This is a genomic window from Bradyrhizobium sp. Ken01 (assembly GCF_055807355.1).
Genome location: NZ_JBVVPC010000017.1, coordinates 55244 through 112140, shown reverse-complemented (window position 1 = coordinate 112140; position 56897 = coordinate 55244). Strand labels below are relative to the sequence as shown.

At 60.8% G+C, this 56897-nt stretch carries 52 protein-coding genes and 1 pseudogene (1 of these 53 cut by a window edge); 34 read left to right on the top strand and 19 right to left on the bottom strand.

The genetic code is table 11. The features are described from left to right. Positions 1 to 119: 119 nt before the first annotated feature. The gene (locus tag AC0L3S_RS18385) at positions 120 to 626 is read right to left on the bottom strand and encodes a PRC-barrel domain-containing protein (RefSeq protein ID WP_473280295.1); all 507 of its coding nucleotides are present in this window, start codon (positions 624 to 626) and stop codon (positions 120 to 122) included. Positions 627 to 1016: 390 nt separating this feature from the next. Next, positions 1017 to 1814 (bottom strand): Crp/Fnr family transcriptional regulator, encoded by a 798-nt coding sequence (locus tag AC0L3S_RS18380; protein ID WP_473280293.1) that lies wholly within the window; start codon positions 1812 to 1814, stop codon positions 1017 to 1019. 192 nt (positions 1815 to 2006) lie between these two features. Here AC0L3S_RS18380 and AC0L3S_RS18375 point away from each other — a divergent pair, with 192 nt between their 5' ends. Beyond that, complete coding sequence (locus tag AC0L3S_RS18375; protein ID WP_473280291.1) at positions 2007 to 4046, top strand: sensor histidine kinase; 2040 nt, start codon at positions 2007 to 2009, stop codon at positions 4044 to 4046. Then, positions 4018 to 4692 carry a response regulator transcription factor gene (locus tag AC0L3S_RS18370; RefSeq protein ID WP_354098735.1) on the top strand — a complete coding sequence of 225 codons (675 nt, stop codon included), beginning with the start codon at positions 4018 to 4020 and terminating at the stop codon, positions 4690 to 4692. Before AC0L3S_RS18375 ends, AC0L3S_RS18370 begins: the two co-directional genes overlap by 29 nt. A 674-nt stretch (positions 4693 to 5366) precedes the next feature. Here AC0L3S_RS18370 and AC0L3S_RS18365 read toward each other — a convergent pair. Continuing rightward, the gene (locus AC0L3S_RS18365) at positions 5367 to 5597 is read right to left on the bottom strand and encodes a hypothetical protein (protein ID WP_354056816.1); all 231 of its coding nucleotides are present in this window, start codon (positions 5595 to 5597) and stop codon (positions 5367 to 5369) included. A gap of 323 nt (positions 5598 to 5920) precedes the next feature. Between AC0L3S_RS18365 and AC0L3S_RS18360 the strand changes: the two genes are divergently transcribed. Beyond that, positions 5921 to 7171 (top strand): cation:proton antiporter, encoded by a 1251-nt coding sequence (locus tag AC0L3S_RS18360; RefSeq protein ID WP_473280289.1) that lies wholly within the window; start codon positions 5921 to 5923, stop codon positions 7169 to 7171. 56 nt (positions 7172 to 7227) lie between these two features. Here the strand turns inward: AC0L3S_RS18360 and AC0L3S_RS18355 are convergent, their stop codons facing one another. Together AC0L3S_RS18355 and AC0L3S_RS18350 are read right to left on the bottom strand one after the other, a co-directional pair. Further along, positions 7228 to 9045, bottom strand: a complete 1818-nt coding sequence (locus AC0L3S_RS18355; protein WP_473280287.1) for a chloride channel protein — start codon at positions 9043 to 9045, stop codon at positions 7228 to 7230. Between the two features lie 87 nt (positions 9046 to 9132). Then, the gene (locus AC0L3S_RS18350; RefSeq protein ID WP_473280285.1) at positions 9133 to 10359 is read right to left on the bottom strand and encodes an FAD-binding domain; all 1227 of its coding nucleotides are present in this window, start codon (positions 10357 to 10359) and stop codon (positions 9133 to 9135) included. Positions 10360 to 10590: 231 nt separating this feature from the next. Here AC0L3S_RS18350 and AC0L3S_RS18345 point away from each other — a divergent pair, with 231 nt between their 5' ends. Next, positions 10591 to 11631, top strand: a complete 1041-nt coding sequence (locus AC0L3S_RS18345) for an AI-2E family transporter (protein ID WP_473280283.1) — start codon at positions 10591 to 10593, stop codon at positions 11629 to 11631. Positions 11632 to 12495: 864 nt separating this feature from the next. Here AC0L3S_RS18345 and AC0L3S_RS18340 read toward each other — a convergent pair. The 4 genes from AC0L3S_RS18340 to fdhD form a co-directional block, all read right to left on the bottom strand. Next, positions 12496 to 12648 (bottom strand): zinc ribbon-containing protein, encoded by a 153-nt coding sequence (locus AC0L3S_RS18340; RefSeq protein WP_083843319.1) that lies wholly within the window; start codon positions 12646 to 12648, stop codon positions 12496 to 12498. Positions 12649 to 12752: 104 nt separating this feature from the next. Continuing rightward, positions 12753 to 13475: a DUF4396 domain-containing protein gene (locus AC0L3S_RS18335; protein WP_473280280.1), complete on the bottom strand. Its 723-nt coding sequence runs from the start codon at positions 13473 to 13475 to the stop codon at positions 12753 to 12755. A 123-nt stretch (positions 13476 to 13598) separates the two neighbouring features. After that, positions 13599 to 14375 (bottom strand): Crp/Fnr family transcriptional regulator, encoded by a 777-nt coding sequence (locus AC0L3S_RS18330; protein WP_473280278.1) that lies wholly within the window; start codon positions 14373 to 14375, stop codon positions 13599 to 13601. A 270-nt stretch (positions 14376 to 14645) separates the two neighbouring features. After that, positions 14646 to 15503 (bottom strand): formate dehydrogenase accessory sulfurtransferase FdhD, encoded by an 858-nt coding sequence (gene fdhD, locus AC0L3S_RS18325; protein ID WP_473280276.1) that lies wholly within the window; start codon positions 15501 to 15503, stop codon positions 14646 to 14648. Between the two features lie 316 nt (positions 15504 to 15819). Between fdhD and AC0L3S_RS18320 the strand changes: the two genes are divergently transcribed. From AC0L3S_RS18320 to AC0L3S_RS18260, 13 genes are read left to right on the top strand one after another with little or no spacing between them, the layout of a single operon-like run. Beyond that, complete coding sequence (locus AC0L3S_RS18320; protein ID WP_473280274.1) at positions 15820 to 18114, top strand: FdhF/YdeP family oxidoreductase; 2295 nt, start codon at positions 15820 to 15822, stop codon at positions 18112 to 18114. A 26-nt stretch (positions 18115 to 18140) separates the two neighbouring features. After that, positions 18141 to 18794, top strand: coding sequence for a cytochrome c3 family protein (locus tag AC0L3S_RS18315; RefSeq protein ID WP_473280272.1), 654 nt, complete (start codon positions 18141 to 18143; stop codon positions 18792 to 18794). Further along, positions 18782 to 21637, top strand: a complete 2856-nt coding sequence (locus AC0L3S_RS18310; RefSeq protein ID WP_473280270.1) for a 4Fe-4S dicluster domain-containing protein — start codon at positions 18782 to 18784, stop codon at positions 21635 to 21637. Before AC0L3S_RS18315 ends, AC0L3S_RS18310 begins: the two co-directional genes overlap by 13 nt. After that, on the top strand, positions 21634 to 23001 hold the full coding sequence (nrfD, locus tag AC0L3S_RS18305) for an NrfD/PsrC family molybdoenzyme membrane anchor subunit (protein ID WP_473280268.1): 1368 nt from the start codon (positions 21634 to 21636) through the stop codon (positions 22999 to 23001). Before AC0L3S_RS18310 ends, nrfD begins: the two co-directional genes overlap by 4 nt. Beyond that, positions 22998 to 23516: a DUF3341 domain-containing protein gene (locus tag AC0L3S_RS18300; protein ID WP_473280266.1), complete on the top strand. Its 519-nt coding sequence runs from the start codon at positions 22998 to 23000 to the stop codon at positions 23514 to 23516. Before nrfD ends, AC0L3S_RS18300 begins: the two co-directional genes overlap by 4 nt. Further along, positions 23513 to 24043 (top strand): c-type cytochrome, encoded by a 531-nt coding sequence (locus AC0L3S_RS18295; RefSeq protein ID WP_473258575.1) that lies wholly within the window; start codon positions 23513 to 23515, stop codon positions 24041 to 24043. The genes AC0L3S_RS18300 and AC0L3S_RS18295 overlap by 4 nt, the downstream gene beginning before the upstream one ends. Next, positions 24040 to 25110 carry a hypothetical protein gene (locus AC0L3S_RS18290; RefSeq protein ID WP_473280264.1) on the top strand — a complete coding sequence of 357 codons (1071 nt, stop codon included), beginning with the start codon at positions 24040 to 24042 and terminating at the stop codon, positions 25108 to 25110. Before AC0L3S_RS18295 ends, AC0L3S_RS18290 begins: the two co-directional genes overlap by 4 nt. A gap of 4 nt (positions 25111 to 25114) precedes the next feature. After that, on the top strand, positions 25115 to 25498 hold the full coding sequence (locus AC0L3S_RS18285) for a hypothetical protein (RefSeq protein ID WP_473258586.1): 384 nt from the start codon (positions 25115 to 25117) through the stop codon (positions 25496 to 25498). Beyond that, positions 25495 to 26268, top strand: coding sequence for an SCO family protein (locus AC0L3S_RS18280; RefSeq protein ID WP_473280262.1), 774 nt, complete (start codon positions 25495 to 25497; stop codon positions 26266 to 26268). The genes AC0L3S_RS18285 and AC0L3S_RS18280 overlap by 4 nt, the downstream gene beginning before the upstream one ends. Then, positions 26265 to 27206, top strand: a complete 942-nt coding sequence (gene coxB, locus AC0L3S_RS18275) for a cytochrome c oxidase subunit II (protein WP_473280260.1) — start codon at positions 26265 to 26267, stop codon at positions 27204 to 27206. The genes AC0L3S_RS18280 and coxB overlap by 4 nt, the downstream gene beginning before the upstream one ends. Beyond that, positions 27199 to 28872 carry a cytochrome c oxidase subunit I gene (locus AC0L3S_RS18270; protein WP_473280258.1) on the top strand — a complete coding sequence of 558 codons (1674 nt, stop codon included), beginning with the start codon at positions 27199 to 27201 and terminating at the stop codon, positions 28870 to 28872. The genes coxB and AC0L3S_RS18270 overlap by 8 nt, the downstream gene beginning before the upstream one ends. Next, positions 28869 to 29513 (top strand): cytochrome c oxidase subunit 3 family protein, encoded by a 645-nt coding sequence (locus AC0L3S_RS18265; protein ID WP_473258598.1) that lies wholly within the window; start codon positions 28869 to 28871, stop codon positions 29511 to 29513. Before AC0L3S_RS18270 ends, AC0L3S_RS18265 begins: the two co-directional genes overlap by 4 nt. A 53-nt stretch (positions 29514 to 29566) precedes the next feature. Then, entirely contained in the window at positions 29567 to 29809 is a 243-nt protein-coding gene (locus tag AC0L3S_RS18260; protein ID WP_473280256.1) for a cytochrome C oxidase subunit IV family protein, read from the top strand. A gap of 162 nt (positions 29810 to 29971) precedes the next feature. Here the strand turns inward: AC0L3S_RS18260 and AC0L3S_RS18255 are convergent, their stop codons facing one another. Then, complete coding sequence (locus tag AC0L3S_RS18255; protein WP_473280254.1) at positions 29972 to 30685, bottom strand: PRC-barrel domain-containing protein; 714 nt, start codon at positions 30683 to 30685, stop codon at positions 29972 to 29974. Between the two features lie 370 nt (positions 30686 to 31055). Between AC0L3S_RS18255 and AC0L3S_RS18250 the strand changes: the two genes are divergently transcribed. Together AC0L3S_RS18250 and cax are read left to right on the top strand one after the other, a co-directional pair. After that, positions 31056 to 31868 carry a Crp/Fnr family transcriptional regulator gene (locus tag AC0L3S_RS18250; RefSeq protein WP_473280252.1) on the top strand — a complete coding sequence of 271 codons (813 nt, stop codon included), beginning with the start codon at positions 31056 to 31058 and terminating at the stop codon, positions 31866 to 31868. A 246-nt stretch (positions 31869 to 32114) separates the two neighbouring features. Next, the gene (gene cax, locus AC0L3S_RS18245) at positions 32115 to 33230 is read left to right on the top strand and encodes a calcium/proton exchanger (RefSeq protein WP_473280250.1); all 1116 of its coding nucleotides are present in this window, start codon (positions 32115 to 32117) and stop codon (positions 33228 to 33230) included. A 177-nt stretch (positions 33231 to 33407) separates the two neighbouring features. Here cax and AC0L3S_RS18240 read toward each other — a convergent pair whose 3' ends face one another. After that, positions 33408 to 33581 carry a DUF1328 domain-containing protein gene (locus tag AC0L3S_RS18240; protein WP_007607434.1) on the bottom strand — a complete coding sequence of 58 codons (174 nt, stop codon included), beginning with the start codon at positions 33579 to 33581 and terminating at the stop codon, positions 33408 to 33410. A gap of 170 nt (positions 33582 to 33751) precedes the next feature. Then, a complete protein-coding gene (locus AC0L3S_RS18235; RefSeq protein WP_473280316.1) occupies positions 33752 to 34174 on the bottom strand; it encodes a response regulator in 423 nt (140 codons plus the stop codon). Here AC0L3S_RS18235 and AC0L3S_RS18230 point away from each other — a divergent pair. The 9 genes from AC0L3S_RS18230 to AC0L3S_RS18190 all read left to right on the top strand — a co-directional run bounded on the left by AC0L3S_RS18230 (position 34140) and on the right by AC0L3S_RS18190 (position 44963). Continuing rightward, positions 34140 to 34820: a BA14K family protein gene (locus AC0L3S_RS18230; RefSeq protein WP_473280248.1), complete on the top strand. Its 681-nt coding sequence runs from the start codon at positions 34140 to 34142 to the stop codon at positions 34818 to 34820. The genes AC0L3S_RS18235 and AC0L3S_RS18230 overlap by 35 nt on opposite strands. A 76-nt stretch (positions 34821 to 34896) precedes the next feature. Further along, complete coding sequence (locus tag AC0L3S_RS18225) at positions 34897 to 35649, top strand: PRC-barrel domain-containing protein (RefSeq protein ID WP_473280246.1); 753 nt, start codon at positions 34897 to 34899, stop codon at positions 35647 to 35649. 84 nt (positions 35650 to 35733) lie between these two features. Continuing rightward, the gene (locus tag AC0L3S_RS18220) at positions 35734 to 37116 is read left to right on the top strand and encodes a DUF2254 domain-containing protein (protein WP_473280244.1); all 1383 of its coding nucleotides are present in this window, start codon (positions 35734 to 35736) and stop codon (positions 37114 to 37116) included. A 315-nt stretch (positions 37117 to 37431) separates the two neighbouring features. After that, a complete protein-coding gene (locus AC0L3S_RS18215) occupies positions 37432 to 39834 on the top strand; it encodes a membrane-bound PQQ-dependent dehydrogenase, glucose/quinate/shikimate family (RefSeq protein ID WP_473280242.1) in 2403 nt (800 codons plus the stop codon). A gap of 596 nt (positions 39835 to 40430) precedes the next feature. Continuing rightward, entirely contained in the window at positions 40431 to 41126 is a 696-nt protein-coding gene (locus AC0L3S_RS18210) for a VIT1/CCC1 transporter family protein (protein WP_473280240.1), read from the top strand. Between the two features lie 159 nt (positions 41127 to 41285). Further along, positions 41286 to 42509 carry an APC family permease gene (locus AC0L3S_RS18205; protein ID WP_473258620.1) on the top strand — a complete coding sequence of 408 codons (1224 nt, stop codon included), beginning with the start codon at positions 41286 to 41288 and terminating at the stop codon, positions 42507 to 42509. A gap of 62 nt (positions 42510 to 42571) precedes the next feature. Further along, entirely contained in the window at positions 42572 to 43105 is a 534-nt protein-coding gene (locus tag AC0L3S_RS18200) for a cytochrome b (protein ID WP_473258622.1), read from the top strand. A gap of 168 nt (positions 43106 to 43273) precedes the next feature. Further along, the gene (locus AC0L3S_RS18195) at positions 43274 to 43507 is read left to right on the top strand and encodes a hypothetical protein (RefSeq protein ID WP_473258624.1); all 234 of its coding nucleotides are present in this window, start codon (positions 43274 to 43276) and stop codon (positions 43505 to 43507) included. 61 nt (positions 43508 to 43568) lie between these two features. After that, positions 43569 to 44963 (top strand): cytochrome P450, encoded by a 1395-nt coding sequence (locus AC0L3S_RS18190; RefSeq protein WP_473280238.1) that lies wholly within the window; start codon positions 43569 to 43571, stop codon positions 44961 to 44963. 142 nt (positions 44964 to 45105) lie between these two features. On the opposite strand, the gene AC0L3S_RS18185 is transcribed toward AC0L3S_RS18190, so the two are convergent. Next, positions 45106 to 45309: a hypothetical protein gene (locus AC0L3S_RS18185; protein WP_473258628.1), complete on the bottom strand. Its 204-nt coding sequence runs from the start codon at positions 45307 to 45309 to the stop codon at positions 45106 to 45108. A gap of 80 nt (positions 45310 to 45389) precedes the next feature. On the opposite strand from AC0L3S_RS18185, the gene AC0L3S_RS18180 reads away from it, so the two are divergent. The 4 genes and pseudogenes from AC0L3S_RS18180 to AC0L3S_RS18165 all read left to right on the top strand — a co-directional run bounded on the left by AC0L3S_RS18180 (position 45390) and on the right by AC0L3S_RS18165 (position 46828). Next, positions 45390 to 45779: an FAD:protein FMN transferase gene (locus AC0L3S_RS18180; RefSeq protein ID WP_473280236.1), complete on the top strand. Its 390-nt coding sequence runs from the start codon at positions 45390 to 45392 to the stop codon at positions 45777 to 45779. Between the two features lie 36 nt (positions 45780 to 45815). Further along, positions 45816 to 46204: pseudogene (locus tag AC0L3S_RS18175) on the top strand (c-type cytochrome). 29 nt (positions 46205 to 46233) lie between these two features. Then, positions 46234 to 46461: a hexameric tyrosine-coordinated heme protein gene (locus AC0L3S_RS18170; RefSeq protein WP_473258633.1), complete on the top strand. Its 228-nt coding sequence runs from the start codon at positions 46234 to 46236 to the stop codon at positions 46459 to 46461. A gap of 103 nt (positions 46462 to 46564) precedes the next feature. Further along, a complete protein-coding gene (locus AC0L3S_RS18165) occupies positions 46565 to 46828 on the top strand; it encodes a hypothetical protein (RefSeq protein ID WP_473258637.1) in 264 nt (87 codons plus the stop codon). A gap of 744 nt (positions 46829 to 47572) precedes the next feature. Here the strand turns inward: AC0L3S_RS18165 and AC0L3S_RS18160 are convergent. From AC0L3S_RS18160 to AC0L3S_RS18135, 6 genes are all read right to left on the bottom strand, one after another. Next, on the bottom strand, positions 47573 to 49168 hold the full coding sequence (locus AC0L3S_RS18160) for a class I adenylate-forming enzyme family protein (RefSeq protein ID WP_473280234.1): 1596 nt from the start codon (positions 49166 to 49168) through the stop codon (positions 47573 to 47575). A gap of 339 nt (positions 49169 to 49507) precedes the next feature. Beyond that, positions 49508 to 50287, bottom strand: a complete 780-nt coding sequence (locus AC0L3S_RS18155) for an SDR family oxidoreductase (RefSeq protein WP_473280232.1) — start codon at positions 50285 to 50287, stop codon at positions 49508 to 49510. A 93-nt stretch (positions 50288 to 50380) separates the two neighbouring features. Continuing rightward, entirely contained in the window at positions 50381 to 51202 is an 822-nt protein-coding gene (locus tag AC0L3S_RS18150; RefSeq protein ID WP_473280230.1) for an enoyl-CoA hydratase-related protein, read from the bottom strand. An 83-nt stretch (positions 51203 to 51285) separates the two neighbouring features. Next, complete coding sequence (locus AC0L3S_RS18145; RefSeq protein ID WP_473280228.1) at positions 51286 to 51990, bottom strand: SDR family NAD(P)-dependent oxidoreductase; 705 nt, start codon at positions 51988 to 51990, stop codon at positions 51286 to 51288. Between the two features lie 16 nt (positions 51991 to 52006). Further along, positions 52007 to 54328, bottom strand: coding sequence for a molybdopterin-dependent oxidoreductase (locus AC0L3S_RS18140; protein WP_473280226.1), 2322 nt, complete (start codon positions 54326 to 54328; stop codon positions 52007 to 52009). A 19-nt stretch (positions 54329 to 54347) separates the two neighbouring features. Then, positions 54348 to 54968, bottom strand: a complete 621-nt coding sequence (locus AC0L3S_RS18135; RefSeq protein ID WP_473280224.1) for a TetR/AcrR family transcriptional regulator — start codon at positions 54966 to 54968, stop codon at positions 54348 to 54350. 171 nt (positions 54969 to 55139) lie between these two features. Between AC0L3S_RS18135 and AC0L3S_RS18130 the strand changes: the two genes are divergently transcribed. Continuing rightward, on the top strand, positions 55140 to 56339 hold the full coding sequence (locus AC0L3S_RS18130) for an acetyl-CoA C-acyltransferase (RefSeq protein WP_473280222.1): 1200 nt from the start codon (positions 55140 to 55142) through the stop codon (positions 56337 to 56339). Positions 56340 to 56426: 87 nt separating this feature from the next. Further along, positions 56427 to 56897, top strand: the start of a protein-coding gene (locus tag AC0L3S_RS18125; RefSeq protein WP_473280220.1) for a multidrug effflux MFS transporter. The gene runs 741 nt beyond the window's last position; the window shows 471 of its 1212 coding nt (coding positions 1-471); the start codon lies at positions 56427 to 56429; its stop codon lies beyond the right edge, outside the window.

Here is a 56897-nt window from a genome sequence, read left to right as displayed (position 1 = left end):
AGACTGCTTTTCCTGCCACCACAAATCTAAGCCGACCGGATCAAAGACAACTGGAAAAGGCGGCGTCATCTCAGATGACACCGCCGATAAGCATGCTGGAAATAGGGACCGAGATCGGCTCAGTACTTGAATTCGGGCATCTTCTTCAGCTGATCCTTGTTGGCGTTCAGCACCACGTGGTCCGGATACCAATTGTCGCTTCGGTGGGCCGACGTTGATGCGCTTCCCGTCGTGCTCGTCGAACCGGCATTGCCGGTCTTTCCAGCGCCATCGCTGGACGCAGTCTTCACCGGTTCTTTGGCGAATTTGAGCTGATCGAACGTTACGGCGACGTTGTGTTCGCCCATTCCAAGGAATCCTCCCACTCCGATCACCACGTTGGCAACCCGCCCGCTGGAATCCAGGATCAGATCATTGATGTCGCCGATCTTCTCGTTGCTGTTGTTATAGACGTTCACGCCAACGAGTTTCGATGCACGCCATTCACCTTCCTTGTGCATGGAGGCGGTCGAGGCAGCCGGCTGCATGTTGGGCGCCGCGGTCGTCGCGTTGTTCTGGGACGACTGCGCCATGACCGGCGTAGCCAGCAGCATCGCGGAGGCAAGAATGCAAAGTGATATCTTCATGACGATTGCTCCTACTTCTGTTGGATCATCGTCAACTCATCGCACGCTCGCAAGTTTCGTTTTCCTGAATGCGAATGTACGCTCCCGCACGAGACCTATCCGACCAGCTTGAGGCGGCTGCGCATCTTTTGATGAAGCATTGCACGTGTCACGGAAGGGTTGCATATGATGAACTCGACCATAGCGATAATGTCGTCCCTGGTGCGATTGCAGCAAGGGTTCTCGTAAGCGGCAAGAAGCCTTTGGGCCTCCTCCAAGGCTCCCACCAGAACTTCGGTATCGGTTCGGATCCGGCTTTCTTGCGATGACATCTCCGCCTCTATCGCTTCAAGAATATCTGGATTCTATTGGCTGCCGTACAGGCGACTTAACGGCAGTACGGAATCGCGTTCACGAATATGCAATGCGGAGGGGCGGCACCGCACAAGGACGGTTGTGCGCCGACAGGATGATCCCCTGACAATCGCAAGACATCGCTTTCAGCCTGGCCTCGTCCATGACGACGATCCCTGCTCTGCGACAGCCAATCACTCCGTCGCGCATCATACTCCCGAGAGCGACCGTAACGCCGGCGCGCCGGACCGCGAGAGCATTGGCTATGTAACTATGCGTGAAAGGTATCTCGCGAGACCCGAGCCTGTCGCTGGCAACCAGGAGCCACCGCGCGAGGCGCTGGTGCAGCGTGTGCCTGGAATTGCAGGCTGATAGCTGCGAACTGTGAATCAGGATCGCCTGAACATAGCCTAAAAGCATCTTTTCAAGCTCGACGTCCCTCTTGATCAAAGAAATCAGCTGATCGGACTGGATCCGAAGCGCTTGGCCCGGCACTCTCACGCTGCAGCGGTGCGGCGAAACGTGCATGCCCAGGACCAACGGCACGCCGACAAAATCCTTCATCCCGAGCGTATGGATCTCGACCGGCAGGCAGTCGCCCGCACGGGTCGTGACAGAACACCCGCCGGACTCGATGAAGTAGGCATGGCGAAGAGGAGTGCCGCGATCGTAGAGAATTTGTCCTTTGTTCAGAGACACCGTCTCGCAGCTTTCGAGCAAACGGCACTGCGATGAAGCCGACAGTCGGGAGACGAGTTCGTTGCGGCTAGTCCCGCAGAGGGGCTCGTCCAAACCAAGCCGCTTCGAGTTGAATTCGTTTTCTATCAACCGCAGCGGCGATGAAGAATGTTCCATGTCAAGCCCAATTCTAGACCGCTACAATGATTGCCTGTACGATGGGATCGATCGAGCGATCCTGGGAGTCAGGGTGACCGATAGTAGTGTCGGGAAAAACCTGACAAGAACCAGAAAACATCGAGGAAGTGCCAGCACGTGGGCGTTTTGCTGTCTCATTTGATACGCACCCGCAGGGAGGCGCCCACCTCAATGTCCCGTCGCGCAGCCCGCCGCCCCTTGATTCTCGTCTTCATCGCGGCAGCGATGCCTCTTGCGCTTTTTGCGGGTTGGGTCGTTTTCCTGAACGCGCAGCAGCAGCGCAGGGGTTCTCAGGCTGCCGCCGTGGAGACGCTCGATAGCGTCGTCAACCGGCTTGCCTCCGAGATCAGCCTCCAGCTCGAGATCGCCGAGACCGTCGCGGCTTCCGCAACACTCGACAAGCCGGACCTTGACGCGTTCTATCGGGAAGCGACGCGTGTCAACGAAGCACGTCCTCTTTGGCAGACGATTCAGCTCGTCGACCCCGACGGGAATCAGGTGCTTGATGTCAGCCGTCCACTCGGAGATGGGATGCGCGCCACCGCCGACCGAGAGAATTTCGAACAGATCCTGAAAACGAGAAAGCCGGCGATCGGCGGAATTGGGCCACGTGGTCCCATCACCGGCAAACGCGTGGTGGCCGTCAGGGCCCCCGTTGAGCGCGATGGGCAATTGAAGTTTGTCCTCACGGTGGCCTTGGTGCCCGATGCAATAAGCCAGATTTTGAAGAGCGCAGGAGCCCCGGCCGGCTGGGTGGGTTTCGTGGTCGATGCCAAGGGGAACATCGTCGCCCGCACCTTCGGTGAACAATCCGAACTCGGACAATCTGCCAGCGCTACGGTCCGCCAGGCGATAGCCTCAGCGCCAGAAGGAAGCTACGTCAAAACCACGCCTGCCGGCGAACAAGTCGACTCGATCTACAAAGTCATCCCCGGAACCAGCGGATGGTCGGTCCATTTCGGAATACCGACGCAGGAACTGAATGGTCCCGTCCAGCGCTCAGCCATTTTTCTTGCCGGGGGTGGGGTATTGAGCTTTGTCTTGGCTCTGACTTTGGCCTGGTACACCATACGCGACATTTCGCTTCGCCGGCGCGAGCAAGAGGCGCAGGCAGCATTGGCACTCAGCGCAAGTGAAGAGCGACGGAGGCTGACGATCGATGCCGCAGATCTCGGCGTGTTCAGCTGCGATTTTGCGAGCAGAGAAGCGATCGTGTCGCCCCGCGCCCGGGAGATGCTCCGGATAGACGGTTCGCGCTCCGAAGGAGATACGATCGTTCCGATAGGTCGGATACTGAGCTGTATTGATCCCGCCGACCAGCGGAACTTTGAGGCTTCCTTGCTGAGTTGCCGTTCGGGAAACGTGGCGATTGCTGATTTCCGGACCGCTCCCCCTCACAGCCGGTGGCTGCGGGCCAGCGGACGGCTGTCTCGACTCGACGAAAACAACCTAGACGTCGTGTATGGCGTCATTCTGGATATCGACGAGACCAAGCGAGCTGAGCTGGAGCGACAGCAACTGCTTCGACGTCTTTCCGAAGCGGAAGAAAATGAACGCCGTAGAATCGCAAGAGAGCTTCACGATCAGATCGGCCAGACGGTCACAGGTCTCCTTCTCGGTCTAAAGAACCTGGAGCCGCTTCTTGGCACGAGCCCGAAACGCAAGCTCGGATTGGAGAGGCTCAATTGGTTGCAAGGACTCGCGAGAGGGATTGGGCGCGATATCCATCAAATCGCCTCGGACCTGCGCCCGACCGCCCTTGACGACCTGGGCCTTTACAAGGCGCTGGAGGCATTCTGCGCGGAGATCCAGCGCCGGTTCGGGATCAGCGTGGATTTTCAGCCTCTGGGCAGAAGAGATCGTCTCGGCCAGGACGTCGAAATCGCGGTTTACCGCGCCGTCCAGGAGGCCGTGAACAACGTCGTCAAACACGCGCAAGCTCGAAACGTCAGCGTGGTCATCGACCGACGCACAACTGAGCTTAGGATCGTCGTCGAAGACGACGGGAACGGCTTCGACTTTCAGGAATTCTCGCAGGGCGAGAGCCGCCACGCAAAATTGGGCCTGTCCGTCATCGAGGAGCGCCTCACGCTGCTCGGTGGATCTTTGGCGATCGAATCTGAACCCGGCCACGGCACCTCTCTTTTCATGAGAATACCGGTGCCAATAGGGGAGATGGGCTATGTGCCCGATCCGGATCACGTTGACTGACGATCATCCGCTTGTTCTGGCCGGAATGAAGGCGTTGCTTCAGGACGTGCATGACATTGAGATCGTCGGGGAAGCAACGGATGGACAGGCCGCCCTAGACATCATTCGCCAGGCCACACCGGACATTGCCATCCTGGACATTTCACTTCCCGGTATCAGTGGCCTCGAAGTTGCTCGAACCTTAGCGACGCAGCTTCCTCAAGTTCGTCTTCTGGCGCTGACCGTGCACGAGGATCACGCCTACGTTCAGCCGATGCTGCAAGCGGGAGCTCGCGGCTATTTGCTGAAGCGCTCTGCGGCCGACGAGCTCGAGCGCGCAGTTCGCGCGATCGCTGGAGGTGGTTTGTATCTGGATCCAGCAATAGCGGAGAAAGCACTTCCATCCGCGCAGGGCGCCCACTCGTCTTCCGGCGCTTCCACAGCCGGCGAGCTGACACCGCGCGAGAGTGAGGTTCTCAGATTTATCGCGCAAGGCTTCAGCAACAAGGAAATTGCCAATCAGCTAAGCATCAGCATCAAGACCGTCGAAACTTACAAGGCCAGGGCGGTCGAAAAGCTCGGACTGTTCACGCGTGCCGACATCGTGCGCTACGGCGTGGCCCTTGGCTGGTTGAGTCATTCGGGAAAGAGTGCGGATCAAGTTTGAGCGGGAAGTAGGTGGGCCAAACGGCCCTGCATGGCATGAGGACGTCAGGATTATCCCGACAGGCCCCGCTCATCTCCTGACTGCCCGATGGGACGCCGTCCACTATCTTCCATGAAGCGGACGAGAGAACCAACGCGAATCGCCGGCCGAACGGCTTTTGCACTCCGCACCTTTTTGGACGGATCAAGTTGCTTGGAGGCATATATGAGAAATGTACTTTTCCGAGGACGTGCCCGTCGTCGGCTCTTTGCACAGTATGAGAAACTGCCCGAGCTCGCGACCCGGACGAACTCGCGGCTAGATGCCCGCACGGCTAGAACTGCAGGCATTTTCCTCGCTTGCGTCTACATCACCTGTCTCCTGTTCTCGGCGTACGCGATTGCTTGATGGCAACAGGCGTGTGACAACCGACAGAATCACGAAGTTGGATTCATTGTCCCGATCCCTTGCAGAAACTCGTTCGATTATGGATACAGTCGTGGTTCTCCTGGTCCTCGGTATGTTGTTCACGGCTCTTTGTTTTGCGGCGCTGGAGATCGCGGCACGTCGATTTTCCCGGACTTTTGGACGTCAGCTTCCGATGTAATGTGCGGCGCACCCATCTCACTGCGCGATGAAGATTGCTGTTATGCAAGGTGAGGGCCGCCTCGATCGACGGCCCTCCAAGTTTGCGTTTATCGGCAGACACGCACGTGCTTGACGATACGTCGACCATGATAGCCGCGCGTGACGATGGTTCGCACGGTGCAGACCCTCCGATGATGATGATAGTGATAGCCGGCCTGCATCGTCTCGGATGTTGCCGCTGCGCCGACCGGTGGCGCCATCATCGCATTGGCAGGAACCAAGAACTGAGTGCCTGCAAGCAGAGCAGCGGCCGCAAATCCATAGGCGATTTTCTTCATGGTTTTTCCTTGTCGTAAGCCCCCTCCGCACTTCTATGTCGTTGCAATGAATGCGGAGTGAACGACGATAATGCAATCGTCGTCGCGATCTTTCGCCGCAGATGCAGAAATGGATAGCTGACTCCGTCGCGGAGACGGCTTGGGGATTGAGGCGCATCCTAATCCGCTTACCGTCCCGCAGGAACTGCCGAAGTCGCTTTTGATTATTCACGTCTCAAAAGTCGCCATCTCGAACGCACTACCCTCATTGGGAGTAGAGCGAACAGCGGCCTTAACGGGAGGGAGTGAACAGGCACTCTCGCCAGGACACAAGGGAGCCTGCAGTGCTTTCGCTGATGGATGTTGCTGCCGTTCTGCTGACATTGTCTGCCGTCTTCGGCTGGCTCAATCACAAGTTCCTGCCGCTCTCCCGCAGCGTAGGTCTTCTCGTGATGAGCGTCCTGACGTCACTGCTCCTGATCGGCTTGGATGCGGCGTTTCCCACAATTCAACTACTAGACCAGCTTGCCAACGGGCTCCGGCAAATCGACTTTGCCGAAGTCGTGGTGAATGGGATGCTTGCATTTCTGCTGTTCGCCGGCGCGTTGCACGTAGATCTGGACACGCTCAGAAGCCGCGCCATTCCGGTATTTATTCTGGCCGTTCTCGGCACCTCAATTTCAACCGGCCTCGTAGGCCTGATGTTCTGGTTCATCTGCGGCCTTTTACACCTACCCGTATCGTTGGCTTGGGCGTTCGTGTTCGGCGCGCTGATCAGCCCGACTGACCCCGTTGCTGTCCTGAGTACGCTTCGCAACACCAAGGTGCCGAAAGAGCTGCAGATCGAGGCGGAAGGCGAGGCATTGTTCAACGACGGCGTCGGGATCGTTCTGTTCACGATCATGCTTCGCTTTGCGAGCACCGGAGACGGCGCTCAGGTTTCGGCCGCCGATGTCGCTGAGTTACTCGTTCGCGAAGCTGGTGGCGGATTAGTGCTGGGCTTGTTGACTGGCTATGTTGCGTATCGCGCGATGCGGCTCATCGACGACTACGCCATCGAGGTGCTGATCTCCCTTGCCCTCGTCACTGCAACCTACGCACTTGCGCTGCATCTGCACGTCAGTGGCCCGCTCTCCATGGTCGCCGCGGGCCTCCTCATCGGCGACCGAGGACCTCGATACGCAATGAGTGAGCGGACACAAGGATATCTGTTCGCGCTCTGGACCCTCATCGACGAAATTCTCAACTCGGTCCTTTTTCTGCTCATCGGGCTGGAGACCTTGATACTGCGCTTCGATCCTTGCAGCCTCGGTCTGGCAGCAGCGACGGTGCCAATCGTTCTCTTCGCCCGCTTTGCGTCCGTTTCGGTTCAACCATTCCTGTTCGGATGGACTCGGCTGCTCTCCTTGCGCAACGCGCCCTTTCTCACCTGGGCCGGCGTCCGAGGCGGAATTTCAGTTGCACTCGCCCTGTCCGTGCCGGATGGCCCGGCCAAGGCCGCAATGCTCGCCTCAACCTATGGGGTCGTCCTGTTCAGCAACATCATTCAAGGCTCGACTCTAGGCTGGGTGGCAAAGCGGACCGTCGGACAATAAGTCTCGTCTCGAACTGTCGCTGAAGCGCGGGGCGACAAGCGCTCACTCTAACCGGTTCAATCCTCATAGCTGTCGATGACTGCATCTGCGATTACGCGTTTGGTCAGGACGCCGACGATATCCTTAACGCGCGGGCGCGAGGCAGAGCGGACAACGATTGCCGCGCCGGCCCGATGGCGCTTCAACCTGGCAAACACCAAGCTCAAAAGATCCTGATCGCGGCAAATGACCATCCGCCGCTCGACGAATTGCTCGACCATGAGAGATGGATTCGATTGCGACTCCGCCCATAAGCCGGAACGTGGTGGGATCAGCCCGACAATCCGCCCTTCGCGCTCAATCACGATAGGAAGTGCATCGTCGATATCTTCCGCAGCCATGGCCTGTTTTAGTGTCGTTCCTACTCCGGCGACGATAAAGCGCGTTTCCATGATGTCCTGAGCCTGCTTCACCAAGTAGAGGTTGATATGCCGCTCCTTTGGAATGCGGTGACCGCGGTGGCGCAGCTTGACCGTGTAGATCGTCTCGTTGACGAGTGCACGCCTGACGCCTGCCGCCAACGCCACCGCAACGATCACCGGAACGATGATTGCGTAGTCGCGCGTCATTTCGAAGACCATCACGATCGCGGTCATGACGCCGCCCGTACCTGCACCGACCATTGCCGCCATTCCAATGATCGCGGCCGAAGATGGCGTCAGCCCTGAATGAGGCAGGATTGAATTGGTTGCGGCGGCAAAGGCGGCCCCCAGGGTGGCGCCAAGGTAAAGCGATGGCGAGAATATCCCGCCCGACGCCCCACAGCCGAGACTGACCGTCGTTGCCAACAGCTTCAACACAAACAGCAGCACCAGTAAACCCGCCCCCGTCATGTTGTGGTCCAATATCTCCTGAATGACGGAATAGCCAACGCCGTCGACGTAGGAGTGACCAAAGGCATGCGTGAGCACCACCATCATCAGGCCGATTGACGACATGCCGATGATATTCTGAACATACTCGTTGCCAGACAGCTTCGGAAACCCGTCTTCCATGAAGACGAGCAGACGGATGAACGCCCAGGCTGCCGCTCCAGACAACAGGCCGAGCAGGACGAATGCGAGAGCTTCCTGCGCATTGAAGGATGCGACCATGCTGAATTGCATATCCGGAACCGAAAAGGCCGGGTCCGGACCGATCAGGATGCGCCCGATCGTGGTCGCAGCCCCCGTGGCCACGACGACTGGAAGGAATGTCCGGTTTGAAACTTCCGGCAGAAGAATTTCCAGAGCAAACAGCACGCCGCCCAGCGGAGTATTGAAGGTTGCGGCAATGCCCGCGCCCGCGCCCGCGGACAGCAGCGTGATCCTCTGCCGGGTCGAGAGCCCGATGAATTGAGCAAAGGCTGAACCAAGGGCTGAGCCTATCTGAATGATAGGGCCTTCGCGCCCGACGGCGGCGCCGCTTCCGATCGATATTGCGGACGCCAGCGCCTTTATCAAAGCTACCGAACCCCGAATTTTGCCGCGCTTGTAGAATATGGCGTCCATCACTTCGGGTACGCCATGTCCCTTTGCTTCTGGAGCGAACCACCTGACGAGAAAGACGACGATGAGGCCGCCGATCACAGGCGCAAGAAGAACAAAGTCGCCGAAAGGACTGGGGCCCTCACTGACGTTTGCGTCGTAAACGACGCTCAGCCTGCCATTGTAAGACAAGTTGTGCACGAGGCCGATCAGCGCGCGAAAGCCGACGGCGCCAAGTCCGGTCATGACGCCAATCACCAAGGCGAGCGCGCAAAGCACGAGAAGGCTGACCTTCCGCTCTTCAGCAAACGGCTTGATGCTGCTGCGAATCAGGGCTTTTCGCGTGCCGTAAGTCAGGACCGAGGGCATTTGACCACTATTGCGCACAGACACCGATATGAACTCTGGTTCCGAAAGACGGTTCCTGCCAAGAGGCATGGCGACAATCTGCGCCCATCACCGCCATTGGACACCCTTAGTCGCTGCCCGTCCATTCATGGTGCCCTCCCAGCGGTAGTCAGGAAGCTCCAGTTCGTCGGCGATGTCCCGCCCAATTGCGAGCCTCGCCAGCCCCGGTATCGAGAAACTTCTGACCACGACGTTGCGGAAGAGCATTCCCACACGCGTTCTCGGCGCCAGCGCCCCGGCAAAGCGCTCGGCACCCTGCTGTTTCCGGCCTATATAGCTCTTCAGCCGCGCCTCGTATCCGGCAAATGCCTCCAGATATCTTCCGCCGGCCATGGCGAGTTCACCGGCCAAGACATAAGCTGAAATCATCGCCAGCGCCGATCCCTGCCCTGCCAGGAGCGAGACGCAGAAAGCGGCATCACCAACGAGCGCCACCCGACCTCGTGACCAGTTCGGCATCCTGATCTGACTGACGGTGTCGAAATAGAGTTCACCGGCGCGCTCCAGTTCGGCGAGCATCTGATCGCACTCCCAGCCATCTCCGCCATAGATTTCACGAAGGAGCGCCTTTTGCGAGGCCGGCGCTTCCGGCAACACTGAGCGATGCTCGGCAAATACCAAGAGAAACAAGGTGCGATCATCACGCAGCGTGAAGCGGCCTACCATACGGCCCGGCTGACCGTAGATCAGATACACATCCTCGTCGCGCGGACGATAGCCGTGAGCTTCGAAAGCGGCCACGATATACCCCAGACGCCGCTCGAACTGAGCCAGCGGACCAAAGACCAGATTGCGCACCGCTGAATGCAGGCCGTCTGCCCCGACGAGAAGGTCGAACCTGCGCCTGCCGCCGTGCTTCAGCTCGACTTCGACGCAATCTGGTTTCTCTTCGACGAGAATGATCTCGTCTCCGAAAATGGCTTCAACGCCGCTGGTCCGTTCGAACAGCATGCGCGAGAGGTCACTGCGCTGAAGAGTAACGTATCGTCCATTCGTCAACTCGGAGAAGACTTCGGTACCGAAGCCGGCCAGCCGACGGCCAGCTTCATCTACGATCCGAAACTCTCGGGCGTAGTAGCCGTGGCGATTGATCTCCGGCATCAATCCCATCCGTTCAGCGATGGTGTAGCCGAGCCCCCAAAAGTCGATGACATAGCCTCCGCTCCGTAGAGCGGAGGCGCGCTCGAGGAGCGTCGGCCGGAAGCCGGCTGCTTTCAACCAATAGGCAAGCGTGGGTCCGGCAATTCCAACCCCGGAGATTAGAACGCTGTTCATGCCATCTCCTTAGAAACGAACGACGATCAGCAACACGATGCCCGAGCTCGCTCTAGTGCTTCGGTGGTCTTCGGATGAGAATTATTCGCTTGCGTACAAGAACATTTGAGGCCGCAACAGAGTATTACATACATCGCGACGCGATCGCCGCGATGATGTTCCGAGTAGTCTCGCCTGCGCAACTTCAATGTCGAGCTTCGGAAGCTGGACTGTTCCGACAAAGGAGGCGAATTGGAAGACAAGTTGACTGTCCATGTGAGGCATATCGAGCGCACCCTTCGTGTAAGCGCAATCGCTCTATTTCTCGCGCTCTCGGTCTGGCTGCTTCGCGACATACTGTTGCTCTTGTTCAGCGCCGTGGTCATCGCTTGCGTTTTGCGCGGCGCCAGCAACGCGGTCCGTCGGGTAACGCGCCTCGGGCCATACACGTCGTTGATTTCCGTCATTCTCGTGACAGGGCTCGCACTCGGTGCGCTGCTGTGGTGGCGCGGCAGCGCTATTTTCATCCAGGCCGACGAGATCAGCCAGCAACTGAGAACCCAACTGGCACGGATCTGGAGCGAACTGCAAAACAGCTCGTGGGGTTCGATTTTGGCTCAACAGTTGCAGATCGCCGGCAAGTCTCTGCGCACTGGCCTGACAGGCTACGTCACCGGCGTCGTTGGCTCCGTTCTCGGCATAGGTGGCACTCTCGTCGTGACGGCGGCGACAGCGATATTCCTCGCTGCGTCGCCCCAATTGTATCTCGAAGGCTCGCTTCGTTTGCTTCCAATGGCCTGGCGACCTCGCGGCCGAGAAGTTGCCGGAGAGCTCGGTGCTACGCTTAGGCTCTGGTTTCTTGGTCAACTCGTCGACATGCTGATTGTGGGCCTGCTCCTCGGATTGGGCCTTCTCCTCATCGGTTCGCCCCTGCCACTATCACTGGCCCTGCTGGCGGCCCTCCTGAACTTCGTGCCATACATCGGGGCACTTGCAGGCGCAGTGCCGGCGATCCTTGTGGCGCTGGCACAGTCTCCTGTCCTCGCCGCTTGGGTCGCTCTCTTGTTTTTGGCGATCCAGCTGTTGGAAGGAAATGCCATCGCACCATGGATTCAGAAACGAACTGTCTCGCTGCCACCCGCACTGACGATACTTTCCCAAACGATCCTTGGCACTCTCTTCGGTTTGATCGGGCTGATCGTTGCCACGCCCCTGATCGCCGTTCTGCTCGTTGCTGTCCGCATGATCTATGTCGAAGGCTTCCTGGAGCGCGAAAGTAAACAGGCGGCCTAGTTCAGGAATACTACTGAAAAGGTACGGAGGCGATGGAGTTGGTACGGTGTCGTACACTCGTGTGTCTGACCGGAAATTGGCGCGACATAGTGTCCCGAACGCTTGACTCTAGAAACCAAGATTGCAGGCTGATGTTGAGACCGCATTCTGAAATGACAGGAGCCACAGATGCGGAGACTCACACTTGCCCTTTCTCTCACCGGCCTGATCGCGATATCTCCTATCAGCAGTACCCAGGCTGCGCCTCTGACACCGCTCTCGGCAGCCGCGAGCCCGACGGAGCACACGTCGGCAGTGCAAGATAGTCTCACCCAGGTTCGCTGGCATGGCGGCTGGGGAATCGGCGCCGGCCTGCTGGCAGGAGCCTTGATCGGCTCCGCCACTGCAACTCCGTACTATGAGGAATATCCGCCATACTATGGTTACAGATACCCCTACGGCTATGGTGGGTACTACCCGGCTTACGCCTATACACCTTACTGGGGTGGCTACGGTTGGGGGCCGCGACCATACGCCTGGGGCCCGCGCCCCTGGCGCTATAGCTACGGCTGGTCCGCGCCGAGGCCGTGGGGATATAGGGTCCGGCGCGCGCACCCTTGGCGTCATAGCTACGGCTGGGCGCCGCGGCACTATCGGCACCACCATCACGGCGTGATCCGTGCGCACCATCGGTGGTGACGCGTTGCGCGTGTAGCAAAGTGCCCGGCGCATTCAGATGTGCCGGGCGACGATGGGTATTTCGTTGGAGAAGCCGCAACATGGCGGAATTGCTGCAGGACGTCCGTCAGCCGTTCGAAAGACTTCGAGAGGCGATCACGGTGCAAGATTGGCTGTTGACGTCCTGCTTCCGAGTGAAATTTGCACCTACGGCTCGTTCCGCCGGGTGTCGAAGCTTGTGCTTCCACAATGCGGACATTTCGGAATCTTGTGTCCTTTTGTGACGTGAGTGGCCTGATGACATCGCTCACACCTGAAGTCTCCAGTCTCTTGGGCTGTCTCACCTGCATGCGCCGCCATGATACTTCTCCCTGTTGAGCGCGGGCGCCCCATATGGTCCAAGCGTCGCGCGCGGAAAGAGTTGCTAATTGTGTTCGGGGTCGCCAAAGCAACACCCTCTTGGCCTACATGCGTTCTTTCACGCCGGTCTCTACGAGCCACCAATTCACTGGATAGCTCGTGAGAAATCCCGCGATCATCGCAATCTGCATCATGAACCAGAACTCTGGCATCGACGGCTCGAGCCTCACCCCGAACAGATTCCTGAAGATCGCGAACTGCGCGACTGCCATGAAACCGTACATCCCGATTTGCCACGCAGTCAGGGAGAGAGTGTCTGCCTTCACGGCCTGGACGATTCCTGCGCCCGGCGACAAGTCGCGCATCGGTTTGATCGTGAAGTACTGGAATGCGACGCCGAGCACGAAGGCGAACAGGAAATCCACAACCCAGATCGCGAACATCTTCTCTGAAAACAGGCTCTTCCATCCCGCCCAGATCGCAATCACCGGAAACGCGAGCGCAAGGCTCTCGGCGATGATGTCCCCAAGTGTACATCCGGCGCCACAGTGCATGGCACCTTTCGCGACCATGACCGGAAACGGCGTCTCCTTCCTGCTGTCGGAGTGCTTGTTCTGCTCAGTCGCATCCCGGGCCGCAAGCCGGCCGAACCGGTAGTACAGCCACAACGTCAGTACGGTGCCGAACAGACCGTTCACTGGCCAGACAACATTCATGATCCACATCCGCTGTGGGTGGCGGGTTAGGTCGATCGCGATGATGATTGCGCAAACAAATCCGACAGCCAGACTAGCCAGCGCCAGATCTTTCAGCCAAATCGGAGTCATTGGCTCCTCCGTTTATCGGAGAAGAAACGTTGTGAAGATCGCCTTCGTTCAAATCGGGCTTGTGGTTTCCCACGATCATCGCGGGGCCGAGCTCTGGAGAATTGATTATTTCACATTCAATTCTCAGGCACGCAGGCGACGTCCGATTTGCCGATCGTACTCGCGCTGTATCAATCCAGAGCACGAACAGGCGGAATGCTCCAGCTGGGCCCGGTCGACCAGAGTTATCGCTGCTCGGGTGTTGCGGATGATGCCGGCCTGTTCGAAAGTCTCGAGACATTCGCTGACACTGGCTCGACGGATCCCCAGCAATTGAGCCAAAACAGCATGCGTGATCGGCAGTTCTCCAGAGTCCATTGCGTTTGCCGCGACGAGAAGCCAGCGGGCAAGTCGCTGCTTGATGGAATGGAGTGAGTTGCAGGCTCCCACCTGTGATGTCTGAAACAAGACAAGGTTGATGTAAGAGAGGATCACTCCACGGAGGATCCCAAAATCGTCAAGCGCAGCGAGAAAAGCCGGCGTCGGAATTCGCAGTGCCGTTCCGCCCACCTGAACGACCCGACGGTGCGGCGGCATCGGATCCTCCGGCGCCAAAACGCAGGGGGCGCCGATCATTCCCTCGGAGCCGACCAGCCAAGCCTCGACGAAGCGCCCGGCTTCGACCTTGGCAGAGACCGATACGAGACCACTGCCGAGGAAGTAGACATACTCCATCGGCAAACGCCAATGATGAAGGACTTGACGCGGCTTGAGCTCGACGACGGTCCCGATCGACCGGAGTACCGTCAGCTCCGCTTCTGGGATGCAGCGCAGGAGCTTGTTCCGTGCAGCCAGGGGCTGAACGCGGGCTTCAGGCTCAATCGATCTCGGAACCAGGCCTGTCGCCTGACCGTCCTGCATTGCTGCTGCTCCCCGCAATCTCCGTGGATCGGTCGGAACGGTCCACGGGTCTGCGGAGAGTACGCACTCGGGGCATCGGCGGTTCCTTTTTCAGGACTACTCCTATTCTCCGTTCCATCATCCTGATTTGAGGCCTTCTCCTCGAACCGAGGGCGGCTCGGACCGACGCGCTGGAGGGCTTCGGACGTTCCGGCCCAAACAGTTGAGTGATGCGATGTCGGTACGAGACCGAACGAAGGCATACGACGTTCTCTGGGACGGAGCTGGTTCTTAAGGTCTCGCGGAAAGCAATTCAGAGCCGGCCAGCGCGGGGGAATCCAACTCTTCCTCTCCAAAGATCAGTCGGCCAGCGTGGCTAAATATTTCGTAGCCATCATCGCGCGCGACCGCGACGAGCGTTATGCCAGCGTGCTCAGCGGTCTCGATCGCCAGCGAAGTCGGCGCGGACACGGCGATGAGCAACGGCACGCCCATTCGGGCCGTCTTCTGAACCAGTTCGACGGAGACCCGACTGGTTATGAGCACAGCTCCGCGCGACGTTTCGAGGCCGGCTCTGGCCGCCGCACCAGCGAGCTTGTCCAGTGCATTGTGACGTCCGACATCTTCCCTTACCAATCGGATGTCATGGCCGTCCCAGAAGGCCGCAGCGTGCATCGCGCCCGTCGCCTGGTTTTGATGTTGGAGCGGTCGCAAGGAGCGCATCGCCTCCAGAATGTCGAAGGGGCGAAACCCGCCCTCGCTGACTACGCGCGTCGGCCGCGGGCAAGCCTGTTCCAGGCTCTCAATTCCGCACAGGCCGCAGCCGACCGGCCCAACCATCGCCCTCCGCCTGTTGGCGAGGAGGTCACCATAGGATTCGTCGAGCCAGATCCGCACTTCGCAACCGAGCTCGAGCTCGACGACTTCGATGCTGATGATGTCCCCGCCATGCTCCACGATGCCCTCGCTCAAGCTGAAGCCTACGCCGAAATCCAGGAGGTCAACGGGAGAGGCCATCATCACCGCGTAAGTCGAGCCGTTGTACGTGAGCGCTATCGGCCGTTCCTCTGCGACCTTGCGTGAGGATGGAATCGGGCTACGCCCGCGCCACACCAGCTCTGGTCTGTCGCGCGTACAACGATCCTGCATATCCCGCTCCGAGGTTGGCTTCTGGCAACCTCAGCCATCGGGCCGCGTTCCCTGGCCATCATCCATTGTCGGGCCCCGCTCCCGCTGTTCAACATCGCGCGATCAAAACCATTCCGCTGGTACGGCACCGCGCACAGATTTCCTGAGCGGAGAATGCGTGTGTCGCCCGTCCGTCGATGGTCTTGCAGGTGCTGGGTTTTTTCACGCGCTTGCCGCTCAAGCCGCCGTCCCGCCCAGAAGCGGCTGCTCAGGAACCCGCGCGGGGAACATACGTTGCCGATGCACAGGCTGGCCGGTTCCCGAAGAGAGCAAGATCATGGCGCGACCCAACGAAGCTGGTGACCACACTCCAGACACGGTTGAATACGACGGCCCAGCTGGCGGATGGGGGTCCCTGAAAGGAATAGCGCGGATCTTCGGCAAGGAGTGGGATTCGCCCGCGGCCTTGAACACCCTTCGCCGGCAGAACAAGCCGAAAGGCTTCATGTGCGTTTCCTGCTCATGGGCCAAACCTGCGGATTATCATGCCTTCGAATTCTGCGAGAACGGCGCCAAGGCAACGCTCTGGGAGCTAACGTCGCGCCGCTGTACGCCGGAGTTCTTTGCCGAGCATACCCTAACCGAGTTGTTGTCATGGAGCGATTATGACCTCGAGCAGCAGGGGCGCCTGACGCATCCGCTGCGTTACGACAGCACTACTGATAAGTACGTTCCCTGCTCCTGGGACGAGGCATTTCATGCTATCGGATCGCAATTGAGGACGCTCGATCCGAAATCGGTCGTGTTCTATTCGTCAGGGCGCGCCAGCCTCGAGACCTCCTACCTGTATGCTCTCTTTGCACGGGTGTACGGCAACAACAATCTGCCGGACAGCTCCAACATGTGTCACGAAACGACCTCAGTCGCTCTCAAGAAGCTGATCGGGGCGGGCGTTGGGACCGTGGTCTTCGACGACCTCAGCAACTGCGATGCGATGTTCTTCTTCGGGCAAAATACCGGGTCGAACAGTCCACGCTTCCTTCATCCCCTACAGGACGCTGCCGAGCGCGGCGTCCAGATCATTACGTTCAACCCCGTCCGCGAAAAGGGTCTCGAAGTCTTCATCAATCCGCAGAATCCGACGGAGATGCTGACGGGCAAGGCCACACAAATCAGCAGCCAGTACCATCAAGTGAAGGTGGGTGGCGACATCGCGGTCATTGTGGGAATCTGCAAGCACGTCTTCGCGGCGGACGACGCGGCCAAGCAGCAGGGCAAACGTGTGGTCGACGCTCCCTTCGTCGAGCAGCACACACATGGTTTCGAAGAGTTCGAAGCCAAGGTCCGGGCGACGTCCTGGGAAGAAATCGAGATCGCATCCGGTCTGAGCCGTTCGGTTATCGAGGGCGCCGCGCAGGTCTACGTCGAGGCGGACCGCGTGATCGGTATCTACGGCATGGGGCTGACCCAGCACGTACACGGCTTCCAAAACGTGGCGATGCTCGTCAACATGCTGCTTCTAAAGGGAAACATCGGGAGAGACGGCACCGGCATCTCGCCCGTGCGTGGACACTCGAATGTCCAGGGTCAGCGCACCGTGGGCATCTCGGAAAAACCCGAACTGGTTCCGCTCGACAAATACGCCAAGCAGTTCGGGTTCGAACCGCCGCGCGAGAAGGGCATGAACACCGTTGAGACATGCGAGGGCGTTCTCGCCGGCAAGGTCAAAGCGTTCGTCGGCCTCGGCGGAAATTTTGTCCGCGCCATTCCGGAGCGATCGAAGATGGAAGCGGCCTGGCGCGGGCTGGAGCTGACGGTCCAGATTGCCACCAAGCTCAACCGCAGCCACCTGGTGCACGGCAAGGTAGCCTATCTGCTGCCGTGCCTTGGTCGAACCGAAGAAGATGTGCAGGCAAGCGGCCAGCAGGCGGTTACCATGGAGGATACGTTCAGCTGCATCCAGGGTTCGATCGGGTTGCGCAAGCCCGCCAGCGAACACTTGAGATCCGAGGTGGCGATCGTCGCAGGTCTGGCCAAGGCAACCCTGCCCCCCAATCCCAAACTGAAATGGGATGAATGGGTCGGCAACTACGATCTCGTTCGTAACGAGATCGCGGAGACCTATCCGGACGAATTCCACGACTTCAATGCGCGGATGTTCACGCCGGGCGGGTTCTATCGTGGCAATTCAGCGCGCGAACGGATTTGGAAGACCGAGAGCGGCAAGGCAGAGTTTACAGCGCCCGAAACCCTCACCTCGACCGGCTTTTCCGATGCACCCGGCCGCTTCCGGCTGCTGACCATGCGCAGCAACGACCAGTTCAATACGACGATTTACGGCTACAGCGATCGGATGCGAGGCATTGAGGGGACACGGGACGTATTGCTGATGAATCCCGACGAAATCTCACGCGCCGGACTTCGGGAGGGTCAAATGGTTTCCCTCGTCAGCGACGCGGAGGACGGCATCCTGCGCGAGGTGGGTCCTCTTAAGGTGACCCCGTTCAAACTGCCGGATGGCTGCGTCGGGGCCTATTATCCGGAAATGAACCCCCTGATCCCGCTGTCGCACCACGACATCCATTCGAAGACGCCGGCCGCTAAATCGGTGCCGGTCCGAATCCGCGCGTGAGCGATGGCGCGGAAGAGGGACCGTGAATGCAGCTTTTCCGCCCCGGCGCGAACACGATTGCGACGGTGATGATCGCGGCAATTGGAGCAGCGCCGGTGCTTGCAGTTGGGTTGTCCTATGAGGTGATGCGATCTCCTTACGTCACCAGCCAGAACATCAGCCGGAACCAGCCGGTGCCGTTCAGTCACGAGCATCATGTTTCCGGTCTCGGTCTGGACTGCCGCTACTGCCACGCCTCGGTGGAGAAGGCGCGCTTTGCCGGCATCCCGCCGACTGAGACTTGCATGACCTGCCATTCGCAGATCTGGACCAACGCGCAGATGCTGGCGCCGGTGCGCGAGAGTCTTTCCAAGAACCAGCCGATTGCCTGGGAACGCGTCCACCGGCTTCCCGACTACGTCTATTTCGATCATTCCGTCCACGTCGCCAAAGGCGTCGGATGCACGACCTGTCATGGCGACGTCGGACGGATGCGGCTGATGCGCCAGGCCGCGCCGCTGACGATGCAATGGTGCCTCGATTGCCACCGCTCTCCTGAACGTTTCCTGCGTCCACGCGAAGCGGTTTTCGATCCGAACTGGCAGGCGCCCAAGAATCAGGCCGAGGTCGGGGCCAAGCTTGCCGCAGGCTATCACATCAACACGGGTCATTTGACGGACTGCACGATATGCCACCGCTGAAGGAATTGCCGACGCGGCCAGGTCCTGCCGGACGTAGCAAGCTCAATCGCCGTCAGGCGCTCAGCTTGCTGGTAACCGGCATGGCGGGTGGACTCGCGGCCTGCACCAAGCCGGATGAGCAGATCCTGCCCTATGTCAGGATGCCCGAGCGGATCGTTCCTGGCGAACCGCTGAAATTTGCGACGACGCTCGCATTGGCGGGGATCGGTCGCGGCGTAATCGTGACTTCGATCGACGGCAGGCCGATCAAGGTGGAAGGCAACCCGCGTCATCCGGGCAGCCTGGGTGCCACCGACGTTTTCGCTGAAGCAGCCGTTCTTTCGCTTTACGATCCCGACCGCTCGCGCACGATCCTGCACGATGGCGCGATTGCGCCGCGCGAAGCGTTGAACCGAGCGCTGGTGACCGAACTTTCCGACGCTCACAGCAGCCAGGGTAAAGGCCTGCGCTTGTTGACCGGGCGCACCACCTCCCCGACTCTGCTGCGCCAGATCGATGCTCTGCTTCAGGCGTTCCCGGCCGCATCGTGGCACGCGTACGATCCAACGGACGAGGACAACGCGCGCCAGGGTGCGCAGCTCGCTTATGGCCAGCCTGTGAGCAGCATTGCCGATGTCGCAAAGGCGCGCGTGATCGTTGCGCTCGATGCCGATCCGCTCGGGCATGGCCCCGATCAGATGCGCATTGGCCGCGGTTACGCAACCGGCCGCGGCGACGCGAATGCTTTTTCGCGTCTCTATTGCCTTGAAAGCGCACTCACGCTCACCGGAGCAAAGGCGGACGAACGTCTGGCGCTTCGTCCCGAGGCAATCGAGCGGTTCGCAGCGATCCTCGCGCGGGAGTTCGGCGCGGCGACCGGCGCAACCGAACTTCCGGAGCGCGAGCGCCTGCTGCTTCAGAAGATCACGGCCGACTTGAACTCGCACAAGGGAGAGGCGCTCGTCATTGCGGGCCCGGCAGTGTCCAGGGAAGTCCACGCATTGGTGCATTGGATCAATGCCAAGCTCAATGCGCCCATTCGGCTCATCGACCCCGTTGATCGTACGCCGTCCGGCAAGCAGGCGGGAACGCTCGAACAGCTCGCAGGCGATCTCGACGCCGGCCGCGTGCGTCAGCTCGTCATGATCGGCGTCAATCCCGCCTATGACGCACCAGCCGATTTGCACTTCAAGGCCCGGGCGGAAACGGCGCCTTTCCGCCTGCATATGGGCGAGTACACCGACGAAACCGCGGCTATCGCCAACTGGCATGTCCCGCAGAGACATCGTCTCGAAACGTGGTCGGATCTGCGAGCCAGCGACGGGACGGCCAGCATCGTCCAGCCTCTGATCAAGCCGCTGTACGAGAGCTTCAGCGAGCACGAGCTTCTCGCCTGGCTGAGCGGCGCAGAAGATGCGGGCGCTTACGAATTGGTGCGGCAGACCTGGCCGACCGCGGCCGCTGCGGATTTCGAGGCATGGTGGCAGCGCGTGCTGCACGACGGGATCATTGCAGGAAGCGCCGCCACTGCTGTTTCCCTCCCTGCTCCGCTCCTGCCGCCACTCGCGGATCCCGAACCTCACGACAAGCGCGACGACGAGATCAGCCTGGTTCTGCGCCCTGATCCTTGCCTCTGGGATGGCTCATACGCCAACAACGCTTGGCTCCAGGAGTGTCCGAAACCGCTAAGCAAGCAGGTCTGGGGCAATGCGCTCGCGCTGCATCCAGATCAGGCAACCCGCCTCGGTCTCGCATCCGGGGACGTCGTCACGGTCGCCGCGAACGGCCGATCGATCGAGGTGCCCGTGCTGACTGAACCCGGGACGGCCATGGGCGTCGGCGCGCTCACGCTCGGTGGGGGGCGGCAAAAGGCCGGCGCGATCGGCAACGGCGTCGGCGCCAGTGCCTACACGATCCGGACCTCCGACAACAGTTGGCGCCTACCGCAAGTTGCGATCAGGCGGATAGGACGCCGGGAGCCGATTCTCACAACGCAAAACGTCGTTCGCACGCCAGAGGACGTCCGCGAGCTCTATCCACAACACCGGCTCGGGCAATCCCTGACGTCGGCGGCCATCCCCGATCCTCCAAGCCTAATGCCACCGGCGGTGAAGTCTGGCGACGGGCATGCATGGGCGATGGTGATCGATACATCGGTTTGCATCGGTTGCAATGCCTGCGTGCTCTCTTGCCAGGCCGAGAACAACATTCCCGTGGTGGGGCCGGAGCAGGTGGCCATGGGACGCGACATGCACTGGATGCGCGTCGATGCCTATGATCATGGCGCGCCGGCCAGCCCGCAACTCGGCTTTCAGCCCGTGCCGTGCATGCATTGCGAGCACGCCCCTTGCGAACCTGTCTGCCCTGTCGCTGCATCCGTCCATGACAGCGAAGGCCTGAACGCGCAGGTCTACAATCGCTGTATCGGAACCCGCTTCTGCGAAGCGAACTGCCCGTACAAGGTGCGGCGCTTCAACTTCTTCGGCTACGCGGACGGCGAGGAGTACGGCAACCTCGGGGCGGAATCCTATCGCGGGCAGAAGAACCCTGAGGTGACCGTTCGCGCCCGCGGCGTCATGGAGAAGTGCACCTATTGTGTGCAAAGGATCAGCGGAGCCAGGCGCACCGCGGAACGTGAAAACCGTCCGCTCGATCCCGACGAAGTCCGAACGGCTTGCCAGAATGCCTGTCCGACCCGCGCCATCAGCTTTGGAGATCTGAACCAGGCGGACGCTGAGATCAACCGCAGGAAGTCCGATGCGCGCCATTACGCCCTGCTTGGCCATCTCGGCACGCGTCCCCGCACCACTTATCTATCCGACGTCCGCAACCCGGCCCGGTCAGATTCGGAGCGGCGGACATGAGCGAGGTCCTCGCTGCAGAGCCCCCACCGGCGCATCGTTGGATTGCGTCCGAACGCGCCGATGATCTCGCGATGACGCAAGCCGTTGCGGATCCGCTCTTCACTGGATTCGGCAGACGATGGTGGGGCGCAATTTTGATAACCTTGCCTTTCGTGCTCTGGCTGTTCGGAGCGATCGCCTGGCTGTTCTATCGCGGCATCGGCATATGGGGCATCAACTCTACTATCGTCTGGGGAGTCGCGATCGCCAACTACGTCTGGTGGATTGGCATCGGCAACGCCGGCACGCTGATTTCGGCAATGCTGCTGCTGACGCGGCAGAAATGGCGCGCCTCGATCAACCGCTTCGCGGAAGCGATGACGCTGTTTGCGGTCGCGATCGCCGGGCTGATGCCGATCATCCACCTCGGACGACCGATCTATGCCTATTGGCTCGCCCCATATCCGAACACCATGGCGCTCTGGCCGCAATGGCGCAGCGCCCTCGTATGGGACTTCTGGGCCATCATCAGCTACCTGCTGTTCTCCCTTCTGTTTTGGTACGTCAGCCTGATCCCCGACCTCGCGACCATGCGCGACCGCACGCCCCATCGCGCGGGGCAACTCCTCTATGGCGCATTCGCGTTGGGTTGGCGCGGCTCGGCCCGCGAATGGTCTCGCCTGCGGACGTTGCATACGACGATGGCTGCCTTGGGTGTCCCGTTGGTCTGCTCCGTGCACTCGATCGTCGGCCTCGATTTCGCGGCCAGCCTGATGCCTGGATGGCAGGAAAGCATTTTCCCTCCTTATTTCGTCGTGGGCGCGATGTATTCGGGTTTTGCCATGGTCGTGGTGCTGGCGGCGGCGATCCGATGGGGTCTCAGCCTTCACGCGATCATCACGTCTCGCCATTTCGACGTGATGGCCCGCATCCTGCTGATGGCCTCCATCGTCATGTTCTATTCCTACGCGACGGAGTGGTTCATGGGCTGGTACGGCGGTGAACATGCCGAGCGTGAGGTGGTGCGCTTCGAATTCACTGGAAACTACGCGCCACTGTACTGGGCCTTGCTGGCCTGCAATTGCCTCATCCCGCAATTGCTATGGTTGCCCTTCGCGCGACGGTCGCTCTTCATTCTGATTCCTGTTGCTATCGTGATCAACATAGGCATGTGGCTCGAGCGCATTCTCATCGTCTGGAACACGCTTTCACACGGCTATATGCCCGCGCTCTGGCGCAGTTTCCACTTTACCTTCTGGGATTGGAGTTTCCTGATCGCGCCGCTCGGGCTTTTCGCCTTTCTGTTCTTGATCTTCATGAGGCTGATACCGAGCGTATCGATGTTCGACATGCGCGAACTCGCTCACGAGGAGGCCACCGCATGACAGCGAAGCTTGTGGCAGAGTTCCTCGACAGCGAAACGTTACGAGCGGCCTTGGAGCCCATAAGAAGCACCGGACATACCGCGCTTGACGCCTTCACACCCTATCCGATCGAGGGTCTGGCCGACGAACTCGGGCAACGACGCTCGCGAATGCGAGTGGTCATGCTGGCCGGTGGGCTCGCAACGGCCGCATTCGCGTTCGGTCTGCAATGGTACAGTGCGGTGATCGACTATCCCATCAACAGCGGCGGCCGACCGCTGAACTCCTGGCAGGTGTTCCTGCTGGTCCCCTTCGAGGTGGGCATCTTCGCTGCCGCAATGGCGGGAGTGATCGGCTTCCTTCGGTCGTGCCGTCTGCCCCGACTGCATGATGCGTTGTTCGAGATCCCGGGTTTCGAACGGGCAACGCAGGATCGCTATTTTCTATTGGCCGCTTCCGACACGGACCCAGCGAGTTTGCGGAAGGTCCTCACACAATCCGGCGCAGTAACGGTGACGGAGCTGCACGCGCGATGACGCTCCGCTCGCTCTCATCTCTGCTGTTCCTGTCGCTCGCACTCGCCGGCTGCGGCGATCATTCCATGTCCCAGCAAAATCGTTACAGTACGTTTTCCAAGGCCGGACTGTACCGGGACGGCACGGAAGCACAGCCGCTGCCGCAAGGAACGGTCGCGCAGGGTGATCTCGAACGTTCACGGCAGATCACCACGCCGCCTGCGGTCGACATGGCTCTGCTGTCCCGGGGCCGGGCGCGTTACGACATCTACTGTTCCCCGTGTCACGGGCTCTCCGGCCAGGGCGACGGCATGATCGTTCAGCGTGGGTTTCCTGCTCCACCCTCCTACCATTCCGCCCGGCTTCGCGCGGCCGATGCCCAGCATTTCTTCGACGTGATCAGCAACGGCTATGGCACGATGTATTCTTATGCCGCCCGCGTCGAGCCGCGCGACCGCTGGGCCATCGTCGCCTACATCCGCGCGCTCCAGCAGTCGCAGCGAACCGACATGGCCGACGTGCCCGAGTTGAGGAGCAAGCTGCCGTGATCGTTGCGCTTCGTCGCCAGACGCTGAGTGCTTTCGCCTCGCCGCATGCGGCGGCGGGTCTCGCGCTGGTGTCGCTCACGGCTGCCCTGGTGCTCGCGGCTGGACGCCTCGGTCCTCATCCGAGCCTGTTGCAGGGCTGGCTGCTTGCATTTGCAATATGGAGTTGCGCTCCAATCGGCAGCATGACCTTGCTGCTCATCCATCGGCTGACGGGCGGTCGTTGGGGATTCGTAGCGGGAGCGGTATTGCGTCCCCTCGCCGCCTTGATGCCTCTTGTCGCCATCGCCTTTGTCCCCGTTCTCGCCGGACTGACTTACATCTATCCCTGGGCCGCGGATCCCATTCATATCAACCCTGACGTGGCGCGCTGGTACCTCGGCCAGCCCTGGTTTGTTCTGCGTGCCGTGATCGCACTGCTCGGATGGTCAGTGCTCGGAGTGACTTTCGGTCTCGGGCTCGGTGGGCGGCTATTGGCCGCGCTCGGACTTGCGTTCTTTGGCTTCACCATCAGCATGGTTGCGGTCGATTGGTTCGTGTCGCTCGAACCGCATTACGTATCCACCGCCTTCGCCTCGATGATTGCAATACAGCAGCTGCTCTCCGCGCTCGCCGTTGTCGCCGTGCTTGCAACGACCGCTTTCGAGGGTAAAGCGCTGAGCGATATCGGCAGCCTTCTGATCGCGACAGTACTGGGCGTCGTCTACCTCGAATACATGACATATATTGTCGTTTGGTACGGCGATCTACCTCACAAGGCCGAGTGGTTCCTCAGGCGCAGCTCAGATGCCTGGGTCAGCATTCTGCTCGTGACATTCCTCGCCGGAGCCGTTCTTCCATTCGCGATGTTGCTGTTCGAGGGCGTGCGCCGCAGCCGTGCAGGCTTGCGCATCGTGGGTCTGTTGCTGCTCTTCGGAAGCGTGATGCACTTCGCCTGGCTGCTGGTGCCGGCATTTTCTGCGAAGGCTCCTGTTGCTCTCGCGGCTCTGGGTGCCCTCCTCGCCTTGACGGTTGCTTCTGTCCTCTTTGGGCAGGGCATCGGATCCGCAGAGGTGCGCCATGCCGAATGAGGAGATGGGCAGCCGCGCGCTGCCGCAACCGGCCGGCATTCACAACCGTGCCGTTCTCCTGGTCGTCGGGGGCTTCCTGCTCTTCGTGGGGGCCTCGATTGCGGGAATGCTACTTTTCCTGAAGACGCAAGCGCCGGACACATTCAACCCGCGCGCAGAGCGCCGGTTTCCCTCACCCGAGCTCCAGACCTCTCCGGAAGCCGACCTGACCCGGTTCGAGGCCGCGCAGCGTGCCAGGCTCACCGGTTATGCCTGGGTCGATCGCGACCACAACATTGCCAGAATCCCGATCGACGAGGCGATGCAACTCGTCGCCGGTCGGGGCCATCAAGCTTATGACGCCCTCCAACCTGCGCCTCCGTCCAGTGCAAGTGGAGGCAATCAATGAGGCGGCCCATCTTTATCTTGGCGCTTGCGCTCTGGCCGGGGCTCGCGCATGCCGGTTTGACCGAGCAGCAGATCGGGCGCGTCGGCTTCGATCCTCCTCAGGGCGCCCGCGTTCCGTTATCGCTGCAGTTCAGCGCAGTCGGCGGCCACACCGTCAGCCTTCGCGATGCGATCGACGGACGTCCGACCCTGCTCCTTCCAGCGGACTTCACCTGCAAGCAGATTTGCGGGCCGGCGCTGACGATCGCAAGCTCGGCGCTGCAGCAGACCGGGCTTGTGGCAGGACGCGACTACAGCCTCGTCGTTGTCGGCATCGATCCGGGCGACACCATTGACGACGCCCGCCGCTTTACCCAGGGGCAGATCGGGGGCGCGGGAACATCGGTCCTGGCAGGATCGCAGGAGACCGTTGCCGCGCTGCTCGGTGCAATCGGCTATCATACCGAAATCGACGACAACCATGACGCGATTGCGCATCCGGCAGCCTTCGTCACGCTCGCTCCGGACGGACGAGTCGTCCGCGGCCTGTCCAGCCTCGCGCTGCAGCCCGATGATCTTCGCCTCGCTCTGGTCGAAGCCGGTGGCGGTCGGATCGGCGGACTTTCCGGCCGCATCGCGTTGCTCTGCTATGGCTTTGACGCGGTGCACGGCATCTACGCCCGCAGGATCACCGTCGTTCTGCAGATTGTCGGGGCCTCGACGGTCGTCATCATGGCCAGCCTGATCGGCCTGATGCTGGTTCGCAGCAGGCGTCGGGGAGCCTCGGCATGAATTCGCCATTCAGGCTGCCGGAAGCGAGCACGCACGCCGTCACGGTTGATCACATCTTCTATCTTCTGCTCTTCCTTTCCGGGGCGACCGTGGTCCTCGTCTTCGGACTCATCCTGCTGTTTGCCATCCGATATCGGCGCGGATCTCCCGCCAAGCGCGGCCCGATGCCCGAGATTCTCAGCCGCGAGTTCGAAATCGGTTGGACGGTCGCGACGTTGCTGACCTTTGCGTTCCTGTTCTGGTGGGCATCTTCTGCTGACCTCAGCAGCCTTGCCGCGCCCATGGGCGCACTTGAAATCCACGTCGTCGCCAAACAGTGGATGTGGAAGACGCAACATCCGAACGGCGCGCGTGAGATCAATGCCCTTCACGTGCCGGTGGATAAGCCCGTCCATCTCCTGATGAGCTCGCAGGACGTGATCCATTCCTTCTTCGTTCCCGCGTTTCGGGTCAAGAAGGACGTGCTGCCTGGCCGCGATACCGACATCTGGTTTCAGGCTAACAAGAGCGGCACCTTTCCACTGCTCTGCGCCGAGTACTGCGGCACCAATCATTCCATGATGCGCGGCAAGATCGTCGTCATGCGACAGGATGACTATGCCAAATGGCTGCTCCAGCAGCCGGAGGGCGACGACCTTGCTCATGAGGGCGCCAGGCTGTTCGTATCGCGGGGATGCTCGGGCTGCCATGCCGGCTCCTCGAACGTCCACGCGCCGCGCCTGGCGGGTCTTTACGGCCGCGCCGTGCAGCTGGCGGATGGACGCACCGTTTCCGCGGACGATGCCTACATCCGCGATTCGATCCTGCAGCCGAAACGCGACGTCGTGGCCGGGTTCGAGCCGATCATGCCGAGCTTCAAAGGGCTGCTCGACGACGGAGAGATCCAGAGCCTGACCGCCTATATCCGCTCGCTCAGGGAGGAGCAGCAAAATGACTGACGCCCTGCTCGCCGGAGAGCTGCCGCTGCCGCCGCGCCCCGACTATCTGCGCCACGGGTCGACGATCTCGTCCTGGCTTGCCACGACCGACCACAAGCGCATTGCAATCCTCTACGCGATCACCATCACGTTCTTCTTTTTTCTGGGAGGCGCCGCAATCACCGCTGTTCGGCTCGAGCTGTTCCAGCCGAACGGATGGCTGTTGACGTCGGACACTTACAACAAGCTGTTCTCGTTCCACGGGATCATCATGGTCTGGTTCTTCCTGGTGCCGTCGATCCCGAATACGTTCGGCAATTTCCTGCTGCCGCTGATGATCGGCGCGCCCGATGTCGCGTTTCCGCGCCTCAATCTTTTCAGCTGGTATTTGACCCTCGCTGCCGGCGCTTTCACCGTTTATGCCCTCGTCGCCGGAGGCGTCGACACCGGCTGGACGTTCTATACGCCTTATTCGTCGATGTTCTCGAACAGCCACGTCTTCGCGGCGGCCGCGGGCGTGTTCGTTGTCGGCTTTGCCAGCATCGCCACGGGAGTGAACTTCATCGCGACCACCCACATGCTTCGTGCTCCCGGCATGACCTGGTTCCGGCTACCGCTGTTCGTCTGGGCGATCTATGCGACGTCGCTGATCATGGTGCTTGCCACCCCAGTGCTCGCCATCTCGCTCCTGCTCGTGATCGCGGAGCGCGTGCTGGGCTTGCCGATCTTCGATCCGGCTCGCGGCGGCGATCCGATCCTGTTCCAGCACCTGTTCTGGTTCTACTCGCACCCGGCGGTTTACATCATGGTCCTGCCGGCGATGGGCGTCGTGTCCGAAATAATCCCATGCTTCGCGAGGCGGCGGGTTTTCGGATACGACTTCATGGTCTACGCCATGCTTGCGATTGCGGGCGTCGGGTTCTTCGTCTGGGGCCACCACATGTTTGTCTCCGGACAGTCGGCCCTGGCCAGCCTCGTGTTCTCCTTCCTGTCCTTCATCATCGCCGTGCCGTCGGCAATCAAAGTTTTCAACTGGACCGCTTCGCTGTATCGCGGTCAGATCAGCTTCGAATCGCCGATGCTTTATGCGCTTGGCTTCGTTGGTCTGTTTACGACCGGCGGGCTCTCCGGGCTGTTCCTCGCCTCGATCCCGGTGGACATTCATGTCACCGACACCTACTTCGTCGTCGCGCACTTCCACTACATCATGGTGGGCGGATCGGTGTCCGCATTCTTTGCCGGGCTCCACTTCTGGTGGCCCAAGGTCACGGGCAAGCTCTATCCGGAGAGCTGGGCAAAGTTCGCGGCCATCCTGATGTATGCCGGCTTCAATATGACGTTCCTGCCGCAATTCTTCGCAGGCTATCTCGGTATGCCACGCCGCTATCATACCTATCCGGCGGAGTTTCAAATCTACAATGTCATGTCGTCTGCGGGAGCAGCGGTCCTCGCCATCGCCTACTTGTTGCCTCTGGGATATCTCACTTGGTCCCTGTTCTACGGCGGAAAGGCCGCGAAGAACCCTTGGGACGCGACAGGCCTGGAGTGGACCACGGGTTCTCCGCCTCCCCCCAAGAATTTTGACAGGCAGCCCCGCGTAGATCGCGGGCCGTATGACTACCACGCCGAAGGCATGTCGGCTGGAACCGATCCCCCCGAAATGCAAAATGCAAGAGAAACGCGATGAGCGACGAAAGCGCACTGCTGAGAGAACCCTGGTCGGATTTCGGCCGGCAGCGCGAGGCAGGCAAGTTCGGAATCTGGGTCTTCCTCGCCAGCGAGACGTTGTTCTTTGGGGCGCTGATGCTGACCTACACGGTTTGTCGAATCGAGCATCCACAGGCGTTCGCCGCAGCCGGGAGGGAGACAAATATCTGGTACGGCACGATTAACACCGCCGTGTTGTTGACCAGCAGCCTCACTATGGCGATAGCTTCGCAAGCATCCGAAGCGTCTGCACAACTGCGACGGCTCGTCCTCGCGTGCCTCATGCTCACCGCGATGCTCGGCCTCGCGTTCATCGTCATCAAGGGCTTCGAGTACAAGGAAGACATTGACAAGCAGCTGGTGCCGGGGGCCGGGTTTGCATTGTCTCAGCCCGGAGCGCAGCTGTTTTACGGATTTTATTGGCTGGTCACGGGCGTCCACGCGATCCACCTTTCCATCGGGATTGCTCTCGTGAGCCGCTTGTTCTGGGTGCTGCTCCGGCGCCAACTTCCCGCGAAAGACAATCCCGAAATCGAGGTCACGGCCCTCTACTGGCATCTGGTCGATATCGTGTGGATCTTCCTCTATCCGCTGATCTATTTGCCGGGGCGCGCATCATGAGCAGGCAGGGCGAGCCAGGTGGTGTTGTGCGCCGCCTATGGGCGAGGAACCTCTTGATCTGGGCAGCGCTCCTCGCACTCCTCGTGCTCAGCCTCGTCGCCGCCTATGTTCCCATGGGCCGAATGACGACAGCCAGCGGCATCATCATTGCGGGGGTGAAATCGACCCTCGTGGTCGTGCTCTTCATGGAGCTCGCCTCAGCGAAGCCGCTGGTCCGGATCGCGGCGATCTCGGGGCTTGTTTTCGCGATCGCGATGTTCGCATTGACCTTCGCTGATGTTCTCGCACGCATCTAACGCACGGAGCAAAGCTCTCTGATGCAGCCACCTTCGAACGCAAGCTTCGGAGAGGAGACCTTTCGCTGCGCTCAAAGGCGTGACTGCACCAGTTCGCTCGTGAAGCCGCGCGCCTCTCTCATGAGGCACACCGCCGGGGACCATTAGGCGGACGTTGGTGGCTCACGAGTTCTGAAACTCCTTCATATTGAGCCGCAGACCGGCTTTGTTTGCTTGCTCTGCCGTTACGTAAGGTAGGCCATAATAGCTTAGCTTCGGGCTCCACCGCCCCGTTTGGCCCGGGTAAGGAAAGGCATACGTCCCTCCGCCAGCGGATGCCTCGCGGGATATCACAACGGCCGCGAGCTTTCCCCCGCTGTCGAAAACGAGATCGGAGACATAGCCATAGCCTTGGCCTGCCTGCAGCCGCGCATAGTCTCCGATGACTTTGGAGACCGAGAATTCGTGCGGCTCTGCTTGCGCCTGATCAGGGTCAACAAAGAGGCCGTATTCTCGCGACCTCAAATCGGAAAAGTCGGCCACGATAGCTCCTTCATGAAGGGGACGCAGCACCCGGTTGAAGGGAATTCGGGAGATGAACTCCGGCTCATCCTTCGTTCTGAAGCCTTCGACGAGCAAGGCATCAATCTGCCCGTCGTCTGCCAAAGTCACGTTCCGGACGGCTCCCAAATACTCACCTTTCAACGAGAACACAGCGCTCCCAAGCAGTCGCGAAGCACGGTATCCATTGTAGACCGTGCTGGCGAACTGCTCGGACTGCGCCGACTGTTCCGTCGTAGCCTGCGTCGCTGCCTCTGCCCATGCGGGGCCCAACAGAACGGAGGTCGAGATTGTACCTACGACAAATGCAAGGGTGATCCTGCTCTTCAGGCCCATTCAATGCTCCTGCGATCCTTCGTGCCAACGTCATGATTGATCGTATAATCGTTTCCGATGGGCGAAGTTCTGGCCGCCCGTCAAGCGAACGGTCCGCTGCCGTGCCAAGAAAACAGTGCAGCGACCAATCGGGTATCCGGCCCTGCCTTGGGAAACGCACCGCAGATCCACGCCTGCAAATTCAGGCAAGGCTAATACATGCCTCGACCGACGTACTTCAGTCATTGCTCGCGCACCAGAGGCAAGCTTACGATCCCGGCTTGAGAGCCAAGTCAGGTTTCTCCTGACGGCTCTTCACCTTCAGCCCGACTGTGAGGAGACCGGCGCACGCCCCACATCTTGGTGGATAGCCGTTCCAAGGAGACGGGAAATGTTGAGCAACGAACTCGAAAACATCCTGCCAACGCACGGTCCGGCGCCATCTCTCGCGCCGTCACGAGAGCGCGATCAAGCGCCGCACGCGAACCACGCCACGAACGATCTGGTGCGCCGCCTTCCACACTCATCACGCAGCCGGCTAGTCGAACTCTGCGACGAAGTAACGCTGCGACCGAGACAAATGCTGCAGGAACGCAATGTGCTGTTGCAAAATGCATATTTTCTTGAAAATGGCGCGGCCTCGCTGACGGCCAAAGCCGGAGACTGCCTCCCGGTCGAGATACAGACTGTCGGAGCAAAGGATTTCATCGGCATTCCCCTGATCCTTGGCATGCGCGTTTCCCCTCACCGTTGCGTGGTTCAGGTTCCCGGTAGGGCCTTGCGCATCGAGGCAGATGCTTTGATTGAGCTGGTGAGGGGCGATGTCGAGGTCCAGAAGCTGTTGCTGCGGTACGTGCAGGCCACCCTGATCCAAAGCTCGCAGCTCGCTGCATGCAACTCGCGTCACAGCTTGCAGCAACGACTGGCTCGGTGGCTTCTCGTTGCAGAGGATAAATTGTTCTCGCGCGAAATCCCGCTCACGCATCGATGCATTGCACAGGCCCTTGGAGTTCGGCGCGCAGGTATCACGTCGACAATGGGCGAAATGGAAGCGCGAGGCATCATCAAGCAAGGCCGCGCTCAAGTCGAGATTCTGGATCAATCGCAACTCGAGCAATTGTCCTGCAACTGCTCTCGCGTGATTTTATCTGCACATGAGAACTCTCTTAATGCAGCCAATGCTCGACAAGCAAGCAACTCATGATCGATGGCGCGACGAAATGAGGGCGTCGCAATGCGTTTGCCTTGTCCGGTTGCGTACCGAGTTCAGGCCGGCGCAGCGAACGCAGCGTGTCTTACCTCGTTAGTCGTCGCAAGCTGCCCGGGAATCGGATGCGAAGAGCTTTGTGGGTGCAGAAGCCACGCTTTCCTCGGCGGCGGAATGGCCCGATCTGCCCCGCTAAAATCGAAGTAGCGAGCTTTGCGGGATAGCCAGGAGCCAGTCGCCAGCTTGCCGAAGTCCAACGTCTCCAGAGCAACGACTATCTTTGGGCAGTACGGTACCATCGCGCGCGTTGGGCCGCTGGTGTTCGTTCTGCTCACCCCGATGGGCGAGTATGTTTTTCACCTTTCTCCGATCTGGATCTTCGGATCCGGTGTTCTCGCAATAGCTGTTCTCGCTGAATGGATTCGCGTAGCCACCGACCAGCTCTCCCGCCATAGCGGGCCTGCTCTAGGCGGTCTCCTGACCGTCAGTCTTGGAAGCTTGGCCGAGCTCATTCTTGCGCTATTTGTTCTCGCGCGCGGCCATGTCGAGGTGGTCCATGCCCAGATCACCGGGTCCATAGCGGCGACCTGCTTGCTGGGGTTGGGTCTGGCCATCGTCGCCGGCGGGTTCAATCGCGAGCGCCAAAGCTTCACCCAAGCGCGCGCTGGGTTGTTGTCGAGCATGCTCGTTCTGTCGGTGATCGCTCTCATTCTGCCGGCAGTGTTCGACTACACGGGTCGCAGCATCCGTCATGTCAATAACGTGAATGCCTCCGATGAGCTACTTAGCCTGGCTGTGTCCGTGGTGCTGCTAATTCTCTACTCCGGAAATCTTGTCTTCACCCTCGTTACCCACCGGAATGTCTTCGCGACCAATGAGGAGGCTTCGGCTAAATCGGCGTGGTCGGCAACCACATGCTTGATCGTGTTACTGGCGTGCACCGGCGCGGCGGCCCTGCAGAGCGAATTTGTGTCCGGCGCTCTGACGGAAGCGGCCAAATCAACGGGTGTGACACCACTCTTTCTTGGCGTCGTCGTGCTTGCTCTTGTGGGCACCAGCTCGGACATTTTTGCGGCTGTTTGGTTCGCTCGGCGCGACAGGATGGGACTCGTGATGTCGCTCTGCATTGGATCCGCCATTCAGATTGCGCTGGTTGTTGCTCCGCTTCTGGTCATTTTCTCGTGGGTGATCGGGAACCCAATGACCCTTGTCTTCCAGAATCCCGTCGACCTCTTTTCAATCGCCGGCACTGCGTTCATCGTGAATGCCATCACGAGAGACGCTGAGACCACTTGGTTCGAGGGCGTACTGCTCATTGGTGTCTACGTCGTGCTGGCCCTTGCATACTTTTTTTCTTGAAGTGCAAAGCCGAGCCGAGCTCAACAGCGGCAACCGTCGGAGTTCCAAAGCAGTTGCGTGTTGACAGCTCGGAGGCGCCGCCGGCGATCGCCCCGGCGCCTCTCCAAGATCTAAGTGGGACCGCTTCGGAGCAGACCGTCGCGATTGCTGGACTTGCCGAGCGCCCGTCGATCAGCGCTAAAGAATCACCTCCCCCGCAAAGAAGGCGAGGAGCACGAACACCAGAAAAATCGCAACAGCCGCGAAAAACAGCCACTTGGCGATGGTGGATGCACCAGCGGCGATTCCGCTGAACCCGAGCAATCCGGCTACGATCGATATCACAAAGAAGATCAACGCCCACTTCAGCATGCCAAGCTCCTACGGCCCTCTTTACAGTCGAGGTATGCACAAGTCCGGTTCGGAAGCACACCCACTTCGGGGGTGCTCCCTGGGTTGCCTAGCGACAATCGTTCTGGGCATTCGGCGTTCCGATCAGAACGTTTTATGCCCGGCAGAAGGTCGGCGCGCCTGCGTACGCGCTACGTCAGACGCCAAGCCACACCGCTACGGGCCCTGTCGCGGCAATTACGGACCAACGCCATACCAGTCCCGCGGCGAGTCGTGCACAAGCGCATGGCGACACAAGCGATCAACCACATCAGGAATTGGAATCGGCTTTTCAACCACGTACCGCGCAATCGGCTGGGTATGACTTCGCGGCTGGATCCCGTGTAGATCAGGAAGGGGATGCTTCTGTTCAAGAGGAGATCTGCGAATTCGAACGAGGCCCGCCCGTGCAGGTCAACGTCAAGAAGCGCCGCATCGATAGCTGCATTAGCCGCTGCATGGAAAGCAGGGCTTAGCTCTGCAAACGAGCCAATTGGTTGATGACCGCTGCGTCGGATCTCGACCGCGAGATCGTCGGCGATGAAGTATTCGTCTTCGATTATGGCTATTCGCATTGGGACTCCAATGACGTTGCGGCAAGCCCTGCGAGTCTTCGCCTATCGTATGGATGACGCCGCGGTGATCAACCCGGAGCCGGATTGCAGACCGCATAAGTTGGTCCGCTGCCGCACGGGGCCAGTGGTGCTTCGGCCGGAGCCTTGCTGCTGCAGGAAGCAGGTGCTCGCGGCGGGGGTACACATACGTACCAACTGTCTCTGCAACGGCACCGCCGCTCGCGCATTTTCTTCGGGTAATGAAAACCGCGGAGATGAGTCTATGAAAGCAAACAGATGGTACGTTGCCGTCGCCGTATTGGCGCTCGCGATTCCGGTCGGAACTACTGCGCAAGCCGCACCGATGTTGGCCGCGAGCGGGATGACCAAAAATGACGCAAGCCTGGTGGAAGTTCAATGGAGGCATGACCGCCACCATGGTTGGCATCGTCATCACTGGCGTGACGGATACCGGCACCGCTATAGCCGCGGCTGGGGTCCAGCGTTAGGTGGCTTCGTGGCAGGTGCGGCGATTGGAAGCGCCGTCGCCAACAGCCGGGCGCAAGCTGCCGAGAACAACGCCTACTGCTCCCAGCGATACAAGTCGTACGACCCGAGCTCCGGGACTTACATGGGATACGACGGCATACGGCATCCATGTCCCTGACCTAGACCGCGTTCTACCGGCGCCAACCGTTAGGAACGCCTACTACTTTTGAAACTCGAGCAAAGGAAATCTAAACATGAAAGCGACCTCATTCTTGGCGGCGGCAGCTCTTGTCGGCGCATCATCGGTTGCGATGGCGCAAAGCGCTCCGCAAGCTACCGGTCCCGCGGACCATAGCGCAGTGCAGAACTCGAGCCGCAATCAGTCGGCTGACCAACGCGCTGAAAACAGCATGACAAACAAGGGGGGCAACAAGGCAGACGCGGTCCAGTCCGACCCTGGTCAAGCGAGCACTCGGCAACAGATGGTCAACGACCTGCAACAGGCAGGTTTCACCGACGTAAAGGTACGGCCGCAGTCGTTCCTGGTGGAGGCCAGGGATCGATCAGGAAATCCGGTGACAATGTTCGTTGGTCCAAATACGTTCGCCGAGGTGAAAACGGTCGGCGCTAACGCGCAGAAGTCTTCTTCGAATTCAAACTCGTCCAGCAGCAGCGCTAACGCAACTTCGGATCGCCCGGGCGGAGCCTTCACGTCGGTGCCGCCGAAGGACGGCCTGAGCTCGCAGTTGATGGGTCTGCAGGTGTACAACAACGCCAAACAGGACATTGGCACGATCAAGGACGTCGCGCTGAACGAGAACGGCATCGACGGTTATATCCTCTCGGTGGGAGGGTTCTTGGGCCTTGGCGACCACTACGTTGCAGTGCGGCCTTCGGCAATCAATCTGAAGTTCGATCATGCGGCCAACAAGTGGACCGCGACCATGGACACGACGGCCGACCAGTTGAAGTCGGCGCCTGAATTCAAGTACCCCAGCAACGGGTAATCTTCTGAGGTGGAGCGGTTGGGCGGAACCGCTCCACCTCCCGGCTGTTGGTTCCAGGTTGGATGTGGTTATGCGGCTCAGAATATGCTCGCCCGCGCTGAGAAACTGCTGGCTGACCTTGGCGAGACATTCTGGCTGGCGCCTATGGTCATGGTGCTTTGCAGCCTGATCGGCGCCTTCACCCTCGTTCATATTGACCAGAGCAACACGGTCTACCTCTCAGATCTACAGAGTTGGATGTACGACGGCGGCGCGACCGGCGCTCGCACCCTGCTCGGCACCGTAGCCGGCGCGACGATCGGTGTCGCGGGAACCGTGTTCTCGATCACCATTGCCGCGTTGTCTCTCGCTGCAGGTCAGATGGGGCCGCGACTGCTCCGCAATTTCACTCGCGATCGCGGCAATCAACTCACGCTCGGGATGCTGCTCGGCACCTTCTGTTACGCTCTCGTCGTGCTGAGAAGCATCCGGACAGAACCCGAGGGGGGCTTCGTCCCTCATCTATCATTAAGCGTTGGAATTCTGCTCGCATTGGCTTGCGTGGCGACGCTCGTCTACTTCGTCGGTCACGTCGCCGGCCGGATCAACGTTGAAACTGTCGTCGAACTCGTCAGTGAAGACCTCCGCAGCGCTATGCGCCAGCTAACGGTCCAGGATCCGCAGCCGAAGCCTCCGCCGGGCGAGTACTGGATCGGCTCCCTGCCTCTGAAGGACTCGCGGCGCGGTTATCTGCAGCATCTGGACGAAGAGGGCCTGGCCACCTGGGCGGCCAAGCATAGAGCCACCATTCGGCTGTTGATCGGCCCCGGCGACTATGTTTTTCCGGGGGCGACCGTCGCTCTGGTAAATCCTCCCGTCGACGGTGCCGAAGCGGCTATCCGGAATGCGACGGCGCTGGGCGCAACAAGCAGCATCGCTTCCGATCTGCGCTTTGCCGTTCGCCAACTCGTCGAAGTCGCGGTGCGGGCACTTTCGCCCGGCATCAACGATCCACACACCGCGCTCTCGGTCCTGGATCGACTGGGTGCGGCGCTCTGCGATCTCGTACCCCTGCATCTGCCATCAGGAGTGTCGATCAGAGGAAGTCAGCCGGTGCTGGTGGTGCCGCATGTGCAATACGATCAACTGCTCGGGACGATGTTCCATATGATCCGGCAAAGCGCAGGCGCCCAGCCTGCAATATCGATCCGAATGATTGAGGTGATGACACAAGTCGCAAGCTCCGAGCGCGACCCCCCCCGGCTCTCGGCGCTCTCCCACCACGCCGACCTCGTACTTGCAGACGCTCGTCGCCTGATTGCCGCTCGCAGCGACAGGGAGGATGTCGAACGTCGATATCAGCTGTTTACTCTGATGGTCCGGGCAGGTCCGATGGGGCAATTTACCGAACAGGTCTTCCCTCTAGCGGGCGACGATGATCCGCCAAACGCTATCGCTGAGACAGTCGCCTTCCGATCTCAGCGTTGAGTTCGGCGCCGCCAGGACGGAATAGGCAGCGACTCAGAGCCATATCGTCAACACGGCAACTGCGCCGAGCGACCCGCAGGTCTTTATGATAGGCAGCGAACACATACGTTGAGAATGCGATGACCCCGAAACCAAGATAGCGGAGCAGAAACGAATTGCCCATCTCTTCGGGCTGCTGAGGGGCGCTTGAGCTAAACGCCTCCCCCCGCCAACGGCGCTCCGTGGTCCGGAAGCGTACCCGCAAATGCGGGAACCAAAGCGCCGGACGCGCTCTTGGATCTGGAGCAAAGCATCAATCTATGACGAGTAACTGGCATGGCTCAGACGTATCGCGCGGCAGATTGGGCGGCATTCACCCTCGGAGGATTCATGGTTCTGATCGGCCTCGTGCTCGGGGCCGGCGGTGCATGGCTGCTTTGGTTGGGAGGCTCCTTCTATTATCTCCCCAGCGGAATCGTCCTGATCATCTCGGGTCTGCTGTTGGCCCGCCGGCGCGTTGAAGGCGCATGGCTTTACGTTCTTCTCTTCCTGTTCACCCTCGCCTGGGCGTTCTGGGAAGTTGGCGCCAACGGTTGGGCGCTGGTGCCCCGGACTGTCGGACCGGCCATTTTGCTGATCGCCGTCCTGGCGCTCACGCCGAAGCTTCGCCCCATTCGCCACCAGTATGAAGCTGCGGCTACAATCGCTGTCGGGCTTGTACTGCTGGTAGCCACAACTGTGTTGATGACCGGAGCTTTTCGGCCGGCAAGCGCCGCTCCTCGCGCAATGCCATCGCCGACCGTCGCGATGACCGATCCTTCGCCTCTGAAGACAGGCGCAGATTGGCCTGCGTATGGCGGCAGCTACAGTGCGCGCCGCTATTCGCCGCTCGACGAGATCAACTCGACGAACGCCGCCAAGCTCACCAAAGTCTGGACCTTTCACACGGGCGACTTGCCTACCAAGAATACAAAGGGCACATACGGCGCTGAGAACACGCCGCTGAAGGTGGGGGATAACCTCTACGTCTGCACGCCCAAGAACATCGTTATCGCCGTCGACGCCAAGACCGGCAAGCAGATCTGGCGATTTGACCCGCGCGTTCCGGACGAGTTCATTCCGTATACCGCAGCTTGCAGAGGCCTTGCATATTACGAACTCTCCAATGCCGATCAGGGCGCGGCCTGTGCCAGCCGCATCATCGAAGGTACGCTTGACGCACGCCTGATCGCAATCGATGCGAAGACCGGCAAGCGCTGCGAGGCATTCGGACATGACGGACAGGTCGACACTGCGACGGGAGTTGGTCGGCACGATCCCGGCATGTTTGCGATCACGTCGGCGCCGACGATCGTTCGCGGCGTCGTTGTTATCGGGCATGAAGTGCTCGATGGGCAAAAGCGGGACGCGCCCTCGGGTGTGATCCAGGGATACGACGCACAAACCGGCGCATTGCGCTGGGCCTGGGACATGGCCAAGCCGGATGCAAGCGCGCCGCCGGCGGTTGGACAAACCTACACCAGGGGCACGCCCAACATGTGGACGACCGCCTCCGGCGACGAGGAGCTGGGACTCGTCTATCTGCCGCTTGGGGTTTCGGCCGTGGACTACTGGAGCAGCAGCCGCTCGGACCGCGAGAAAGAGTTCGCGACATCGCTGGTCGCGCTAGATGTTACGACCGGCAAGCCCGCCTGGCATTTCCAGACCGTGCACAATGACGTCTGGGACTACGATCTCGGCTCTCAAGCGACGCTGGTCGACTTCCCGACGGACAAAGGCGAGCCGGTGCCGGCGCTGGTGCTGCCGAGCAAGCGCGGTGACATTTTCGTGCTCGACCGCCGCACGGGCAAGCCGCTCGTCGGCGTCGAAGAGCGGCCGGTGCCGCAAGGCGGCGTGGAGCCTGCGCAGCGCGCCAAAACCCAGCCATTCTCGCTTTACCACACCCTGCGAAAGGCCGATCTCACCGAGCAGGACATGTGGGGCATGTCGCCCATCGACCAAATGGTCTGCCGTATCCAGTTTCGTCAGGCGAGCTACAAGGGCATCTTCACGCCCCCCATGGCCAGCCCGCACTGGATTGAATATCCAGGCTATAATGGCGGCTCCGATTGGGGCGGCATCGCCATCGATCCCGTACGCGACATCATCGTTGCCAATTACAACGACATGCCGAACTATAATCGGCTGGTGCCGCGCGACGAGGCCAATCGTCTCGGTTGGGCGCCGCGGGACCAGGCGCGCGGCGAAATCGGCGGGCAGGAAGGCGCGGGCGATCCACAGCTCGGTTCCCCCTATGCGATCAACGTCAATGCCGGCTGGCGGCTGCCCGGCACCGGATTGTTGTGCAAGCAGCCGCCCTATGGCGGAATTCGCGCCATCGATCTGAAGACCGGCAAGACGCTCTGGGATCGTCCGTTGGGTGAAGCCCGGACGAACGGCCCGTTCGGGATCCCGTCGATGCTGCCGATCAGAATCGGGACGCCAAATAATGGCGGTGCCGTCGTGACCGCCGGCGGCCTGATCTTCATCGCAGCGACGACCGACAATCTGATCCGTGCTATCGATATCAAGACTGGAAAAACCATCTGGAAGGACGTGCTTCCTGCCGGCGGCCAAGCCACGCCGATCACCTATGAGGCCGGCGGCCGCCAGTATCTCGTCATCATGGCCGGCGGTCATCATTTCATGGAGACGCCGATCGGCGATTCTTTGGTGGCTTACGCTTTGCCGGCAAAATAGATGTCATCGAGACGCCGACCGGTGTGCCTTCAACTCGCTGATCCGAGAAGGTCTCATCAACTCGCCAGCATCGCAATAAAAACAGCGTCTGGCGATCTGGCCATTCGGATATTCCCGTCGCCCTTTCCTGAGCGGCTATTTGGAGGCGGGCTTGATGCGAACTCCCTGACCGGATTTCTCGCCCGGAAAAATGAATTCTATGCCTGCTTTCTCCCAGATCTGATGGCCTTCAGGGCATTCCTTCGGCGCAGATCTTTGGAGGAGAGGTCGTCCTCGGCCTCCAATTTCGAGATCGTCCGCTGGCTGAGCCCTACCAAATTGGCTGCTCCTGCCTGATCGAGACCGAGCAGTCCCCTGCTGCACGGATCAGCGCCGACGTCAGCATCTCCTCCTGGTCCAACTCCGCCACCGAATCGCTCCTCAGGGTGCGATTAAGGTTAACACGGCTGGATGGCGCATTTTCTCGGCGTGCTGATCGCGAGCTTCGAACATCGCGAAAACCTGGTCGTCTCCATGATCTCCGGTCGCAAGAGGGCTGCCGACTAGGCAGCCTTCTTCGGACTCGACCATCAACTTCGTCAAGCAGGAGCATCACCGTGCCCTCCACGTCCCATGTCGAAAAGCACTTCACCGCCACCGAAAGCGTCCGCGACGTGGTGATCGGCATGGCCGACGGTCTGACGGTCCCGTTCGCGCTGGCCGCCGGTCTGTCGGCGGCGGTCGCCAGCATGGACGTCATCGTCACCGCCGGCCTCGCCGAAGTCGTCGCCGGCGCCATCGCGATGGGGCTCGGCGGCTATCTCGCGGCGCGCACGGACGCGGAGCACTATGCGGCCGAGGAACAGCGCGAGCAGCACGAAGTCGAGCACCTGCGCGAACGGGAGATCGAGGAAGTCGAGAGCGTTTTCCGCGAGTACGGACTTCAAGGAGATACGCTGAAGTCCGTGGTCGGCGCGATCGCGTCCGACAGGCAGCGTTGGGTCGATTTCATGATGCGCTTCGAACTGGGCCTAGAGCGTCCCGATCCGAAGCGGGCGCCGATCAGCGCCGTCACCATCGGCGGGTCCTACGTGGTCGGCGGTCTGATTCCGCTGATGCCCTATATGTTCACGAAAGACATCGGAACGGCCCTGCAGATCTCGGTTGCCGCGACAGGCATGGCCCTGCTGTGCTTCGGAGCCGTCAAGGGGCACTTCACCGGCGTCAACAAGCTAAAATCCGCGGCGCAGACGCTGCTGGTCGGCGGCTTGGCCGCAGGAGCGGCGTACTGGCTCGCGCACCTCTTCGGCTAGGCGTCGCATCAGCGCCGGGCCGCGAAAACGCGTGCCTGCCTGCCCGGAATGGTGCCGTAGCGCGCTTGAGATGCACTTGATCAGCGTCAAGCAGTGCTCGCGTGGCCATGGCAAAGAAGGTCACGTCGGCTCTCATGGGCCCCTCGGCGACCAAAGAAAATGAGCACTGAAAAACGGCCGAAGCTGATCCGCTCACTAACGCTGACGCATGCGGTGCTCTATGGGCTGGGCGTCACGATCGGCGCCGGAATCTACGTCTTGGTCGGGGCGGCAGCGGCACGGAGCGGCATGCACGCGCCTCTCGCGTTCCTCGCCGCCGCGGTCGTGATGGGCATGACCGCAGGAACCTTTGCCGAATTGGGCACGCGACTGCCGGTCGCGGCAAGCGAGGCAGCTTACGTCCAGGCAGCCTTTCACCGGAAATGGCTTAGCGGCGCCACAGGACTGCTCGTGGTGGCCGCGGCGACGATCTCAGGCGCCACCATCAGCGTCGGGAGCGCCGGTTACATCGGCGTCTTCGTGCCGCTCCCTGCTGCCTGGATCATCGCCGGCGTCGTGCTCGCGATGGGAGCCATCGCCTGCCTTTCCGCGGTTCAGTCCATCAGCTTCGCGGGGCTGATGACGGTCGTCGAGATCGGAGGGTTGATCCTCATCCTCGCCGCCGGCCTGTTCAATGGCGGCGCGCTCGTCTCGCGTCTGCCTGAACTTTGGCCTTCGCTGCATGACCCGGGGGCCTGGTCCGGCATCGCGCGAACTTCGCTGCTCGCAGTGTTTGCGTTCATCGGCTTCGAACACCTGGTGAACATCTCCGAGGAAATGAAGAATCCTCTCCGGACGTTGCCTTGGGCGCTCCTCATCACGCTCGGCGTCACCGCGCTTCTCTACGCAGCCGTCGTGTGGATCGCGGTCGTCGCCGTGCCGCCGATCGAGCTCGCGCGCTCCTCCGCTCCGCTCGCCCTGGTATTTCAGCGGCTGACGGGTCTTCCTCTGCAGGTCTTGGGCGCCATCGCGATCGTCGCGACGATCAACGGCATCATCGTTCATATGATCATGATAGGACGCGTGCTGTATGGGCTGGCCGACCAGGGTAGCCTTCCCGAACTTCTTGGGAAAGTGAACGCCAGAAGCCGCACGCCCATCGTGGCGACCCTCTTCGGGGTTGGAGCCATCCTGATCCTTGCGCTGGGCATTCCGCTGACGGGCTTGGCCGAGTGGACTTCGCGCCTGACGCTCGGAATCTTTGCCTTGGTCAATCTGGCGCTGCTTCGGATCAAGGCAGCCGAATTGACTCGTCCTGCCGGCGTATTCTTCGTTCCGATGTGGGTGCCGGTCGCGGGCCTGTTCACGACGGTTTCCCTGCTCCTCGTCGATCTCCTCGGATAGCGAGAAACGGCACCGAACCGCGGGCGTTATTGGCACGGCCAAACCGACCGGAGGACCCTAGCATGACCACCCTTCGCTTGCGCTACGGGAGGACCGCAAAAATCCTGCACTGGACGATCGTCGGTCTCCTGGCCGTGCAGTATCCGATCGGCTGGTTGATGCCGGACGTCCACCGCGGCCAGAGACCGGGGGCTCCGATGACCTTCCACGTCTCTATCGGCATCGTAATCCTTGCGCTTATCGTTGTGCGTTTCGTCTGGCGATTGACACATCCGGTTGCGCCGGAAACCTCGCTTGTGGCGTGGCAGCGCCTGAGCTCGGAGGTCGTGCACTGGATGCTCTACATTTCGGTGCTGGCGACGACCCTCACCGGCTGGCTGTTCGCATCTTACCGCGGTTGGTCGCTGAAGTTATTCTACCTCGTTCCGCTGCCGATGCTCGCGTCCGACAACGCGGCCGCCGGAAAGGCTATCGACGGGCTGCACCAGGCGGCGGAGTGGTCCTTGCTTGCGCTGATAGGGATCCACCTGGCTGCCGCGCTGGCGCACATCTTCGTTTACCGCGACCGCGTGATGCAACGGATGCTCCCCGGGTGAGATGGAGCGGCTCGCGAGGAAGGCGTGCGGGGACGACGATGCGGGTCCTTAGGGGCGGCTCGATCTGGACCGCGGGCGTGCCCGCAGTGTTCCGGGTTAGGAACAAATTGCCGTTTTTTCCTGTTGTTCCTTGCCGGCCTGACTGCCGGCGTTCGGAAGGAGGAAGATATGAAGCTCAGGCCGTTTGCTGCCGCAGGTCTCGTTTTAGCTTCCGTCGCTCCGGCCCTAGCGGCCAACGAATTCTACATCGCTCAGGATATGAAGACGAAGAAGTGCACGATCCTCGACAAGAAGCCGACGGAGACCTCCATGATCGTCGTCAGCCGATCTGGTACCATCTACAAGACACGCGCGGAAGCGGAGACCGGCATGGAGACGGTCAAGGTCTGTTCATCCAACTGATGGACAATCGCCCGGAGGCGTCCACCTTCGCCCCACCCGGGCGCCGAACCGGCTCGCCCCCATGCTGGATCGCAGTCTGACCGATAGTGACTATCGACCACCGGCTCCCGTGCCGCCGCCGAGGCGGCTCGGGCTGATCGAGATCATCCAGACCCTGAGAAGGAACCCTCTCGAATGCTGGAGCGCCGAGTTTTTCCGTGAACCGATTGCGAAGGTCAAACTGCCCTTTGCCCGGGCATTTCTGGTTCACGACCCGGCCGCGATCAAGCGCGTTCTTCTCGACAACGCGGACAACTACCGCAAGGACCCAATCCAGCGCCGCATCCTATCCTCCGGTCTCGCCGACGGCCTATTGAGCGTGGAAGGAAGCCGCTGGGAGATGCAGCGCCGGACTTTGGCACCGCTATTCGCAAAGCGGACCGTCGCCTCCTTCAGCGAGGCGATACTGACCGCGGCGGACGAGCTCGCGGGCAAATGGAGCCGCCTCGGCTGCGGTACCGTGGTCGACGCTGCCGCCGAGATGACGTTGCTCACGCTCAAGGTACTGGCCCTGACCATCTTCTCCGATGGGATCGGCGGAGACTTTGAAGAATTTCGTCTGGCCATGAACGCCTATTTCGGGGTCATCGGACGCATCGGCGCGCTCGATCTATTCGGCGTTCCGGAATTCGTGCCGCGCCCAGGGCGGGCGAGGCTGCGCCGGACGATGAGCTACTTCGAGCGCGTAATCGACGAGATCATCGAAGCGCGGCGCCGTCGACTTGCCTGCTCGGCCGGCAAGGACGATCCGAACGACATCCTGACACTGCTGCTCCGCACGCTCGATCCTTCGACGGGACAGCCGATGAGCCGCGCCGAGGTGAGGTCGAACATCCTCACGTTCCTCTCCGCCGGCCATGAGACGACGGCCAATTCGCTGGCGTGGTCGATTTTTCTGCTCTCGCAGGCGCCTGCGTGGCGGGCTCGCGTTCGAGAGGAAGCGGAGCGCGAACTGAGCGGCCCGACGGCCGGGCTGCCCGATCGGCTGCCGGTGACGCTGGCGGTCGTGGAAGAGGCCCTGCGGCTCTATCCCCCCATCGCCGCGCTCAGCCGAATGTCCGAACGGCCGGACAATCTGGGATCTCATGAGATCGACGCCCGGTCCCTGATCGTTATCGCACCCTACGTGCTGCATCGGCACGAGCGCCTGTGGGACCGGCCGGATATGTTCGACCCGTCGCGCTTCTTGCCGCCGGCAAGAAGCGAAGTGCCTCGTTTCGCCTACCTGCCCTTCGGCGCAGGTCCCCGGACCTGCATCGGATCATCCTTTGCGCTGCAGGAGGCGACGATCGTGTTGGCGGTGCTGATGCGACGCTTCGATCTGGACCTTCTGCCGGGCACCAAAGTCTGGCCACTGCAGGGGATTACGTTACGGCCAACGAACGCCCTACCTATGCGCCTCCGGAAGTGTCCGTGAGGTAGAGCGTACTCCAAGAGTGCCCGCCAGTATTCTGCCGGGAGGTCGTCCAGCCGGTCCTACGGCCGGCACTGGCGAGGTTTTCTGGCCGATAGCGGGTGAGGAGTCGAGTTTCTGCATCTGCTGCGTGCTGGGAAGCGCCTCATTCGGCGCCAAGCGAGCGCAGCCAGGCCAAGCTCGAGATTGCCCGCTCCGCCAGGTGCTGCAAGGCTTCGACGCGCTCGGCATCGCCGGAGCGCTCGGCACCTTCGAGATAGGCGTCCGCCAACGCCTCGGCGATCGTCGGCGCGTCCCGCTGCTCGAGCGTCTCCGGAAAGCTTCCGAAATCGCCGACCTCGTCGGCCATCCGCATGGTCGTTTCGCGGAGTTCGCGCGTGCGCACCGCAGCCGCCCCTTCCAGACGCTGTTCGAGGGCCGCAAGATGCGTTGCGACGCAAAGCTCAAGCCGTCGGGCCTCGATCCGCGCGGCCGGACGGCCGCCCCTGGGAAGTGGGCGTCGCCGATCCGGAGGTCGCGAGCCGCATCGCCACGATCGTTCCGATCGTCGACCGGGCGGTGTCGACCTCGGGAAGCTACGGGTTCCGGTTCGATGCCGAAGGCCGCTTCAACCATCTGTTCGATCCGGCGACGGGAGGCAGCGCTCATCGTTATCAAAGCGTGACGACCGTCGCTCGAAGCGCCACTGCAGCCGATGCGCTCTCGACCGCGTTCAGCCTGATGCCGGAACAGCGAATCCGTTCGCTGTTGCCATACGTCGATGTCGAACGCGTCCATCTCATGGATGCGGCGGGCAAGTCATCCGAAATCACCGCTTGATCGATCGACTTCAATCCTAAGGAAAAGGAGACCTTGATGAACCGGACAGCACTTGTAGCCTTGTTTCTCGCAGCGGGTCTCGGCCAAGCCGGCGCCCAGGATGCCGCTGCGGGCGAGAAGGTCTTTGCCGTCTGCAAGGCCTGTCACCAGGTCGGCGACACGGCCAAGAACGTCGTCGGCCCGGTCCTCAACGGGCTGATCGGACGGAAGGCGGGATCGGTCGAGGGCTACAACTACTCGGAGGCCAACAAGAAGTCCGGCATCACCTGGGACGAGGCGACCTTCTCCGAGTACATCAGGACCCGAAAGCCAAGATCCCCGGCACCAAGATGGCGTTCGCCGGCATCAAGGACGAGCAGAAGATCAAGGATCTGATCGCCTACCTGCACACGTTCGACAAGGCGCCCGTCAAGCTGACGCAGTGAGCACTCCTGCCCAACAAAGGATGCGGCATATGAGCGAAAATTGGCTACCGTCATTGAAGTCCGATACACCCCAGGCCGGCTTCGAGCTGGCCGTAAAGCTCTCACGAATGGCGGTGAAGATCACGCAGCCATCGGACGAAGTCCGTACGCGCCTGCGAGCGGCTTATGAGCAGGATTCGGAGCAACTGATCGCAACATCCCACGTGGTGGCCGTCCACTTTCAGACGGTCGCCGCCGCCAATAATTGGTGGCTCTGATGAGACGCGGCCGTCCCGCCTGCTCGGGAGCTGCCCGCAGCGCACACCGGAACGCCTGCCCGCGTTCGCGGTTCATCCAGAGCCGGCACGAACAGGTGAAGCGATGAGAGGTCTCAGTACCGGTCAAATCGTCCTGCTGGTCGTCCTGGGCGCCGTATTGATCCTCACAGGCGTCTGGGCCGTCTCCGTGTGGACTGCGAGCAGCGGCGTCGAGATGGGGAAGCACGGGTGGATCGCGCTGGGGCTAGGCACCTTCTTCTCGCTTCTCGTCGGGTGCGGGCTCATGGCCTTAATGTTCTTCAGTAGCCGCTCAGGTCATGACGACGCCGCCGATCCGTTCCGGCACCGGGAGCGCCGCGACCCGTAGTAGCCGTTGCCGCCGGGGGCCGCTCGTGTCTCGGGCCCACCGGCGCCTTCAGCGGACTATTTGCCCACGTGAGAGCGGCCGGGTCGTGCAGCGGATCGTCTTCGCAGCGCGAACAGACGTAGCGATCGCGACCGCACGCATATGGAGCCGCAGAGGCTGGGGCTGCAACGTTGCGGGCAGCCGGAGGAAGGGATCCGGAGCTTTGAACGTGCCATGCGAATGAGCCCGGCGGACCCGCAACAGTTCACAGCGTCAACCGGTATGGGCTTTGCCCTTATTGAGCTTCGTCGCTTTGACGAGGCCATCGTTGCAGGGAAGAGAGCCCAGCGCCAGAACTCTTCCTAACCAGGACCTACCGCTGCCTCGCATCCGCTTTCGCACATCTCCGATGGGACGCTGAACCCGTGAGGCGGCAGCTGGTGTGCTTGACTTGAACCCCACCTTCACAACGTCGGCGTGGGTCGCTCGGAGTCGGCTATCAACCGATGCGCAGCTGATGATTGAGGGTTTTCGCAAAGCCGGGTTGCCCGAGTAGTTCTCCAATGTCCACGGCGTGAGCGACGAGCGGCACTCTTGTGCGGCGCATGAACTCATCATTGTTCGAATACCGCGATCGCGGCCGCAATCATGATCTGGCCAAACATGGACATCTCTCCTTCCGGCGACGGCTCGCGCCGCTTCTCGATTTCTTCTCCCAGCGGTCAAAGCGTGTTCTGAACACCCTCGTTATGTTCCCTGCATGCGTCAGACCGCAGCCGCCACATCGGACCTGGTTGCGACCGCCGGCGCGGTCGCCATCTCGCGCAATTTGTGTTTGAGTATCTTCCCGGTGGAGGCCGATGGCAGAGCCTCGAGCAGGATCACCTCGGTCGGACGCTTGTACGATGCGAGCTGTTGAGCCGCGTACGACTTCAGGTCCTCGGCGCTAACGCGTGCGCCGGGAAGGAGCTGCACGAACGCGACGACCTCCTCGTTGCCGTCGACCGACCGTCCAACGACGGCCGATTGCACCACCTTGTCGTGCGAGTTCAGCACAGCTTCCACCTCGGCGGGGTAAACGTTGAAGCCGGAGCGGATTATCAGTTCCTTGGTGCGCCCGGCGATATACAGATGCGCCTCGCGGTTGACCCGGGCGAGGTCCCCCGTGTTGAACCATCCCTGGTCGTCGATCGCCGCCGCCGTCAATTCCGGAGCGCGATAGTAGCCGAGCATTACATTGGGGCCCCGGACGTGCAATTCGCCGACCTCACCGGTCGCGACTTTGTTGCCTTGCATGTCCACGATCCGGTGCTCGATACCGGGAAGAAAGGGGCCAACTGACTCGTCTGCGACAGGATGCTCTGAACGGACGCCCGACAAGCCCGGCGAGCATTCGGTGATGCCGTAATTGTTCAAGAGCGGGATTCCAAACTCGTCCTCGATCCGCTTTTTGAGATCGAGGTCGAGGGGAGCGCCGGCGACAGACATGAGCCGCAACCTGCCCCGATCGAGCCGTTGGATACCCTTGACAGCCTTGTATTCGAGCAAACGCTGATATGTGGCGGGCACGCCGAACAGGCTCGTAATACCCTCTTCGGCTATGGCATGTGCCAGCGCAGCCGGATCGGCCTTGGCTACGACGTGCAGGGTGCTGCCATGCATCAGCGTTGCAATCAGCAGAATCGAATAGCCGACGATGTGAGACATTGGCAGCACACCATAGATGCGGTCGGCCGGATCGTTCTTGCGCAGCAGCCCCGAAACTCTTCCGGTGAAAAGGAGGTTGCGGTGGCTCAACATGACCCCCTTCGGGGCACCGGTCGTGCCCGATGTGTAAAGAAGACCCGCAACCTGCCGCGCCCCATCTCTCTCGACGGGCTCCGGTTCCGCATCGGCATTAAGAGGACCGATGCCAATTCCGCCAAACGGCCCCACGGCGCTGATCTTGGCTCCGATGCGGCCGGCGTGATCGGCGGCTTCCTTCGAGAGCGCCGCGTTGAACATCACGCGCCTAGCGCCGCTATGCGTCCCGATCTGGTCGATCTCCCGGGCCGAGAGGCGGGGATTCACCGCGATGCCCCATGCATCGAGCTTGCTGGCCGCAAAGAGCATCGCGCCCAGAGCCACGCTGTTCTCGCTCGCAATCATCACGCGATCGCCGGGCCTGATCCCGAGATCGGCGAGATCCTTCGCCGCGGCGTTCACGGCATCGGAGAACTGCCGGTAAGTCCACGAACGCCCCCCTTCCACGAACGCCGGATGATCCGGAATATCCCGGACGAAGGGCGCGTAGACCTCGTGTACCCTGGACGGTAATCCATCCAGCAACTCGGCCGCAGTGATATCGTCCACGCTCCTCATGCCGTCCTCCCTGGTACTGTGTTTTTGTGCGCGCAGAGCGCTCCCCTTCGAACGGGAGGGTTCGCACTGTCACTTCATCTGCCGATCAGTAAATAGTTCTAAAATAGAACTGTCAACACGAATGGCGGTGCGGTGACCTCAAAAGCCGGCAAATTTGATGCAATCGCATAATTCCTATTTGGAATTGCAGGCAGAGTGTCCGTGCAAACGCAGCTGTGGTGATCAGCGCTCGCTGGAGTCTGCTGATCCTGGTTCAACGCTTGCGCTACCGCTCAGGTTTGAGAAGCTTCTGTCGGGATTGGCATGCGTTCGCCGGGTTGAGAGTTCGCGCACCCAGAGTCACCATTTCTCGACCCACGGCCGGAGGACGACTTCGAATGCCCAGGTCGACCGATGCTGCCGATGAAGCTGCAGATAGGTTTTCGCGATATGATCGGGGTCTGCCATATTGTCTTCGATAGTTGTTCCCGCCAGCCGGTGCGCGCGGGTACCGTCCTGCTGGGTCCAGCCGATCGCGGCGTCGATCGGCACGTTCGCGATGTGGATACCCTGCGGCATCAATTCTCTTGCCATGCTTTGCGCGAGTCCGGACTTGGCATGACATGCCATTGCAAACGCCCCACTTGACGGGAAGCCCTTGAGCGCCGCGCTGGCGTTCGTGAAGATGATCGTTCCTCTCGCGCCATTGGCGTCGGGTTGATTCCCCAGCATGAGGCGAGCTGCCTGTTGCCCTACTAAGAACGCGCTGAACGCCGAGTTTCGAAGAGTTTCGAGCACCATGACCGGGTCGGCTTCGATCACGTTCTTGCGGAAAATGCCGGGAACCCGGCCGTCGATGTTGTGCACGACAAGCCTTGGCATTCCGATCTCTTGAACGACATTCTCGAACAGCCGTGCCACGGCTGCCGGTTCGCTTGCATCGCAGGCGTACCGACGCACACCATACGTTTTCTCGAGACTTTCAAGCACCGCCTTTTCGGGATTCCTGGCTGCAACGCCGACATGCATACCGCTTTCCGCGAACAGCCTGGCGCAACTCGAGCTGATACCCGGGCCGCCGCCGATAATGAGAGCAACCTCCTGGGCGAAAGTCTGGGTGTCGCGGTTGAATTGAGTCATGTTGCTGCCTCCAATGCGTTTGGTGACCTATTGCTTCACTGCAATGACGACGTTGCCCTTCGCGCCCGGCATCGCAAATTTACTCAGCGGGTGTCACCTGTAACTGGGAGAACGTTTCTCAATGAAAGCTCGGACGGCTTCGGCGTGTTGCGTAGTCGCTGCCGCAAGTACCATCCTCTCGGCCTCCTGATCCAATGACGTCAGGAAGTCAGCCGACAGCGCAAGATCGAGATTGTCCTTGATAGAGGCAAACGCGCTCCCCGGACCGTTCGCCAACATCCTTGCCACTGCAAATGCTTCCTGTTGCAGTTCAGAATCGGACACCACGCGATTTACCAGTCCCAGTGCCTCACAACGGCGTGCATCGAGCCGTTCGGACAAATACATGAGTTCGCGAGCACGCGACGTTCCGGCCAGCCGGGTCAATAGCCACGAAATGCCGTAATCGCCGGTCAGCGCAATCTTGGCGTACCCAGTCGTCATGATGGCGGATTCGGCTGCAATACGAATGTCACAGGCGAGCGCGATGGCAAGTCCGGCGCCAGCCGCCGCTCCCGGCAAGGCCGCGATGGTGGGCTTGCGCACCGAGACAAGTACGCCGGTGAGGGTTCGCTGGCGATCCCTTAATCGCTCGACCTTCTCACTGACTGACATGGCCGGTGGTGCAGTGTTGCTGCCCATCCCCTTGACGTCGCCGCCCGAACAGAAGGCGGTACCCGCGCCGGTAATCAGCAATGCTCCGACGTCCGGATCATCACCGCTGCGCTTGATTATCCGACGCAACGCCGGCGTGAGATGATCGGACAGCGAATTTCGTGCCGCCGGTCGGTTCAAAGTGATCACGGCGACGCGGTCCCGAATCACACACAGCAGTTCGTCCGTTCCGGTATCTATTGAGATTGATTCATCCGCCATGTCATGTCCTTTCAAGTTTCGCGCAGAGCTCTCCGAATGACAAAGCGCGCACTACGGGTGATCGTTTTCGCGTCAGCCGGGGATTACCAATTTTCGCGGAATGGCCGCAGCTCAGTAAGAAATGACCAGGCCGATCGGTCCTGACGGTAGAGATGAAATAGTTCTTCGGCGATCGCTTCAGGCCTGATGAAAAATTCATCTGGTTTGTCGCTCATCCGCGCGCGCATACGAGGGGTGTCGATCACGGCGTCGATGAGGACATAAGCGACGTGGACGCCGAGAGGTCCCACCTCACGCGCAATCGATTCAGCAAGAATGCGCTGGGCCGCCTTTGTCGGCGCGAAGCCGGCGAAATTGGCTTTGCCCCGGATCGAAGACGTATTTCCGGTCACCAGGATTGCGCCCTTGCCTCGGTCGATCATGTCAGGAGCCACTTCGCGCGCCAGGTACAACAAGCCCATCACGTTGACCTCGAAATTGCCCTTCAGCATCTTCGGATCGATCTCACGAAAGCCTCCCCAGCCCCCGCCCACCGCGTTGTGGACGAGAACTTCAGCCGCGCCAAAACGCCGCTTTACATCAGCAACTACGGTCCGCACCTGGTTCTCGTCTGAGACGTCGCAGGTCATCGCATGGACATCAGGAAGCTCTTGCGCCAGGTGATTGATGAGCTCCGTTGAACGAGCGAGCGCTATGATACGAAACCCGCCGGCAGAGAAGCGCTTGACGATGGCAGCTCCGGTGCCCGGCCCGACCCCGGTCACGATCGCGATCGGTTTATCGCTCATCTGGACTCTCTCCGCGTTACTGTCCGGCCGCTCTCAAATGAATTCGCTCGGACTGCGACTGATAGGCGGCTGCCTCCTGCGCGGACACCAGGGCCAAACGAACCGCGACATTCTTGTGGTAGGGCGTACCGGCAATTGGATCGCGGTTGCCGCTCTCTGTGAGCAGATTGATACGTGGCCCGTTGATCAGTCGCTCTCCGTCCGACGCCGGGTATGCCTGGCCGTAGCCGTGCGGGAGCGCGAGCTGCCCATTCCTCATGCCGTCGTCGACCTTACAGCGCACCACGAGCCGGCCGACCACGGACTCCACCGCGACCCAGTCACCATCCTCCGCGCCCAGATTCCTCAGTTCGCTCGAATTGATCAGCATGGCACCGTCCGGATCGTCGCGACGCCACGCGGGATCGCGAAAGATCTGGTTGGCATTGAACATGCGGCGGCCACCAGCCGCCAGCATGAACGGGAACTCCTTTGGCGCGCCCGCGGCTTCCGGATCGAGACGCGCCAACCATTCCAACATCTGCGGGACGACCAGCCGGACCTTGCGATCCGAATGGCCGATCAATGACCAGACCTCGTCATAGTCGTGGCGTGTAATGGCCGTGCCCTGACGGGCGGACACGATCGTATCGAACAGGAGGTCGCCGAGCTGACGATCCGCCACGTCGTCCGATGCGCCGATCGCCCGCCGCACCGCTTGAGGCGACCGCTTCGCGCAAGCCAATGCCGCGCTCCACATAGGCGCCGCGGCCGCCGTACCATCCGGAAGCGTCTGCCCCAGCGTATGGTAGAGCACGAGGGCAGGCACTGCCGCAGGGTTTTCCCCGATGAAAGCACGAAAGGCCGCGGCGAATTCCGGTCGCGAGCGCCGCGCTATTTCGCGCAGCGGCGCGAGCACATTATCGCCCGGCAGAAGCCCCAAGGCGATGGCAAGCCGCGTGTAGATCTCAGGCTCCGGCAAGGTGCCGGCAAGCGGCGGCAAGGCAGCCGCACGAACCTGGAAATAGTTCGTCGGAAACTCGAAGTTGAACAGGGTAAACTCTGTTTTCTCAAATTGCGAAGACGCAGGGAGAACATAGTGCGCGAGCCGCGCGGTTTCGGTCATCGCAACATCGACCACGACACATAGCTCGAGCGAGCGCAGCGCACGTTCTACCGCCTCCGTATTTGCTGCCGTGTTGGCGGGATTGGAACTGTCGACCCAAGCGCAACGCAACCGGTCGGGATGGTCATTGAGCACCGCTTCGGGGAAGATGTTGGGAGGCAACAGTCCCCCAATGATCGCGTCGCCGGTTGGCGCAAACGTCTGGTTCGGTGAGTTGCCCCACAGTGGTTGAAGCCAGCTATGCAGTTGGTTGGTACCTTTCCGGCCGAAATTTCCGGAAAGCATGATCAAGAGCTTCTCAAGATAGGAGTTGAGTGTCGAGTTGGTGCCTTGCTGAATGCCAAGCTCGACCCGCACCACCATGGCCTTCGCGGCCGCAATCATCGCAGCGCACCGCTCCAGGTCCGCGATCGAGATATCGGCGGCGGCAGCCCATTCTTCGACGGGGATGTTCAGCAGCGCCTGCCTCACTTCCGCGAAGCCTGTCGTGTGCTCCTGAATGAAGGCATGGTCGATCCGGTCGGAACGGACAAGCGTGGCCAGCAATGCGCCAAGGAGAAACGCGTCGGCACCGGGACGAACCGCCAGATGCAGATCCGCCATTTCGGCGGTTTCTGTTCGCCGAGGATCAATGACGATCAGCTTGCGTTCGGGATCCTTGCGAATTTGATTGAGATGATCGCGCGCATTGGGGAAGCCGTGCGCGATCCAGGGATTTGCACCGATGACGAGCAGAAGATCGCAATGGTGTACGTCTTCGGCAGTGTGGCATGTCTGGCTGCCGAACATATGACCATTGACCCAGAAGTCGCCGGTTTTTTCCTGCGAAAGTGCGTTGAATACGCTGCGCGAACCCAGCGCACGCAACAAACCACTGGCGTAGGCGCCGCCGGCATGGTTGCCCTGCCCGCCACCGCCGTAAAGGGCAATAGTCTTTCCGCCATGCTTGTCGACGATCTCTAGCAACTGCGCCGCTATTTCCGCGATCGCCACGTCCCACTCGATCTCGTCAAATCCGCCGTCGGCGCGACGACGCAGCGGAGACGTTAGCCGATCCTTGTCATTCGCATAATAGGGAACTCGAGTCGCCTTGTTGCACAGGTATCCCTGTGATTTCGGACTCGAACGGTCGCCGCGCACTTTCTCCAGGCGACCGTCATTCACCCAAACTTCGATCCCGCAATTGATGTAGCACAGGTTACATGCTGTCTTGAGCCATTTGCCGGCCGTCATGGTCACCTCCCTGACATTGCTATTTGTCGCAGCGCGTCGTCCTTGTCGCTCTACGCCGAGGCTTTTGGGTCCGGCCACCGGCAGTCATGCGTCCCGCAGCGAGAATGCCGTCGGAAAGCTTCCCAACGCCGACGGCGCGCGACAGCACGACCGATCCGACCAGGGTTGCGATAGCGCCCGTCGCGATCTGGCGAGCCTGCCGCGGTGGCTCATCGGGAAGCAACTCGACAAAGACATCGATCATCCTCTCCAGTTTGGCCGCCAAGGCCTGCTGTTCGCTCGAGCCCGATCGAGCGACATCGACCGCCAGGGTTGGAAGGGCGCAACCGTGTTTGGGATTGTCTCGATGCCGGGGACTAAGATAGTCGGCAATCAGCGTCTCGAAGCGTTCACCATTGGCTTTGTCGTCGGCCAGCTTTTTCCAACGCGTGGTGGTCTGGTCCATTGCAAAGGCTATCGCCTCGCTAACAAGCGCTTCACGAGAATCGAAATGGTTATAGAAGCCGCCATGCGTCAGACCGGCAAGCTTCATCAAGTCAACAACACTAAGCCCTTTGGCGCCCTTCTGGCGTAAACCGTACGAGGCATTTTCGACTATCCGACGGTGCGTCCGACGCCTGTGGTTCTCTCCGTAACGCATCCCCACTCCGTTGCAATCTCCCAAGACGACCGGCTGTACAACCGTACTCGTCCCCTCCGAGCAGTTCTGGAACCGCGCTTCCTCGAAGCCTATGACAAGATTTCATTGCAATGCCTGCCATCTTATATGACTATCATCATATAACAACAGATATCAGCAGGAGAGTTCGCAATGGCCGCCGTTTCCGATCCCGTTGTCATTGTTTCCGCCGCTCGCACGCCCCTTGGCCGGTTCATGGGCGAGTTGTCCTCGCTGAGCGCTCACAAGCTCGGTGCTCACGTGATCGGCGCAGCGCTGGAGCGGGCGAAGCTGGCGCCTGAAAGGATCGACGAGCTGTTCATGGGCAATGTGCTGCCGGCCGGGCAGGGCCAGGCCCCGGCACGCCAAGCCGCCCGCGGCGCCAAGCTGCCGGATGCCACCGGGGCCACCACCGTCAACAAGGTCTGCGGTTCGGGCATGAAGGCGACTATGCTCGCCCATGACATCATCAACGCGGGATCAGCGGAGATCGTGTTGTCCGGAGGAATGGAGAGCATGAGCAATGCTCCTTATCTCCTAACCAGAGCGAGGAGTGGGTATCGCGCCGGGCACGACCGGATCATCGATCACATGCTGATGGACGGGCTGGAAGACGCCTATGAGACCGGGCGCTCGATGGGCGATTTCGGCGAGGCGACCGCGGAAGCCTATCAATTCACCCGCAAGGACCAGGACGCCTACGCGATCGAGACGTTGACCCGCGCGCGCAAGGCGGTCGAGGGCGGCGCGTTTAAGACTGAGATCGTGCCAATCACACTAACCGAAAAGGCCGGGCCGCGGATTATCGCCAATGACGAGCACCCGCTCAAGGTCGATCCCGCCAAGATCCCGGGTCTGAAAGCCGCGTTCCGCGCCAACGGCACCATCACGCCGGCCGCCTCCTCCGCTAATGCCGATGGCGCCGCAGCCCTCATTCTCGCAAAGCGCTCGCTCGCGGATCGTGATGGCCTCCCTGTACTGGCCGAGATCAAGGGCCACGCCACCCACAGTCAAGAGCCGCAATGGTTCACCACGGCGCCGATCCCGGCCATTCGCAAGCTATTGGATAAGATCGGCTGGAGCGTCGGCGATGTCGATCTGTTCGAGATCAACGAGGCCTTTGCCGTGGTGGCGATGGCGGCGCAGAAGGATCTCGGCATTCCCAGGGAGAAGCTAAACGTCAATGGCGGCGCCTGTGCGCTCGGTCATCCCATCGGTGCTACCGGCGCTCGCCTGATCGTGACGTTGTTGCACGCGCTAGAGGCGCAGAATCTCAGACGCGGCGTTGCAGCCCTTTGCATCGGTGGCGGTGAAGCCACCGCCATCGCAATCGAGCGCGTCGTCCGCAGATAGCACGGTCGATCCGCCAAGAAAGGGCTCGGCGAGCGGCACGAACCGCGTCTTCGTCGCCTGCCTATCCCCATCAGCGCGAAAGTTCCCATGACTGACCAGTGCCTCACGACCGAGAGCGTGCGGCGGGATGTTCCCGCCTCCAGCGGCCTCGCGATCGCGGTCCTTTCCGTCCTGGCCGCCATGGGAACGCTCGCGACAAACATCTTGCTGCCTTCGCTGCCTCAAATTGCGATCTCGTTGAATGTCACGAGCGCGGCGGTCACGTCCGCCATCACCGCCTTTCTAGCAGTATTTGGGCTGGGCCAGCTTCTGGTCGGGCCGCTTTCGGATCGCTACGGAAGACGCTGGCCGGTCCTGATCGGATTTGCCGTGTTCATCGGCGGCAGTGTTTGTTGCGGTTTGGCGAACGATTTACCTAATCTCTTGGCAGGCCGCATCGTGCAAGCTGCCGGCGCTTGCGCGACATCAGTGCTGTCTCGTGCCATCGCCCGCGACATGTTCAGTGGCGCCGCGCTGGCACGCGCGATGGCGCTGATCATGATCGTGATGTCGGCAGCT

Coding starts and splice junctions, on each gene's coding strand:
- AC0L3S_RS18310 (WP_473280270.1), top strand. CDS start 18,782: ATGCCACCGCTGAAGGAATTGCCGACGCGGCCAGGTCCTGCCGGACGT.
- AC0L3S_RS18205 (WP_473258620.1), top strand. CDS start 41,286: ATGAGCACTGAAAAACGGCCGAAGCTGATCCGCTCACTAACGCTGACG.
- AC0L3S_RS18370 (WP_354098735.1), top strand. CDS start 4,018: ATGTGCCCGATCCGGATCACGTTGACTGACGATCATCCGCTTGTTCTG.
- AC0L3S_RS18300 (WP_473280266.1), top strand. CDS start 22,998: ATGACAGCGAAGCTTGTGGCAGAGTTCCTCGACAGCGAAACGTTACGA.
- AC0L3S_RS18150 (WP_473280230.1), bottom strand. CDS start 51,202: ATGGCGGATGAATCAATCTCAATAGATACCGGAACGGACGAACTGCTG.
- AC0L3S_RS18365 (WP_354056816.1), bottom strand. CDS start 5,597: ATGAAGAAAATCGCCTATGGATTTGCGGCCGCTGCTCTGCTTGCAGGC.
- AC0L3S_RS18355 (WP_473280287.1), bottom strand. CDS start 9,045: ATGCCCTCGGTCCTGACTTACGGCACGCGAAAAGCCCTGATTCGCAGC.
- AC0L3S_RS18350 (WP_473280285.1), bottom strand. CDS start 10,359: ATGAACAGCGTTCTAATCTCCGGGGTTGGAATTGCCGGACCCACGCTT.
- AC0L3S_RS18385 (WP_473280295.1), bottom strand. CDS start 626: ATGAAGATATCACTTTGCATTCTTGCCTCCGCGATGCTGCTGGCTACG.
- AC0L3S_RS18250 (WP_473280252.1), top strand. CDS start 31,056: ATGTTGAGCAACGAACTCGAAAACATCCTGCCAACGCACGGTCCGGCG.
- AC0L3S_RS18320 (WP_473280274.1), top strand. CDS start 15,820: ATGGCGCGACCCAACGAAGCTGGTGACCACACTCCAGACACGGTTGAA.
- AC0L3S_RS18220 (WP_473280244.1), top strand. CDS start 35,734: ATGCTCGCCCGCGCTGAGAAACTGCTGGCTGACCTTGGCGAGACATTC.
- AC0L3S_RS18145 (WP_473280228.1), bottom strand. CDS start 51,990: ATGAGCGATAAACCGATCGCGATCGTGACCGGGGTCGGGCCGGGCACC.
- AC0L3S_RS18190 (WP_473280238.1), top strand. CDS start 43,569: ATGCTGGATCGCAGTCTGACCGATAGTGACTATCGACCACCGGCTCCC.
- AC0L3S_RS18215 (WP_473280242.1), top strand. CDS start 37,432: ATGGCTCAGACGTATCGCGCGGCAGATTGGGCGGCATTCACCCTCGGA.
- AC0L3S_RS18240 (WP_007607434.1), bottom strand. CDS start 33,581: ATGCTGAAGTGGGCGTTGATCTTCTTTGTGATATCGATCGTAGCCGGA.
- nrfD (WP_473280268.1), top strand. CDS start 21,634: ATGAGCGAGGTCCTCGCTGCAGAGCCCCCACCGGCGCATCGTTGGATT.
- AC0L3S_RS18135 (WP_473280224.1), bottom strand. CDS start 54,968: ATGCGTTACGGAGAGAACCACAGGCGTCGGACGCACCGTCGGATAGTC.
- AC0L3S_RS18335 (WP_473280280.1), bottom strand. CDS start 13,475: ATGACTCCGATTTGGCTGAAAGATCTGGCGCTGGCTAGTCTGGCTGTC.
- AC0L3S_RS18340 (WP_083843319.1), bottom strand. CDS start 12,648: ATGGCGGCGCATGCAGGTGAGACAGCCCAAGAGACTGGAGACTTCAGG.
- coxB (WP_473280260.1), top strand. CDS start 26,265: ATGAATTCGCCATTCAGGCTGCCGGAAGCGAGCACGCACGCCGTCACG.
- AC0L3S_RS18330 (WP_473280278.1), bottom strand. CDS start 14,375: ATGCAGGACGGTCAGGCGACAGGCCTGGTTCCGAGATCGATTGAGCCT.
- AC0L3S_RS18295 (WP_473258575.1), top strand. CDS start 23,513: ATGACGCTCCGCTCGCTCTCATCTCTGCTGTTCCTGTCGCTCGCACTC.
- AC0L3S_RS18225 (WP_473280246.1), top strand. CDS start 34,897: ATGAAAGCGACCTCATTCTTGGCGGCGGCAGCTCTTGTCGGCGCATCA.
- AC0L3S_RS18140 (WP_473280226.1), bottom strand. CDS start 54,328: ATGACGGCCGGCAAATGGCTCAAGACAGCATGTAACCTGTGCTACATC.
- AC0L3S_RS18255 (WP_473280254.1), bottom strand. CDS start 30,685: ATGGGCCTGAAGAGCAGGATCACCCTTGCATTTGTCGTAGGTACAATC.
- AC0L3S_RS18165 (WP_473258637.1), top strand. CDS start 46,565: ATGAGAGGTCTCAGTACCGGTCAAATCGTCCTGCTGGTCGTCCTGGGC.
- AC0L3S_RS18280 (WP_473280262.1), top strand. CDS start 25,495: ATGAGGCGGCCCATCTTTATCTTGGCGCTTGCGCTCTGGCCGGGGCTC.
- AC0L3S_RS18285 (WP_473258586.1), top strand. CDS start 25,115: ATGGGCAGCCGCGCGCTGCCGCAACCGGCCGGCATTCACAACCGTGCC.
- AC0L3S_RS18130 (WP_473280222.1), top strand. CDS start 55,140: ATGGCCGCCGTTTCCGATCCCGTTGTCATTGTTTCCGCCGCTCGCACG.
- fdhD (WP_473280276.1), bottom strand. CDS start 15,503: ATGCAGGATCGTTGTACGCGCGACAGACCAGAGCTGGTGTGGCGCGGG.
- AC0L3S_RS18265 (WP_473258598.1), top strand. CDS start 28,869: ATGAGCGACGAAAGCGCACTGCTGAGAGAACCCTGGTCGGATTTCGGC.
- AC0L3S_RS18230 (WP_473280248.1), top strand. CDS start 34,140: ATGAAGTATTCGTCTTCGATTATGGCTATTCGCATTGGGACTCCAATG.
- AC0L3S_RS18200 (WP_473258622.1), top strand. CDS start 42,572: ATGACCACCCTTCGCTTGCGCTACGGGAGGACCGCAAAAATCCTGCAC.
- AC0L3S_RS18160 (WP_473280234.1), bottom strand. CDS start 49,168: ATGAGGAGCGTGGACGATATCACTGCGGCCGAGTTGCTGGATGGATTA.
- AC0L3S_RS18155 (WP_473280232.1), bottom strand. CDS start 50,287: ATGACTCAATTCAACCGCGACACCCAGACTTTCGCCCAGGAGGTTGCT.
- AC0L3S_RS18380 (WP_473280293.1), bottom strand. CDS start 1,814: ATGGAACATTCTTCATCGCCGCTGCGGTTGATAGAAAACGAATTCAAC.
- AC0L3S_RS18375 (WP_473280291.1), top strand. CDS start 2,007: ATGTCCCGTCGCGCAGCCCGCCGCCCCTTGATTCTCGTCTTCATCGCG.
- AC0L3S_RS18185 (WP_473258628.1), bottom strand. CDS start 45,309: ATGGCCGACGAGGTCGGCGATTTCGGAAGCTTTCCGGAGACGCTCGAG.
- AC0L3S_RS18170 (WP_473258633.1), top strand. CDS start 46,234: ATGAGCGAAAATTGGCTACCGTCATTGAAGTCCGATACACCCCAGGCC.
- AC0L3S_RS18195 (WP_473258624.1), top strand. CDS start 43,274: ATGAAGCTCAGGCCGTTTGCTGCCGCAGGTCTCGTTTTAGCTTCCGTC.
- AC0L3S_RS18315 (WP_473280272.1), top strand. CDS start 18,141: ATGCAGCTTTTCCGCCCCGGCGCGAACACGATTGCGACGGTGATGATC.
- AC0L3S_RS18270 (WP_473280258.1), top strand. CDS start 27,199: ATGACTGACGCCCTGCTCGCCGGAGAGCTGCCGCTGCCGCCGCGCCCC.
- AC0L3S_RS18235 (WP_473280316.1), bottom strand. CDS start 34,174: ATGCGAATAGCCATAATCGAAGACGAATACTTCATCGCCGACGATCTC.